This window comes from Aquimarina celericrescens, assembly GCF_042682765.1.
In the GTDB taxonomy this organism is placed as follows: domain Bacteria; phylum Bacteroidota; class Bacteroidia; order Flavobacteriales; family Flavobacteriaceae; genus Aquimarina; species Aquimarina celericrescens.
Genome location: NZ_JBHUHY010000004.1, coordinates 173,015 through 230,685, shown reverse-complemented (window position 1 = coordinate 230,685; position 57,671 = coordinate 173,015). Strand labels below are relative to the sequence as shown.

The 57,671-nt window shown below is 34.5% G+C and carries 44 protein-coding genes and 1 tRNA gene (2 of these 45 running past the window's edge); 24 read left to right on the top strand and 21 right to left on the bottom strand.

The window, feature by feature from the left end; genetic code table 11:
• From ACFSJT_RS08065 to ACFSJT_RS08055, 3 genes are all read right to left on the bottom strand, one after another.
• Positions 1–199: the 5' end (the start) of an alpha/beta fold hydrolase gene (locus tag ACFSJT_RS08065; RefSeq protein ID WP_378319743.1), read on the bottom strand. The gene continues 1,292 nt to the left of window position 1, outside the view; 199 of the gene's 1,491 nt are visible here — the first part of the coding sequence; the start codon lies at positions 197–199; its stop codon lies beyond the left edge, outside the window.
• Positions 200–205: 6 nt separating this feature from the next.
• Positions 206–610, bottom strand: a complete 405-nt coding sequence (locus tag ACFSJT_RS08060; protein ID WP_378319742.1) for a hypothetical protein — start codon at positions 608–610, stop codon at positions 206–208.
• Positions 611–736: 126 nt separating this feature from the next.
• Positions 737–1,849, bottom strand: a complete 1,113-nt coding sequence (locus tag ACFSJT_RS08055; protein ID WP_378319741.1) for a helix-turn-helix domain-containing protein — start codon at positions 1,847–1,849, stop codon at positions 737–739.
• A gap of 116 nt (positions 1,850–1,965) precedes the next feature.
• Between ACFSJT_RS08055 and ACFSJT_RS08050 the strand changes: the two genes are divergently transcribed.
• Together ACFSJT_RS08050 and ACFSJT_RS08045 are read left to right on the top strand one after the other, a co-directional pair.
• Positions 1,966–2,193, top strand: coding sequence for a hypothetical protein (locus ACFSJT_RS08050; RefSeq protein ID WP_378319739.1), 228 nt, complete (start codon positions 1,966–1,968; stop codon positions 2,191–2,193).
• A 30-nt stretch (positions 2,194–2,223) separates the two neighbouring features.
• Positions 2,224–2,439: a hypothetical protein gene (locus ACFSJT_RS08045; RefSeq protein WP_378319737.1), complete on the top strand. Its 216-nt coding sequence runs from the start codon at positions 2,224–2,226 to the stop codon at positions 2,437–2,439.
• On the opposite strand, the gene ACFSJT_RS08040 is transcribed toward ACFSJT_RS08045, so the two are convergent.
• A complete protein-coding gene (locus ACFSJT_RS08040) occupies positions 2,432–3,139 on the bottom strand; it encodes a TIGR04283 family arsenosugar biosynthesis glycosyltransferase (protein ID WP_378319736.1) in 708 nt (235 codons plus the stop codon). The two genes, ACFSJT_RS08045 and ACFSJT_RS08040, sit on opposite strands and share 8 nt — an antisense overlap.
• A gap of 121 nt (positions 3,140–3,260) precedes the next feature.
• Entirely contained in the window at positions 3,261–4,160 is a 900-nt protein-coding gene (locus tag ACFSJT_RS08035) for a DUF547 domain-containing protein (RefSeq protein WP_378319735.1), read from the bottom strand.
• 267 nt (positions 4,161–4,427) lie between these two features.
• On the opposite strand from ACFSJT_RS08035, the gene ACFSJT_RS08030 reads away from it, so the two are divergent.
• Entirely contained in the window at positions 4,428–5,645 is a 1,218-nt protein-coding gene (locus tag ACFSJT_RS08030; protein ID WP_378319734.1) for an NADH:flavin oxidoreductase/NADH oxidase family protein, read from the top strand.
• Here the strand turns inward: ACFSJT_RS08030 and ACFSJT_RS08025 are convergent.
• The 8 genes from ACFSJT_RS08025 to ACFSJT_RS07990 all read right to left on the bottom strand — a co-directional run bounded on the left by ACFSJT_RS08025 (position 5,642) and on the right by ACFSJT_RS07990 (position 12,030).
• Entirely contained in the window at positions 5,642–6,760 is a 1,119-nt protein-coding gene (locus ACFSJT_RS08025) for a pyridoxal phosphate-dependent aminotransferase (protein WP_378319733.1), read from the bottom strand. The genes ACFSJT_RS08030 and ACFSJT_RS08025 overlap by 4 nt on opposite strands.
• Positions 6,761–6,909: 149 nt before the next feature.
• Complete coding sequence (arsM, locus tag ACFSJT_RS08020; RefSeq protein WP_378319732.1) at positions 6,910–7,878, bottom strand: arsenosugar biosynthesis arsenite methyltransferase ArsM; 969 nt, start codon at positions 7,876–7,878, stop codon at positions 6,910–6,912.
• Positions 7,879–7,907: 29 nt separating this feature from the next.
• Positions 7,908–8,492, bottom strand: coding sequence for a GrpB family protein (locus ACFSJT_RS08015; RefSeq protein WP_378319731.1), 585 nt, complete (start codon positions 8,490–8,492; stop codon positions 7,908–7,910).
• Between the two features lie 104 nt (positions 8,493–8,596).
• Complete coding sequence (locus ACFSJT_RS08010; RefSeq protein WP_378319729.1) at positions 8,597–9,409, bottom strand: purine-nucleoside phosphorylase; 813 nt, start codon at positions 9,407–9,409, stop codon at positions 8,597–8,599.
• On the bottom strand, positions 9,406–9,993 hold the full coding sequence (locus ACFSJT_RS08005; RefSeq protein WP_378319728.1) for a TIGR04282 family arsenosugar biosynthesis glycosyltransferase: 588 nt from the start codon (positions 9,991–9,993) through the stop codon (positions 9,406–9,408). Before ACFSJT_RS08005 ends, ACFSJT_RS08010 begins: the two co-directional genes overlap by 4 nt.
• A gap of 17 nt (positions 9,994–10,010) precedes the next feature.
• Entirely contained in the window at positions 10,011–10,508 is a 498-nt protein-coding gene (locus ACFSJT_RS08000; protein WP_378319727.1) for a rhodanese-like domain-containing protein, read from the bottom strand.
• Positions 10,509–10,528: 20 nt separating this feature from the next.
• Entirely contained in the window at positions 10,529–11,596 is a 1,068-nt protein-coding gene (gene arsS, locus ACFSJT_RS07995) for an arsenosugar biosynthesis radical SAM (seleno)protein ArsS (protein WP_378319726.1), read from the bottom strand.
• A 98-nt stretch (positions 11,597–11,694) separates the two neighbouring features.
• Entirely contained in the window at positions 11,695–12,030 is a 336-nt protein-coding gene (locus ACFSJT_RS07990) for an arsenosugar biosynthesis-associated peroxidase-like protein (protein ID WP_378319725.1), read from the bottom strand.
• A 406-nt stretch (positions 12,031–12,436) separates the two neighbouring features.
• Here ACFSJT_RS07990 and bglX point away from each other — a divergent pair, with 406 nt between their 5' ends.
• Positions 12,437–14,761, top strand: coding sequence for a beta-glucosidase BglX (gene bglX / locus ACFSJT_RS07985; protein WP_378319723.1), 2,325 nt, complete (start codon positions 12,437–12,439; stop codon positions 14,759–14,761).
• A 255-nt stretch (positions 14,762–15,016) separates the two neighbouring features.
• The gene (locus ACFSJT_RS07980; RefSeq protein ID WP_378319722.1) at positions 15,017–16,027 is read left to right on the top strand and encodes a LacI family DNA-binding transcriptional regulator; all 1,011 of its coding nucleotides are present in this window, start codon (positions 15,017–15,019) and stop codon (positions 16,025–16,027) included.
• Between the two features lie 2 nt (positions 16,028–16,029).
• On the opposite strand, the gene ACFSJT_RS07975 is transcribed toward ACFSJT_RS07980, so the two are convergent.
• Both ACFSJT_RS07975 and ACFSJT_RS07970 read right to left on the bottom strand, forming a co-directional pair.
• Positions 16,030–18,081: a glycosyl hydrolase family 95 catalytic domain-containing protein gene (locus ACFSJT_RS07975; protein WP_378319721.1), complete on the bottom strand. Its 2,052-nt coding sequence runs from the start codon at positions 18,079–18,081 to the stop codon at positions 16,030–16,032.
• Positions 18,082–18,215: 134 nt separating this feature from the next.
• Positions 18,216–19,247 carry a LacI family DNA-binding transcriptional regulator gene (locus ACFSJT_RS07970; protein WP_378319720.1) on the bottom strand — a complete coding sequence of 344 codons (1,032 nt, stop codon included), beginning with the start codon at positions 19,245–19,247 and terminating at the stop codon, positions 18,216–18,218.
• A gap of 346 nt (positions 19,248–19,593) precedes the next feature.
• Between ACFSJT_RS07970 and ACFSJT_RS07965 the strand changes: the two genes are divergently transcribed.
• From ACFSJT_RS07965 to glpK, 10 genes are all read left to right on the top strand, one after another.
• Complete coding sequence (locus ACFSJT_RS07965; protein ID WP_378319719.1) at positions 19,594–21,264, top strand: glycoside hydrolase family 13 protein; 1,671 nt, start codon at positions 19,594–19,596, stop codon at positions 21,262–21,264.
• Positions 21,265–21,542: 278 nt separating this feature from the next.
• Positions 21,543–24,686 carry a SusC/RagA family TonB-linked outer membrane protein gene (locus ACFSJT_RS07960; protein WP_378319718.1) on the top strand — a complete coding sequence of 1,048 codons (3,144 nt, stop codon included), beginning with the start codon at positions 21,543–21,545 and terminating at the stop codon, positions 24,684–24,686.
• Between the two features lie 12 nt (positions 24,687–24,698).
• Positions 24,699–26,300 carry a RagB/SusD family nutrient uptake outer membrane protein gene (locus ACFSJT_RS07955; protein ID WP_378319717.1) on the top strand — a complete coding sequence of 534 codons (1,602 nt, stop codon included), beginning with the start codon at positions 24,699–24,701 and terminating at the stop codon, positions 26,298–26,300.
• A gap of 163 nt (positions 26,301–26,463) precedes the next feature.
• The gene (locus ACFSJT_RS07950; protein WP_378319716.1) at positions 26,464–29,697 is read left to right on the top strand and encodes a VCBS repeat-containing protein; all 3,234 of its coding nucleotides are present in this window, start codon (positions 26,464–26,466) and stop codon (positions 29,695–29,697) included.
• 9 nt (positions 29,698–29,706) lie between these two features.
• Positions 29,707–33,033: a VCBS repeat-containing protein gene (locus ACFSJT_RS07945; protein ID WP_378319714.1), complete on the top strand. Its 3,327-nt coding sequence runs from the start codon at positions 29,707–29,709 to the stop codon at positions 33,031–33,033.
• A gap of 68 nt (positions 33,034–33,101) precedes the next feature.
• Complete coding sequence (locus ACFSJT_RS07940) at positions 33,102–33,455, top strand: DUF6713 family protein (protein ID WP_378319712.1); 354 nt, start codon at positions 33,102–33,104, stop codon at positions 33,453–33,455.
• A 109-nt stretch (positions 33,456–33,564) separates the two neighbouring features.
• Positions 33,565–36,831, top strand: coding sequence for a VCBS repeat-containing protein (locus ACFSJT_RS07935; RefSeq protein WP_378319711.1), 3,267 nt, complete (start codon positions 33,565–33,567; stop codon positions 36,829–36,831).
• Positions 36,818–38,248 carry a vanadium-dependent haloperoxidase gene (locus tag ACFSJT_RS07930; RefSeq protein WP_378319709.1) on the top strand — a complete coding sequence of 477 codons (1,431 nt, stop codon included), beginning with the start codon at positions 36,818–36,820 and terminating at the stop codon, positions 38,246–38,248. Before ACFSJT_RS07935 ends, ACFSJT_RS07930 begins: the two co-directional genes overlap by 14 nt.
• Positions 38,249–38,272: 24 nt before the next feature.
• Positions 38,273–39,160, top strand: a complete 888-nt coding sequence (locus tag ACFSJT_RS07925; RefSeq protein ID WP_378319708.1) for a GyrI-like domain-containing protein — start codon at positions 38,273–38,275, stop codon at positions 39,158–39,160.
• A gap of 259 nt (positions 39,161–39,419) precedes the next feature.
• The gene (gene glpK / locus ACFSJT_RS07920) at positions 39,420–42,599 is read left to right on the top strand and encodes a glycerol kinase GlpK (protein ID WP_378319707.1); all 3,180 of its coding nucleotides are present in this window, start codon (positions 39,420–39,422) and stop codon (positions 42,597–42,599) included.
• 18 nt (positions 42,600–42,617) lie between these two features.
• On the opposite strand, the gene ACFSJT_RS07915 is transcribed toward glpK, so the two are convergent.
• Positions 42,618–43,514 carry a phosphatase PAP2 family protein gene (locus ACFSJT_RS07915; protein WP_378319706.1) on the bottom strand — a complete coding sequence of 299 codons (897 nt, stop codon included), beginning with the start codon at positions 43,512–43,514 and terminating at the stop codon, positions 42,618–42,620.
• A 104-nt stretch (positions 43,515–43,618) separates the two neighbouring features.
• Positions 43,619–43,691 (bottom strand) — tRNA-Phe (locus ACFSJT_RS07910).
• A 98-nt stretch (positions 43,692–43,789) separates the two neighbouring features.
• Here ACFSJT_RS07910 and ACFSJT_RS07905 point away from each other — a divergent pair.
• From ACFSJT_RS07905 to ACFSJT_RS07875, 7 genes are all read left to right on the top strand, one after another.
• Entirely contained in the window at positions 43,790–44,521 is a 732-nt protein-coding gene (locus ACFSJT_RS07905) for a type III pantothenate kinase (protein WP_378319705.1), read from the top strand.
• A complete protein-coding gene (locus tag ACFSJT_RS07900) occupies positions 44,518–45,762 on the top strand; it encodes a hypothetical protein (protein WP_378319704.1) in 1,245 nt (414 codons plus the stop codon). Before ACFSJT_RS07905 ends, ACFSJT_RS07900 begins: the two co-directional genes overlap by 4 nt.
• A 15-nt stretch (positions 45,763–45,777) precedes the next feature.
• Positions 45,778–47,148 carry a tetratricopeptide repeat protein gene (locus ACFSJT_RS07895; RefSeq protein WP_378319703.1) on the top strand — a complete coding sequence of 457 codons (1,371 nt, stop codon included), beginning with the start codon at positions 45,778–45,780 and terminating at the stop codon, positions 47,146–47,148.
• A complete protein-coding gene (gene lptC / locus ACFSJT_RS07890; RefSeq protein ID WP_378319702.1) occupies positions 47,148–47,705 on the top strand; it encodes an LPS export ABC transporter periplasmic protein LptC in 558 nt (185 codons plus the stop codon). The genes ACFSJT_RS07895 and lptC overlap by 1 nt, the downstream gene beginning before the upstream one ends.
• Positions 47,706–47,714: 9 nt before the next feature.
• Complete coding sequence (locus ACFSJT_RS07885) at positions 47,715–47,909, top strand: hypothetical protein (protein ID WP_378319701.1); 195 nt, start codon at positions 47,715–47,717, stop codon at positions 47,907–47,909.
• 3 nt (positions 47,910–47,912) lie between these two features.
• Positions 47,913–49,202 (top strand): hemolysin family protein, encoded by a 1,290-nt coding sequence (locus ACFSJT_RS07880; RefSeq protein WP_378319700.1) that lies wholly within the window; start codon positions 47,913–47,915, stop codon positions 49,200–49,202.
• 179 nt (positions 49,203–49,381) lie between these two features.
• A complete protein-coding gene (locus ACFSJT_RS07875) occupies positions 49,382–51,502 on the top strand; it encodes a peptidylprolyl isomerase (protein ID WP_378319699.1) in 2,121 nt (706 codons plus the stop codon).
• 84 nt (positions 51,503–51,586) lie between these two features.
• On the opposite strand, the gene galE is transcribed toward ACFSJT_RS07875, so the two are convergent.
• Together galE and ACFSJT_RS07865 are read right to left on the bottom strand one after the other, a co-directional pair.
• Positions 51,587–52,609 carry a UDP-glucose 4-epimerase GalE gene (gene galE / locus ACFSJT_RS07870; protein ID WP_378319698.1) on the bottom strand — a complete coding sequence of 341 codons (1,023 nt, stop codon included), beginning with the start codon at positions 52,607–52,609 and terminating at the stop codon, positions 51,587–51,589.
• A gap of 44 nt (positions 52,610–52,653) precedes the next feature.
• Complete coding sequence (locus tag ACFSJT_RS07865) at positions 52,654–53,109, bottom strand: GAF domain-containing protein (RefSeq protein WP_378319696.1); 456 nt, start codon at positions 53,107–53,109, stop codon at positions 52,654–52,656.
• A gap of 202 nt (positions 53,110–53,311) precedes the next feature.
• Here ACFSJT_RS07865 and ACFSJT_RS07860 point away from each other — a divergent pair, with 202 nt between their 5' ends.
• The gene (locus ACFSJT_RS07860) at positions 53,312–53,845 is read left to right on the top strand and encodes a DUF3347 domain-containing protein (RefSeq protein WP_378319695.1); all 534 of its coding nucleotides are present in this window, start codon (positions 53,312–53,314) and stop codon (positions 53,843–53,845) included.
• A 116-nt stretch (positions 53,846–53,961) separates the two neighbouring features.
• Positions 53,962–54,711, top strand: coding sequence for a M15 family metallopeptidase (locus ACFSJT_RS07855; protein WP_378319694.1), 750 nt, complete (start codon positions 53,962–53,964; stop codon positions 54,709–54,711).
• Positions 54,712–54,713: 2 nt separating this feature from the next.
• Here the strand turns inward: ACFSJT_RS07855 and ACFSJT_RS07850 are convergent, their stop codons facing one another.
• Positions 54,714–56,066 (bottom strand): hypothetical protein, encoded by a 1,353-nt coding sequence (locus ACFSJT_RS07850; protein ID WP_378319693.1) that lies wholly within the window; start codon positions 56,064–56,066, stop codon positions 54,714–54,716.
• 202 nt (positions 56,067–56,268) lie between these two features.
• Positions 56,269–57,671: the 3' portion of a malate synthase A gene (gene aceB, locus ACFSJT_RS07845; RefSeq protein WP_378319692.1), read on the bottom strand. It continues 196 nt past the right edge of the window; the window shows 1,403 of its 1,599 coding nt (coding positions 197–1,599); the start codon falls outside the window, past its right edge; the stop codon is at positions 56,269–56,271.

Sequence of the window (57,671 nt, the reverse complement as noted above, 5' to 3'; positions counted from 1 at the left end):
CAATAATCTTACCATTAGGTTTAGAGCGATCCTCTGGAACTTGAAGATAACCAAAGTCAAAATCTTGTCCTTCCTTAATCTCTAAAACAGGTTTTTTTGAAAGCTCAAATTTAGGAATGTATGAAGGAAGAGGAGTTTGACAACTCAGACAAGAACTCAAGACAGTAAAGAAAAATATGATGCTTTTAAATATGTTCATCAGAAGTTAGTTTTTAGGTTGTTTTTGTGCGATCCAAACAGATAAAAAGCCTCTGTCTACAGCATGAGTAGTGCCATATAATTTATCGTCTTTATAATAAAAAGCAGTATTATAAATTCCACTATTATCACCTGATACAAGTGCAACGTAGATAATACCTAGTTGGATATTTACCCTACCTTCTTTTATCTTAACCCCTTCTCTATAAAAGGTTCCCTTAACCGAGCTCCTATCGATTTCATTTATTCGCATCACTGCGAAGTTTTTATCGGTTGTATCCTGGGGACTCATATCTAGTTTCCATTCTCCTTTTAATTCTTGTAACTCAATATCGGTAACCTGGGCAGATGCTGTTTGAAAAAAAAGTATAGTAATGCAAAGTATTACTGTTTTTGGTATAAAAGGCTTCATTTTTTAGATTTTAAAAATTCTTAAACAGTCAAATATGAGCATAAAGTTATTGCTGATCGTCTCGATTAAATAATTGAGACAATTTTTAATGATATTATAGGCTTCAATTGTATAATTGACACGGTATTATATACTGTTTTTTAGATCACTAGGTGCATTTCCTGTAATTTTCTTTACGGCTCGGTTAAAAGATGCTTTAGAGTTAAATCCAGCTTCATGTGCAATCGCCAGTAAAGTTAGATTGTTATTTTTAGGGTCTTTGATCAATTGTTTTACTTCTTCAATTCTAAATTCATTGATATAATCATTAAACTTCTTATTGAAAATAGTATTTAAGCATTTGGTGACCAGATAAGGTTTCTCATCGAGTTGCTTAGAGAGTACAGATAAAGTAAGCTCAGGGTTTTTATATAGCATCTCCTCCTTCATTTTTGCTTCTAATTTACTTGCTATATTACTTAATTGTTCTTTTTCTTTATTAGACACAATTGCAACGAGTTTAAAGGCACTTTCTTTTCTACGGGAAAAACCTTCTAATCCAAGCCAATAGGTAATAATTGCCATACTAATAAAGACCGGATGACCATAGAAATTATGTGTGTAGCCAAAGAAGAAAAAATCGATTAGTACTACACCAACATATAAGAAAGAAAAAATCTTTAACACCCAAACCACTCTTCTGATCCATTTAATTTTTTCAGGAAGCAATTGAAACCCTTCAATTTGTGATTTGTCATTGAGTACTTTTTGAGCTTTAGAGGTATAAAATACAATCAATAATCCAGAAATGATATACATGGTAGGGTAACGCATCCAAACCACATATCCCCAATATCCTAGCCAGCTTAAACTTTCCCGTGTGCCATCCCAATAAAAGTTTTGTGTTTTGATGAAGTTACTCCATACAAACTCCATAAAAACTGGTAAAAAGTGACTGTAATCACTTCTTTTGATTCGGAAATTCGGAGTTACATAACTTTTTACAAAAAAGAAAATCAGGGTTCCATATATCCAGTTGTATTCTAGCAAAATATGATACCAAGCATCATATCGTCCTAGTCCAAATATTTTTAAAGTCTCTACGATGAGTCGATACGAAAAAAAGAAAAGGATAGTAGAAAGAAATCGGTTTGCTATGTAATTAGGAACTTTTCTTTGCCATAAAATGATACCAAAAATAATTCCTTGAATGGCCCCAATGCACAATAATATAATTAATAGTATTTCTAATGTCTCCATCTCTTTAAAGATAAAAAAGAAGATTAAAGAAACAATGATACGCAACTTTTTGATTGTTTATACATCTGATCTGTAGAAATCATTATTAAATCAACAGATCATGAAATCGATACGTATTGTCTTTATTTTTAGTATTTTTTTTGTTGCTTTCATGCAGTAACGACGATGATCGGGGTCCTGATAATGGGATAGAATCTTTGGTTTTTGGTTCTTTTGCCGGCGAATGCTTTGGGAACTGTTTTGATGTTTTCAGAATAGATGCCTCAAAACTAGAAGAAGATCGTGTAGTTGATTTTTTCTCTGGTGATTATAACTTTAGAGGCTCTTTTACATTTTCTAATTAGTTGTACAATACGTATAAATCTATTTTGGATATGATACCAGAAGAATTGATAAATGGCTCAAATAAAACATACGGATGTCCAGATTGTGCAGATCAGGGAGGTTATTATTTTGAAATTAATACAACTGATGGAAAAAAGAAAAGATATACTGTAGATACAAATAATACTAATGATCAAAGTACTGAAATTATAGAATTTAAAAATAGAATTTCAGAAATTATCAAAGATCTTGTTACGGTTAATTAACTACCTTCTCTTTATAGTAACGGTACAAATCTTCAGATGAGGCGCCCATCCATCTTCTCATATGAATATTCAGAAAATGATATTGTAGTCGCCAAACGCCTATCTCCCTGTATTTTCTTGCCGATGTAATTATATATTTAGGTATAATTACAAATTGTTTTAATGCGAATAATCGATCTACAAGTTCATTATCTTCATAAACAATAAAGGATTCATCATATCCACCTATTTCATTAAATAAGGACTTTGTGATAAATTGACTTTGATCCCCGCCGCGGCATCGCTTACTTTCAAATTGCGTTAACCACCCCAGAAATCGTAACCACCAGTGGTTAGAATCGAACTTCATTCTAAAACAACCCGCATTGTTTCCCTTTTTAACCTCTTCAATGATATCCATATCAAAGTGTAGAGGAGGTAATGAATCAGCATGTAAGAAATATAAAATTTCTCCTTTCGCAGCTTTTGCACCTGTATTCATTTGTATGGCCCGTCCTTTCTTTGAAGCGACTAATCGAATTATATTTTCTTGTTTTGATAACTGTAGAATGATCCCTTGCGACCCATCAGTACTACCTCCATCTACGAATATGATTTCTTTTATGTTATCCTTAACAAACGAATTATCAATTAAGTGATAAAGTAACGTACTTATCGTAGCTGCTTCGTTTAGAATAGGGATGATGATTGATATTTTCAATTTTCTGGCATCTTGAAATTATATTTTAAAGTTACAATCTTTTATTTATACGTAACACTTAAAATGAGAGCGAAAATGATGATTAATGCACTACATCCTGGCGAAACTCTTTTTTAAATATCTATTCATTCAGGCTCCAATCATATGTTTTGAAGCTCTTTTTTGCATTACTGTTAATGATTATAGTAGAATATTTGTTTAAAAAGTCAATCAGGGAGCCTTCTTTTTTAAAGTCTTTACCAAACCAGGAAAATATTTTGGATAGTTCGACTTTTTCTGCATAAATCGTGTTGCGTTTTGTATCGTTTATAAATGAGATGGCTAGTTTATCGAGTTCTTGATTTACATTTTGTGAAGTAAAAGCTTTGTTTAACAGCGGCGGACAAGAAAAAGAGGCGCAATTAATACCAAAATGAATTCTTGGATCCTCCATTTTCCTTAAAATTCTGTGTTCAATATCGTTTAAGGTAAACCACTTTTTTCCTAGTTTGAAGAAGCGTAAATCCCACGGGTCTTTTATATCCTTAATACTTTTTAAGGGATAATTATCTATAATTAATTTTATAGTATATGCATTATATACATTGATCCAATAGGCTAACTTATCTTCTTTACTCCAATCATTCTTGGGAACATTTTCACTTAGTTCAGCGAGGTACGATTCGAACATAACCCGATCCTGCTGAAAACCTTTGTAGCTTACATTGCCATCTTTTGATACATGTTTACCTAGTAATGAATTCCACGACTGATGCGACATTGGTTCAGAAACAACTTTGGCTGCTTTAACCATTTGGGTAGTTTGATTTGGTATTTTTTCTTTATTTTCTATGGGTTTTGTTTCTTCAATAGGAGTTTCTGGAGCTTTTTCTTTTATAGATAGTGTTATTTCAGTGGAATCACTTTTTACAGGAGCATTATTTTCTGAAATAACAGTATTAGTATGCTTTTGTGCTACCTTTTTACTTCCGCCGCAGGCAAAAAATAAACCAATGGACATAAAAACTAATAAATTCTTCATACTAAAATAATTATTGCTTCAGTTCTTTATAGATGCTCTAGTTGTTGGAGACTCACCCTAACAATCAAGAAAATGAAACCAGAATTCAAACTATGTTTCATGTTCGAGAGTGAATTTTAGAAGTGAAGCTCAAATAAACATTCATTAAAACTTTGACTAATGTTCTAAGTCTCTAATGTATGAATTTGATATCATTTATCCGTTTTGTATTTCAAGGTTGTACAATATCACAGGAATTATGTATCATTGTAATCGAACTATTTTATTATGATTAGTACAGAACTGAAGCTGCCTTGTGGTGCAATATTGAAAAACAGATTGGTAAAAGCCGCCATGACCGAGCGAATTAGTAATAGAAAATATGAACCTGTAAAAGGCCATGAACGATTGTATGAACATTGGTCAAATACGGGAGCAGGCTTGCTAATCACAGGAAATGTCGTTATTGATAGAAAACATTTAGAATCGGCGGGCAATGTATGTTTTGATGATGAAGGGATGTTACCGAAACTAAAATCCTGGGCAGAAGCGGGTAAAAAGAATGGAAATCACATTTGGGTACAAATATCTCATTCTGGAAGACAAACCAATAGATTTGCAACCACTCGGCCATTGGCTCCATCTGAGATACAGCTCAATAAAATGGGACTTTTTGGAAAACCTAAGGCAATGACCGAAGAAGATATTCAGGAAGTTATCAAAGGATTTGTAAAAGCTGCAAGATTAGCAAAAGAAGCTGGTTTTACAGGATTACAAATTCATTCGGCTCATGGATATTTGTTAAGCCAATTTCTATCTCCGTTAACTAATATAAGAACTGATAAATGGGGCGGGAGCATCGAAAATCGAAGTCGGCTTTTGCTTACTATCGTTCGTGAGGTTAGAAAAGAAGTAGGGGCTGATTTTCCTATAGCAGTAAAGTTAAATTCGGCAGATTTTCAAAGAGGAGGTTTTACCGAGGAAGAATCGCTAGACGTGGTAAAAATGTTGGACGCAGCTAAAATCGATGTGCTTGAAATTTCTGGGGGCACCTATGAAAAGCTTGCCTTTTTCTTGATGAATGAAGAGGGAGTGGTGCTTAAAGAAAGTACCAAAAGAAGAGAAGCTTATTTTATTGATTTTGCAAAAAAAGTAAGAGCGATAAGTACGTTGCCATTAATGATCACCGGTGGTTTTAGATCGTATGATTTCTGTAACGAAGTACTAGAGAATGGAGAAGTTGATTTAATCGGAATGGGTCGTCCCTTTATAACAAATAGAGAAGATATTCCTAAGTTTTTGAAAGGAGAAATTACAAATCTTAAGAATCTGGTTTTAAGGACAGGAATTAAGCAGTTTGAGGATTCTGCCGAAGGTGGTTTTTATGCACGGCAGCTCATTCGTTTTTCTAAAGGTAAACAACTGAAGGTTAATATGAGCCCCTTATGGTGTTCTATGTTCTTGGTTATTTATGAGTTTAAAAAAGCAATGGCAAAAAAAATCTAGCCATAGACAGAAGATAGGGCTTTGTTAAAAGAAATTACTTCTTCTATAGTACCTGTACTAATTCTACACCAATCGAAAAATGGAGGGAACGGTCGCCCAATAAGAACACCTTTGTTCATCATTTCTTTATGTAAGGTTCTAATATCTTTCCCCGATTTGAAGAAAATAAAATTAGTGCTAGATGGTATATAAGGTAGCTCAAAGTTATCGAGCGTTTTGTAAATCAATTCTTTTGCTTCTCTGGTTTTTTGTAAGCTAAAGGTAAAGAATTCTTTATCATTTAAGGCTTCTTTGGCTCCTGCAATGGCAAGTACGTTACTGTAAGCTACCATATTTCTTCTTAGCTTTTCTGTTAAAGCGGGTTTGGCAATAAGGTAACCAATTCTTAATCCGGCCATCCCGTAAACTTTCGAGAACGTTCTGGATACAATTACATCTTTTCCTTGTTTTACCAGCTCAACCATAGATGGGTAATCGGGCTCTTCGATATAATCATAATAGGCCTCGTCACTGAAAAGTATAGTTTTATTACTGACTGCATCGCAGAAATCCATAAGTTTTTTTGAGGATAGAATGGTTGAGGTAGGATTATTAGGATTACAGAGAAAAACCAATTTGGTTTTTGAGGAAATTCGTTTTTCTATTTCATTTATGTTATACCCTTTATTCTCGTCAACAGGAACCCAATTTACAGTTGCTCCCCATTGTTTGGCATAAGTCATCATTGCCAGAAAAGTGGGTTGTGCAGCTATTATTTCGCCACCATTGGCGGCAAAAGTGAGACCGGCAACTTTTAGACCTTCTGTAGAACCTCCACAAATAATAATGTGATCTCTGGTCACTCCTTCTTTTTTGGCTAGGATTTCAGCTAACTCATCGGCATAAGCATAAGGATATCTACAACCATGATCAAAAGCAGATTTGATAGCATCTTGTACTTTTTTAGAGGGGCCGTAGGGATTCTCATTAGAACTTAATCGTACTAATTTAGAAAGTGGCCTGGGATTAAACTTTATAATTTCTTCTGTAGTTAGCGCATTGGCAATTTCTAACCCTCCAAGTAATGCAAAACCACTGCCAATTGTAGTAGATTTTAACCATTGTCTTCTATCCATAACTTGTTTTAATTAAAAATAATACAGTATTAAAGATAGTAATTAATGGATTATGAGATAGAAACAGTTTTAAAATAAAGCATAAAAAAGAAGTCGAAAACAAATAGTTTGCTTTCGACTTTTGAAATGGTATTAATTAGCCATCGCTTTTAACAGCATCCACCTCCATCATAATGATAGGTAGATTCGCTAATAAATATATCATCTCTATCTAGATCTGCTAATGCACCCGCAGTTTTATCGCAAACTGCGATAGGCTGATTCCTTAGCAAGACATGACCTTTTTTATCATCAAAATAATCCTGATCGCCATAATAAATTGCAGCCTTACCTGTAAAGACACAAGGACCATCTTCTGGCATTGGATCTTTAATAGCCGCGACTTCAATAGACTCGATATAAATTAATTCGTTTGTATCATAGTTCTTTGGATCGAGTATTCGATACGGCTTACGTGCTCTTATTTCGATAGTGCCAAAGCCAACATCTGTGAGTGCTTTTACATATTCTGCAATAGGTAAACTTCCACTAAGGCAGAGCGCTCTTAGTCTTTCATCATTACGAAGATTATCATTCATAGGTTGCTCGCATGTTGGGTCACTCATCACCAGTCTTCCATGAGGTTTTAACACACGGTACATTTCTTCTATGGCTTTTTTTAGATCATCCTCTTTAAAAATGTTGAACAAACAGTTTTGTGCTGCAACATCAATACTATTATCGTCTACAGGAAGATGTAATGCATCACCGTATCTAAGATCAACGTATTCACTTTTGAACCAGTCATTTTGAGCTTCGGCTTCTTTAAAATTTTTACGAGAAGCTTCTAACATTTCATGTACTACATCCACACCAATAACCCCATTCCTTTGACGAGAAAAATAAGAGAACTGTAATAATTCCATTCCGCCACCAACACCTACATATAATATTTTTGGATTATTAGTTAGATCACGAGCATGTACAGTACTACCACAGCCATAGTTCATTTCCTGCATGATTTTAGGAATTCTAAGACCAGGTAGCTCCCAAATAGGATTTGTAGTACAGCATAAACCAATATCTGGAGTTAGCGCTGCTTCTTTATAGACATCGTGGGTAGTATTTAAATAGCTCATAAATTAATTTTTATTTTTCCTTTACCGTGCTATGCGATAGCTTTTTCTTTGATTATATCTAAAGTTTCGTTTACAAAATCTGTTTTTCCAAGCACATAAGAACCTCTGTCATTTTTGAACTTAGTTGCTAATTCGATTTTTAAATTTTCATACTGCCTTGCTCTTTCGGGGTTAGAATTTAAATAATTTCGAAAGTCAATTTGTTTCCACATTACATTGTCGCTTGGGCACATATGGATATGAAAAATCTGTTCTTTTGTTCCATCAAGATTGTATCCCTTTCCGAATGATGAGTATGTTTCGATATTTTCTCTGGCAGGAACTACGAAATGAGAGTATCCTAATTCAGTAAATTGTCCAATTAAATTCTTATTAAATAACAGTTTTTTAGGAATTTCAATCAGTAAATCAATATATGGTTTTGATTTAATGCTAGGTATTGATGAACTCCCAAAGTGTTCTATCCGCAAAATTGTTTCGCTCCCGACCGTATCAATAATCCGTTTCTTTTCACTTTCATAAATATTCTTCCACTCAGGATTATGGTCAACCAATTCAATTGGAAAAAGTTTATTCCATTCATCTTTAGTTAAATCATTCAAAGTTTTCTTCATTTCGTAATTGGATTATTTAGCTTTCGCACGACTTTGAAATATAAGTTATTTTGGGTTGTACATTATTCAGTCGGAAAGTTGTGATTGAACTTTCAAAATTGATTTTAAAGAGATTTTATTAATTCTTTGAAAAGTAAAATCATTTCAGGCTCCGCTTTTCCTGCCATAGCAATAATTTCATCGATGTCTATAGGTTTAAGGTGGTCTGGATCACATTCGTCTGTCAAAACTGATATTGCAGCGACCGGAAGATCTAAATGGTTAGCAACGATTACCTCGGGTACCGTACTCATTCCAACTGCATCTGCCCCAATAGTTTTAAGATAACGATATTCTGCCCTAGTTTCTAGCTGAGGACCTAATACCGAGGCATAAACCCCTTCATGAAGGTTAATCTTTTTTTCTTTGGCAATAGCTCTTAATGTTGCATTAATTTTTTTATCGTATGGGGCACTCATGTCTGTAAACCTGCTTCCTAATTGTTCTACTCCTTTAAAAGCCAGAGGCGAACCTCCCTGAAGATTGATATGATCTTCGATAAGCATCAATTCTCCCTTTTTAAAATTGAGATTGACGGCTCCCGATGCATTGGATACCAATAGTGTTTTGATTCCTAATTTGTGCATTATTCTTACGGGATAGGTTACATCCTGTAGTGAGTATCCTTCGTATAAATGAAAGCGGCCTTGCATGACGATAACTGTTTTGCCTTCAAGAATACCATAAATTAATTTTCCTTTATGAAACTCAACCGTAGCTGTAGGGAAATTAGGGATATGGTTATAGCTTATTTCTTTACTAATTTCAATTTCATTGATCAGCTGCCCTAATCCCGTTCCTAATATAATCCCAATCTCGGGGTTTTCAAAACCTTTCTCCTTTAAGAAATCAGTTGTTTCGTCAATATACTTTATCATTGGTTTAAAAATTTTTGAAAAACATCGATGTCTTTTATATCCTCATAATAATCTACATCGTTACGTTCTTCTAATAGTTTTATATTGTTATTTCTTAAGTCATTTAATGTGTCCTCAAGAACAGTTGCTGTTCCCCAGATTTTGTTTTTAAAAACCTGTGAATTTAAGGATTTCATTCCAAATAAATAGTATCCTCCATCTTCTGCTGGACCAATCACATAATCATGAGATTGTAAGGTTTTAAAAGCTCTTTCTAAATCTTGTTTATTTAACTCATACATATCACTACCAATGATAATGATATTTTGGTAACCATTTGCAAATCCTTTGGCAAAAGCATGTTCCATTCTTTGCCCTAGATCACCCCCAGATTGTTGTTTTTTGTCATAAATTTTTGAATCCCATAAGTCGTGCTCTCTAATCTTAACAGAATAATGAACTTCTTTAAATACATCAAGATCTTTGGTAATGGCTATGGTGTGTTTTAGTAAAAAGGTATAGATCTCTAGTGCTGCTTGATCTCCAATAGTTGAAGCCAAACGTGTTTTACATTTACCCAATTCAGGATTTCGGGTAAAAATCATCAATAGATTTTTCTCGCTCAATTTGAATATACTTTTTTTCCTTTAAGTAACCATTTTGCCCATTGTTTGGAGTAAGCATGGACTTTATCGGTTAATTGACCCTGCAAATTTATAACGGGGTAGTTGTTATTTTTCCATTCAAAAATACCGCCATACAAGTTGTATACATTAGTAAAGCCTGCCTCTTTTAACTTTTCAGAAATATCTTCAGAACGAACTCCTAAACTACAATATACTACGATGGTATCGTTATTCTGAATATTTTGTTTCTTAACAATTTCTATCTCAAAATTGGTATATCCAATATTTATTGCATTTCTGATATGACTTACTTCGTATTCATCTTTTTCACGAGCATCAAATAGATGTACTTGTTCCTGAATTTCCATTAACTCTATCACAGAAATATAAGGAATGTTTTCATTGTTATATGTTTTTAGTAGTTCATCCAGAGAATTTTGAGCGCTTCCAAAAACTGAAAAGAATAATGATATGAAAAGGAAAATATGCTTCATATAAAAAGGACTTTGAAATATTAGGCTACGGTTCCCTGGCAACTACTTCCAGCCCCGGCTGTGCAACCATAACAATGTTGAGAAATAACAATATTTCTATGCTGAAGCAACTCTTCATTATAGGTACTAATATGTTTTACCTTACTGGCGACTTTTAGATCGAGCATTTGATTAAAATCACAATCGTAGAGCCAACCATCCCAACTTACCGAGATCGTATTAGTGCACATAACATTAGCTACCGCATCGGGATTATAAGCATCTACCAGGGCGTACATATAATCTTCATAGTTTTCTGAAGCGATTAAATAATCTAAAAATCTACTAATGGGTAAATTAGTAATTGCAAAAAGGTTATGAAAATGTATTCCAAAATCCTCTAATAATGCTTTTTTGAACTCTTTCTCCATAGAGGCTTGGTCTCCCGGCAAGAAAGCTCCAGATGGATTGTATACCAAATCTAATTTAAGATTACTATTGGGCATACCATATCCTCTTTCATTTAGTTCTTGTAACGCTTTGATAGATTTATCAAAAACGCCATCACCCCTTTGTTTATCTGTTTTTCCTCTGGTCCAGTGAGGCATAGAGGAAACTACGTGCACATTATGTTTTTTGAAAAAGTCAGGGAGGTCGTGATATTTCTTGTTCGCACGTATAATGGTTAGATTACTCCTTACAATAAAATCCTTAATACCAGCTTTGCTTGCTTCTTCTACAAACCATCTGAAATTTGGATTCATCTCAGGAGCTCCTCCAGTTAAATCAAGGGTATGTGCACCTGTTTTTTTGATGACCTCTAAGCATTGCTGCATGGTTTCTTTGGTCATAATCTCTTTACGATCTGGCCCTGCATCTACGTGGCAATGTTCACATACCTGATTACACATATACCCTACATTGATCTGCAGGATCTCCAGTTTGTTTGGGCGCAAAGGAGAATAACCTATTTCTGCAATTTTATCTGCGAACCTGGGTAACTCTCCATTAGCAAAAATCCCATTATTTAAAATTTCCAATTGCCTATTCGCATCTGCCAATTGATCATTACGCTTATGTAGAGACTTTTTTGTTTTGACTTCAGACATCTTTTTTATTCAATTATTTTGATTTGGAGCTTGAATCCTATCCCTAGTCATTATAAGTGATAGGTGCAATTTTAAGAAACAAAATTGATTATCGGTGTTTACATTGATAGTTTTTCATATTTGTTCATCATCTGAACACCATGTACAAGCGTTGCACCACTTTCTATTGCGGCTCCTGCGTGTACCGCTTCCATCATTTCTTCTTTTGTGATTCCTCTTTGCAATCCATCTTTGGTGTAAGCATCAATGCAGTATGGGCACTTTATGACATGTGATACTGCCAGTGCGATTAGTGATTTTTCCCTAGCACTTAAAGCTCCTTCTTCAAATACTTTTCCATAATAATCGAAGAATTTTGTGCCCAACTCTTCACTCCATTCGGTAATTTTTCCAAATTTTCTTAAATCAGCAGGATCATAATATGTTTTAGACATCGTATATTTTGTTTTTTGATAGAGACATGAGCTCTATTTGTCGTAAATTGTGCTTATATACTTACAATAAAAGATATATTTTTTTAATTCGAAAATACTATGGCTATTATTAAGTAATTTGAACCAGAATATAAGGAGAATTATTGATATTCTTTGAATACCTATCTTCTTGGTTTTGATTACGTTCTAGAAAATCTAGCAGCATAATGAATTAAAGATTATTTGGAAAGAGATAAGAAAAACATAAATTTTATTTGATAATAATTATTCTTTATAATAAATACTCTAAAATTATTATATATAAATTTCACTTGTAAATAAAATGTTTAGATTTTAATAAGCCAAACTAACTGAGCTGTATCATAAATTTAAGTGAACAAAAGCAGAAGTTCTAAAATCATTTTTAATGAAAACAAGAAAAAACATCACCCAAGTACTCACTAAATATACTTTATTGATACTTTTATTAAGTTCGATCAATTTATTTTCTCAAAATTCAACAAAAACAAACCTAATACCAATGAACAACAAAAACATTGTAGAAAATAAGATAGACTCTTTACTTTCTATAATGACTCTTAAGGAGAAAATAGGGCAGCTAGTCCTGTATAATGGAAGTTGGGATGTTACAGGACCGCCATCTGATGTAGGTAATAAGGAAAAATATGAAAAGCTTAAAAATGGAGAAGTAGGAGCGATGCTTAATGTGACTTCTGTAAGTGGGGCTAGAGAATTGCAAAGTTTAGTTATGGATCATTCAAGGTTAAAGATACCGTTGCTTTTTGGATATGATGTGATACATGGTTTCAAAACCATTTTTCCTATACCATTAGGAGAAAGTGCAAGTTGGGATATTGAGGCTATAGAAAAGTCTTCATCGATTGCAGCAAAAGAAGCTACAGCCTCTGGGATTAATTGGGCATTCGGTCCTATGGTTGATATCTCAAGAGATGCCAGATGGGGAAGAATAATGGAAGGAGCGGGAGAAGATCCTTTTTTAGGTTCTAAAATAGCAGTTGCTAGAATACAAGGATTTCAAGGAAATGATCTCTCTGACAATAAAACACTAGCGGCATGTGCAAAACATTTTGCAGCTTACGGATTTGCTGAAGGTGGAAGAGATTATAATACCGTAAGTATAGGAGAATACGAGCTTTATAACACAGTATTGCCACCTTTTAAGGCAACAGCAAAAGCGGGAGTAGCAACTATGATGAGTGCTTTTAATGAGGTTGATGGAATACCAGCAACGGGTCATAAAAAATTACAAAGAGAGATATTAAAAAAAGATTGGAATTGGGATGGTTTTATTGTTTCAGACTGGGCATCAATTGCAGAAATGATTTATCATGGATATGCCAAAGATAAAATCCACGCGGCAGAACGAGCAATTATTGCCGGCAATGATATGGATATGGAAGGAAGGGCATATGAAGCAGGACTCGAAAAGTTAGTAAAAGAAGGTAAGGTTGATGAAAAATTGATTGATGACGCTGTAAAACGAATACTCAAAGTTAAATTAGATTTGGGGCTATTTGATGATCCTTTCAAATATTGTGATGAAACGCGTGAAAAAAAAGACATTTACACTAAAGAGAATCTCGAATTTTCGAGAAACGTGGCTAAAAAATCTATTGTTTTGCTCAAAAATGATAAGGATATATTGCCGCTTAAAAAAGATATACAAAGTATCGCAGTAATTGGTCCATTAGCCGATGATAAAGATACTCCAATTGGTAGTTGGAGAGGAATGGCTACAGCCAATTCTGCTGTTTCACTTCTCGAAGGAATAAAAGCAAAGGTTGATAAAAATGTAAAAGTATCTCATGCACAAGGCGTTAAACTTGGTAAAGATGAACGAAATTTTATCAAAGAATTAGCAATAAATCGAGAAGATACTTCAGGAATTACAGAGGCTGTTGACATTGCAAAAAGTGCAGGGCTAGTGGTTTTGGCCATCGGTGAGGAAGCTTTTCAGTCAGGAGAAGCCAGAAGCCAGGCTGATATTGAACTTACCATACCGCAACAAAAACTTTTCGAAGCAATTTATGAAGTAAATAAAAATATAGTGGTGGTATTGATGAATGGCCGGCCCATGGCAATAACTCATGTGGCAGAAAAAGCTCCGGCTATAGTTGAAGCATGGCATTTGGGTTCTGAGTCGGGTAATGCTATTGCCGATGTTTTATTTGGGGATTATAATCCTTCCGGGAAACTACCGGTTTCATTCCCGCGTAGTGTAGGTCAAGTACCCATCTATTATAATGCCAAAAATACAGGAAGACCCTCTAATCCAGAAGGACTGGTATTTTGGTCTCATTATACCGACGAGAAAAATGAGCCATTATTTCCATTTGGTCATGGGTTAAGTTATACTACATTCGATTATAAAGATCTTAAGATCAGTTCATCATCTTTCTCTTCTGGAGGTAATATTAATGTTTCAATTACTGTTACTAATACTGGAAAACGAAAAGGTAAAGAAGTTGTACAATTGTATATTCGTGATCTTATAGGTAGTCTTACAAGACCCGTAAAAGAACTCAAGGGTTTTGAATTAATTGAATTAGAACCCGGAAAAAGCAAAACAGTATCTTTTATCATTAATGAAGAGACCATACAATTTTATACAGTTAATAGAAAATGGGAAGCAGAACCTGGGGAGTTTAAGGTTTTTATTGGAGGAAGTTCTAATACCCTTCTAGAGACTGGCTTTTCTTTTGAAAAATAAAAATTTAGATTTTATTGAGTAAAGCGTGATGATTGTAATAATATCCTTATAAGTATTCTTGATGTATCATGGTTATAGGGTATCACAGATCTTGATGCAACTTTTTGTAATCAAAATTACATGGCTATTAAGAATAAGTTCACAAAGTGTAGATGTGAGCAGGGATAGATTGAGAAAAAAGCTTAATTTAGACTCCAAAGATAATTTGACTAATATGCTTATAAGTCTAAAATAGGAAATGCCAAACTTGAGGTCATGAGGAAAAAGGTTACATTAAAACAACTTGCCAGAGAATTAAATTTATCAATATCCACTGTATCCAAATCATTAAAAAACGACCCTGAGATTAGTCAGAAAACAATCAATAGGGTGCATGAATTGGCTAATTTTTATAATTATAAACCGAATGCTCTGGCGGTAAGTCTGAAGAGCAGTAAAACAAAAACTATCGGTATTATATTACCTGAGATCCTCAATCATTTTTTTGCTAAAGCTTTATTTGGTATAGAACGAGAGGCTTCAAAGAGTGGATATAAAATTGTGACTTGTATCACCAACGAATCTTACCAAAAAGAAGTAGAGTATGTAGAGATGCTTAATTACAGTAGTGTTGATGGTTTTATAGTTGCTCTTAGTCAGGAAACCCAGGTTCTGGGTAAAATCGACCACTACCAGGCATTAAAAAGAGATAATGTACCTATTGTGATGTTCGATAGAGTAAGTGATGAATTAGACTGTGATAAGGTAATTGTAGATGATAAAATAGCTTCCAAAAATGCAATACAATATCTTATTGATACCGGTTGCTCTAAAATTGCAGTGATCACTACGATCGGAGGTTTAAGTGTTGCTAAGTTACGATTAGAAGGAGTTAAAGAAGTAATCGATCAGCATGATAATGTTTCTTTAATAGAGTTATCTTTGAAAGATCCTGAGAATTTTGAAAAGGACATAGAAAAGTTTCTCAAAAATAATGATATTGATGCTGTTTTGGGGCTAGACGAGACAGCAGCAGCAGTGACTATTAACATGTCCCTTAAATTAGGATATAAAATCCCTGAAGAAGTTTCTGTTATTGGTTTTACCGATGGCTTATTATCAAAACATTCGTATCCTAAATTAACTACAGTTTCTCAACATGCGGAAGATCTGGGTGCCAGAGCTGCTCAAATTCTAGTTGATCAACTTGATAATTTTGTTGAAAATTACAAAACAAGAACTGAAGTTATAAAGACCTCATTAATCGTTAGAGATTCTACCAGCTAGAATTATTCAATAACATAGGTTTTTTTATCAGGTCCGACCCCGGTCACCGTTAGTTTTTTCCAAGTCTTAGGGAGTATTGGATTTTTTTGAATGATTCCTTTGTCTGTAATGTGCAATCCTGCAAAACCAAAAATCACTGTTTGTAACATTCCACCGGCACCGGTGGCAAAATATGGATTGTTACTAGTTGCGGCTTCTGCCAACGCTCCAAAAGGGGGTCTTTTATTAGGTTCATAACTTCTTTTAAAAAGTCTAAAAGCATTATCGGCATCTCCTAACCGAGCATATATAACGGCAAAAACACTTTGCGCCATAGCAGGGCCTTCTTTTGCTAGTTTTGGCTCATAATATTTTAGGTCTTTTAAAATGGTTTTTTTGTCATTGATAATATCCAATGGATAGGCCAACAGATTAACATCTGCCTGTTTTATTTGATCTCCATTGTAATTGCTGTGTTCCTTAGTAGTTCCGTCTTCAAATTTATGAATGATTATTTTGTTTGCTACATGGTTCCATGTGCTATCAGGAAGAATTTCTAACTCTTTAGCTGCAAGAGAGGCATATTGCAAACATGTTATAGCAGAACCGTTAGTAAAAGCATTATCATCAACATTTGGAGCAAATTCATTAGCACCTACCACATTTTTTATTGAATATGAACCATCCTTATTTATCGTAGAACGACTCACCCAGTAATCTGCTACTTCTTTCAATAATGGATACCCTCGTTCTTTTAACCATTTTTTATCTTTGGTTACTCTGTAATAATTCCAAAAAGCTATACCTACATCAGCAGTGATATGATGTTCAAAGGTGCCAGTAAGTGCCCATGCCGGGGTCGCTTCTTCACCGGTATCGTCACTTTCCCAGGGAAACATAGCCCCCTTGTATCCAAAATTAATAGCTTTCTTTTTGGCAATATCGAGTCTATTTGATCGGTAATTTACCAGTGATCTGGCAATATCTTGATTTAAGACAAGTAAAGGAGGATACATCCAAAGCTCAGTATCCCAAAATATATGTCCGTTATACCCCTGCGAACTTAATCCCATAGGTGCAATACTTAAATTTGAATCCTCTCTTGAAAATGCATACAAATGATATAAAGCAAGTCGAACATCCAATTGTGACTGGGTATCTCCATCTATAATAATATCTCCTTTCCATAGATCTTTCCACAATGCTTTATGTTGTGATAGCAAGTCATTTTTTGGTGTGAGTAAATTAAAAATTACAAAGCGCTCGCTTTCTGTTTGCGGATCATAAAAATCTTGGGTAGAACATTGTGAGGCAGTCCATGCAAATGTATACTGCTCTCCACCTCTCACCTTACTCTTAAAAGATAATCGATTGTCGTATTCTGTAATTTTTTCATGAATTAATTCTGGTCTTTGATTTTCATGAGTCGAATTAATATTATGCCATATAAAAGTTGCAGAAGTTGCAACACGATGCCTATTCAATCTACTTTTTGCAACAGTTTGCAGTATAGGCATTGTTGTTTCGAGATCTTTGAGGATCCTAAAAGTACTCATAGGGTTATTATACTCTTCTGGAGTTTGAATTTTCCCCACCACTTTGAGATCAATATCTTCCAAAGCCCGTATATCAAAATCTATGTAGCCTGCGTACGGAACATTGCGAAGTGCATAAATACTGTAAGATACGTTAGCAGCATTCTTATAGGTGAAAGAAGTAGTAAACCTTGCTTCTTTCATATTGATGGTCTGTTTCCAATTGGTAATTTTGGTATTATCCAGTTTTTCACCGTTTATGTGTATTTCTAGATTCCCGAAATTCATACCCAAAAGTATTTTACTGACACCTAGTAGAGATTCTTTGTCGTAAACATTATTTAGGATTATTTGATCTGTTTCCAAAATTTTGAATGATGGAAGTATACCAATACGACCATTGGCGGTTACAATACCGGTGTAGTTTTGATAATCTGTAGTTGTAATTTCCCAATCGTTTTGTTGTGAAAAGACAAGTGGGCTTGTTGTAGTTAGTATAATGATAAAGGCAAGAGTAACTTTGAAAACCTGGATAGACATGATGATAAAACGATTTATGGTGTGAAAAAACAAAAGAGAAAACTTCTATAATTCTAAATTTGACCCTATTCAAATATACTATTTTCTGTTCGTTAGTTCTGTAATTTAGTTACTCGATGTATAGTGTGGTAATACTATGTACTATCTCTTAGAACTAGTTTGGTATCTAGTTTTATTACTTTCTTCCGGTGGTTTACATCGGTAGCTTCATTAAACTGATCAATTAACAATTCTGCGACTTTCTGACCCATCTCAAAACTAGGTTGAGCAACACAAGTCATAGAAGGTACAAATACTTCTCCCAAGCCTAAATCTCCAAAACCAATTACAGAAACTTCTTCAGGGATTTTATATCCTAATTTAAGAAGTGTTTTCATAGTAAGCAGTCCATAATTATCTGTACAGGTAAAGACTGCATCTGGTTTTATGGAGAGTCCATTGAAAAACTTTTGTATTTCGGCATCTTCGCATTCGCGATCTAGTGAGTCACAATGTAGAATCAACTCTTCATAAATAGTGATGTTATATTCTTGCATAGCCTTTAAATATCCTTTGTAACGATCTTGAAAAACCTTTTTCTCTTTGATACCTCCAATAAATGCAATCCGCTTTTTGCCTTTTTTAATAAGAAATTCAACAGCAGAAAACGATGCCTTATCGTCTTCAATGCTAACGTGATCTGCACCTTGTACTTCTTCTCTTATATTATCAAACAAAACTACCGGAATACCTTTGTTAATGATATTCTTGATATGCACAAAAGTTTCTGTTTCATGAGTAGGAGAGAGAATAATTCCATCGACTAAACCTTTCTCAAAAGAAATAAGATTTTCACGTTCAAATTCAAACGAATTTCTTGAAGAACTAATAAGTATTTTATAGTCGTACTCACGAGCATAATGATCAATACCTCTACAAACTTCTATAAAAAAAGGCTCATCATATCTTGGGATAATCACTCCTATAATATTGGTTTTACCAGAACTAAGACTTTTAGCAATCTGATTGGGCATATATCCCATTGCTTTAGCCATCTTAAATACTTTATCTCTGGTACTTAGTTTTACTCTTGGATTTTTGTCCAAAGCTCTAGAAACAGTTGCAATAGAAATATTTAGTTTTCTAGCAATATCTTCAAGTTTTACCCTTCTTTTTCTTAAAGTCATTATAATTTCGTTAAAAAATTGTTATCGAAACATCATTTTCACTAAAAATATAATAATACAAACGTTTGTATTTTTTTAAATCAGGGTATTACTTTTCAATTCCCCTAAATGTTTAGTAATTTGTAATATACATAGTTTATTTTTGAACAATTAATAATTATACCTACTTAAAATAATTGTTTTTGCAATGAAAGCCTTCCCCAAAAAACATTTTGCTTTCAAAATACACTATGACTATGCTAATTTAGGATAAATAATGTTTAATCGAAATTAAACATCTTTTAAAATGCAGGGAGGAGATTAATATTTTCAGTAATAAATTTTAAGAATTAAAAAACCTAGTTGCATGGAGCTTACATGGTTCAAAAAAGGGACTATATATCAAATCTACCCACGAAGCTTTAATGATAGTAATAATGATGGGATTGGCGATTTAAGAGGGATTATAGAGAAATTGGATTATTTACAGAAGCTTAATGTCGATATTTTGTGGTTGAGTCCGATTTTCAGTTCGCCAAATGATGATAACGGGTATGATATAAGTGATTATTGTGCAATTATGCCTGAATTCGGGTCGATGGATGATTTTGATGAATTGCTTCAAAAAACTCACGACAAGGGAATGCGATTAATTCTTGATTTGGTAGCTAATCATTGTTCTGATGAGCATAGCTGGTTTAAAGAAGCTAAGAAATCAAAAGATAATCCTTACAGGGATTACTTTCATTGGCAAAAACCGTTAGAAAATGGTGACCCTCCGAATAATTGGAAATCGTTTTTTGGAGGAAGTGCCTGGGAGTATGATCAGGCATCTGGAGAATATTATTTACATCTTTTTACTAAGAAACAACCCGATTTAAATTGGGAGAACCCGAAAGTAAGAGAAGAGATCTACAATGCAATGAGATTTTGGCTTGACAAAGGTGTAGATGGATTTAGAATGGATGTTATTCCTTTAATCTCAAAACGAGATGGATATCCTGATGCTCCTGAGGTTGGTTTTAGAAAAATAATAGAAGATGTGTATGCAAATGGCCCCAGACTACATGAGTATTTAAGAGAGATGAACGATAAGGTAGTGAGCCACTATGATGCTTTTTCTTTAGCAGAAGGAGTAGGGATAAATCACAATAATGCTGGGCTTTACATCAATTATGACCGTAAAGAACTCGACATGTTATATCATTTTGATATTCTTGAATGTACTATTGTTAATGGCAAGTTTGAAGAAGCTTCCCCATTTGACCTGGTGAATATGAAAGGTATTTTTAAAAGATGGAGGGATGCAGTACACGAAAAAGGATGGTTAGCTAACGCCATTGGAAATCATGATTTTGCACGTATGGTATCCAGATTTGGAAATGATAAAGAATATTGGTCAGCATCTGCAAAGATGTTATTTATAATGCAAGCAACCCAAAATGGAACGCTTAACATATATCAAGGAGATGAAATAGGGATGACTAATATAGTTTTAGATAGTATAGATGAAGTTAAAGATGTACAATCCTTAAATTTTTATAATGAGAATTTAGAAACTAAAAGATTTTCGAAAAAACTGGCTTTGGAAATGATTAACAAAGAAGGACGTGACAATGCAAGGACTCCCATACAATGGAATGACGAAATAAATGGAGGCTTTTCTATGAAAGAACCATGGTTAAAGCCTAACCCTAATTATAAAGAAATCAATGTAGCGCAACAAGATGATGATCCAGACTCTATACTTAACTTTTACAGAGACTTACTAATGGTTAGAAAAGATTATGATGTTTTTGTTTACGGAGACTTTGAAGAATTAGAATTTAGTAATCCTGATCTCTATATATATAAGAAGACATTAGGAAACGAAAAAATTATGGTAGCGCTAAACTTTGGTAGTGAAAACACAGATTTTGCTATAGATGCCAACACATCTATGGGCGATATAATAATAAATAATTATAAAAAGCTAGGGGTTAAAGATAATATCATACAACTTGAACCTTATCAGGGGGTTATTGTTGAATTTAATTAAGAGATAATAAAACTTTGAAAAACTAACATGAATAAAGTAGAAAGTGAAATTAGTTTTTGTTTGTTAGCGGAGGAGTTTTTTAAATAAAACTTCTCAAAGGTGTAACAACTGGGGCATTCATTTTTTTTGTAACTTTTAGTTTTATAGTTACAGAATTAGTCAAATGTGGTAAAAAAGACTTGGATGTCCCACTGTTACTTACACAAGCAACAATAATTCGCTTTTTTAGGAACATAAAAACAAAGAAACAATTCAAATTTTAAATCAAACGCTATATTATGAAAAGTATGATACTTAAAAAACTCATATTCCTGCTGGTATTTCTATCGGGGAGTATGTTGTATTCACAAATCACAGTTTCTGGTGTGGTTTCTGATGCTGGAGGTCCAATTCCTGGGGTTAATGTTCTTGTGAGGGGAACAAGTAATGGGGCGGTTACTGATTTCGATGGAAATTACACGCTAGATAATGTTGCAGAAGATGCAATACTTGTTTTTAGTTATGTTGGTTTCAAGGCTCAGGAAATACCTGTCAACGGTAGAGCTACGATAAATGTAACTATGGAGGAGGATGCTGCCGAGTTGGAAGCAGTTGTGGTCATTGGGTATGGAACACAATCGGTTAAAGATGCTACTGGTGCTGTTGCCGTTGTGAGTACCGAAGATTTTAATCAGGGTGTAATTGCGTCTCCAGAAGAATTGATTCAAGGTAAGACTGCCGGGGTACAAATTACTCAATCTAGTGGTGAGCCAGGAGCCGGAGTGAATCTTAGGATACGAGGAACAAGTTCAGTAAGATCCAATAGTGATCCTTTATTCGTAGTAGATGGAGTACCTCTAGCTGGAGATGAAACAGGAGCAAATGGTAGTGATATAGGTGTTGGTTCTAGTGGCTCTAGAAATCCTTTGAATTTCATTAGCCCAAGTGATATAGAAAGTGTAAGCATATTGAAAGATGCTTCTGCAACAGCCATTTATGGGTCAAGAGGTGCAAATGGAGTTGTAATTATTACAACCAAAAGTGGTCGGGGATCTAGTAAACCAACATTTGAATTTTCTTCTACGGTGAGCATTGCCAAGCCCGCTGAAGAATTTGATTTATTGGATAGGAATCAATACTTGGCTGCGATTCAATCGTTTGGTGGAGATGTTGCTGCGCAAGACTTTGGAAATAATACAGACTGGCAGGACGTAATAACGAGAAGCGTAGCATCTCAGAATCAAAATTTGTCGTATGCACAAAGTTATAAAAATGGTAATGTGAGAGCATCTTTTGGATATGGAAAGCAGTTTGGAGTTGTAGAAAAAAGTTCATTAGAAAGAATAACTGGTCGTATTAATGCTACACATCGTTTTTTTGATGAAAAGTTGAAAGTAAATTTTCAAGGAACAATTTCTAGGGTAAATGATGAGGCACCGCCGATAGGAGCCGATGCTGGTTTCCAAGGTGATCTTCTAGGGTCAGCATATATAGCTAACCCAACTTGGCCTATAGACCCTAATTTTGACCCAGGAGCTTCTTTTGTTAATCCTTTAAACTTACTAATAAACAGTCAAAATGAAACTAATACTAATAGGATATTAATAAATGGTTCAGTAGAATATCAAATTGTAGAAGGTTTATCTGCAAAACTTAATTTAGGATATGATGACTCTGAATCTACTCGGGGTAGTGCTATCTCCGGGAATGTTATAGGCTTAAATAATGGTACGCCAGGAAATGGTAGAGCAACAGTAAACGATATCGATATTACTAATAGACTTTTAGAATTTACTGTTAACTATGAAAAAGATTTTGACAATTTCAAATTTTCTATATTAGGAGGATATTCTTTTCAAGATTTTGCCAGAGAAGGTAGAAATATTGGAGGATTTGGCTTTGTTACTACAAATTTAGATGATATGGTTGAGAGCCTAGAAGCATCAGCAAATTCTATTGAAGCTAATATCGATGGATCTTATCAACAATATTATGTGTCTGATAGAATAAGAGATGGTGGTGGATTAATTTCTGGAGCTTTTATAAATAGAATTGTGCCTGAAATTGAGCAGGGTGTTGCTTTTACTGCACCTGGCAGTTTGGCCGCTACTACAATTACCGGAGACACCTTTGATTTTACTGATGAACTACAATCGTTCTTCGTTAGAGCAAATTACTCCATAGCAGATAAATATCTTTTTACTGCAACAATTAGAGCAGATGGATCTTCAAGATTTGGAGAAAATAATAAATATGGATATTTTCCTTCTGGTGCTTTTGCTTGGAAAATTGATCAGGAAGATTTTGCTCCAGAAGCATTCTCTACACTTAAGTTAAGAGTAGGTTACGGTATTACAGGTAGTCAAGATGGTTTGACGTATGGTAGTTTTATAAGAAGACAACGTTTTATTGCTCCAACTATAGAAAATGGAGGAGAAGTTGTAATACAGGGTACCCAAGATGTCTCTTTTGAAAATAATGATTTGAAATGGGAAGAAACAAGTCAGACAAATATTGGTATCGACTTTGGATTTATGAATGATCGCTTATCAGGAAGTATAGACGTATATCACAAAGATACCAAAGATCTATTACTACAGATTTTTTCTGCGCAACCTGCAGCTCAACCGTTTGTTTTTACAAACGTAGACGGTAATGTTATCAACCAAGGTGTTGAATTTGCAATCGATTATGATATTATACAACAAGAAGACTTAAATTGGAATTTTGGCTTTAACATAGCATATAATAAGAATGAATTGAAGAATTTCGAAGGTGCCTTTGATGCCGGTGCAATATTTGGTCAAGGTCTTACAGGTGCATTTTCGCAAAGATTAGTTGAAGGAGAACCATTATTTTCGTATTTTCTCAGAGAATTTGAAGGTTTTGATCCAGATACCGGGCTGGCTGTAACAGCTAATGACGATGCACAAGTTTTCGTCGGTAAAAGTGCTTTACCTGATATAAATTTGGGAATTTCTACTAGCTTTAATTATAAGAATTGGGATGCGAGTATATTTTTTGCAGGACAGTTGGGCCATTATATTTACAACAACACTGCCAATGCTTTTTTTACTGCAGGTAGTATTAACGGGGGGCGTAATGTAACTACCGATGTTATTGGAAACGGTGAGGCAGGTACGAATGCCGCCGACGTTTCTACTCGTTTTTTAGAAAGCGGTGATTTTATACGATTGCAAAATGCAACTATCGGTTATAAAGTGCCTTTATCAGGTGACGGAGTTTTTAAAAGTTTGAGAATATACGCAGCCGGTCAAAATTTATTTGTGATTACAGATTATAGTGGTTTGGATCCTGAGGTGAGCACTGCTCCTACCACTACTAGTAATAACCTTTTAAATAATTTGCCTACTGCAGGTATTGATTATACAGCTTTTCCAAGACCTAGGACATATACATTTGGCTTAAATGCTACATTTTAAAAAATTATAATTATGAAAAAAGAACTTTTTAAATCAAGTTTATTGATACTCGTATCAATGCTGCTTGTGATTTCATGTACAGATCTAGAGATTGAAGAGACAGATTCTTCGATTGCAGATTCTGAGACAGAATTTACAGGTATAGATGACCCCGCTCCTTTTGTTAATAATCTTTTTAGCGGAGACCTTAAAGGAATTATAGAAAATCAACAAGATTTTTATGCATTAAATGAAGTTACTACCGATGAATTATTAGTGCCTACAAGGGGTACTGACTGGGGTGATAATGGGATATGGAGAAAACTTCATGAACATACCTGGGATGCTCAACATCCTTACATTTTGAATAATTGGAACAATTTAAATCAATTAGTGTTCAGAGCAACACAAATTACTGATCCAAGAACAACTGAAGCTACACCAGAGCAAGTAGCCTTCGCGAAATTTATAAGAGCTTATGCTATGTTTTGGGTGATGGATATGTATGGACAAGTGCCTTTTAGAAACCCGGGAGAAGGCGTAGATGTAGATCCAATGGTAATGTCCCGAGCAGAAGCTTTTGATTTTATTTTGGAAGATTTAAATGATGCATTACCGAATTTACCAACCCGAGGACCAAGCTCAGAAAATCTTAGGCCAACTAAAGCTGCTGCTAATTTTTTATTAGCGAAACTATTTCTTAACAAGCATATCTACCTAGATTCAGATACTCCTGCAGCTACAGATATGACACGTGTTGTAGAACTGGTTGATGCTATTACCACAGATGGATACGCGTTACAATCAGGATATTTTGAAATTTTTACTCCAGATGTAGATACAGAGACTATATTTTTTACAATTTCAAGTGTTGGTAATAGAATGTGGAACGGTTTGCATTATAATCAAAGCGCACCCGGAAATGACGGTGGTGGTTGGAACGGTTGGTCTACATTGGCAGAATTTTATGAACTATTTGAAGGTGATCCTAATACAAATGTTCCTGGTAGTGGACAGGAAGAACGTAGGGGATTTGTCCCTCTATCAGCATCACCTCTACCAGCAGGAATGGATCCAGATGAATTTGACGAAAATAATGATGGCTTGTTAGACGGGTCTCATATAGGATATGGTTTTTTAATTGGTCAACAATATTCTGTTAATGGAGCTGAGTTGACAGACAGAGGAAACAAACCTTTAGCATTTGAAAAACAATTTCCTGCTCTGGCTGGTAATACTGAACGAACAGGTATCCGTACGATAAAGTATCATCCTACCTATGGGGCTTTCACAGGACACCAAATCTTATTTAGATATGCAGATGCACATTTAATGAAAGCTGAAGCTATTTTTAGAGGCGGTACAGGTTCAGGTGATGCCTTGACTTTGGTTAATGAGCTAAGAAATATCAGAAATGCTCAAGCTTTAATAGCTTTAACAGAGCAAGATCTGATTGATGAAAGAGGAAGAGAACTGTATAAGGAGATATGGAGACGTAACGATCTAATTAGGTTCGGGAAATTTGCAGATGCCTGGACTTTAAAAATCAATACAGACGATTTTAGAAAGTTATTCCCAATTCCTACCTCTGCATTATTAACAAATCCTAATTTAAGTCAAAACCCTGGTTACTAAATCGAAATATTAAGCTAAGATTCTAAGAATAGAGCCCTTCCATTTATGAAGGGCTCTCTAATTTGTAATTTTTAAGAAAATGTAAATCAAGTTGAATTTATCCCATAAATATATAGCTATTTGTTTAGTGATTTTGGCATTTCTTGTTTCTTGCAAAAAAGAAATGAAATCAAAATTATTTACATTATTACCAAGTAAACATACTGGCATCTCGTTTGTTAATCAATTACAAGAATCTCCAGAGCTTAACATTCTTACGTATCTGTATTATTACAACGGAGCTGGAGTAGCTGTAGGAGATTTTAATAATGATGAATTAGAAGATTTATATTTTATCTCTAATCAAGGTGAAAACCGTTTGTACATAAACAGGGGTAAACTTAAATTTGAAGAATCAACATCTGATATACTTCGTGATAGTACAGGCTGGTCTACAGGGGTTACAGTGGTTGATATTAATAATGATGGTTTACAGGATATTTATATATGTAAAATAGGTACTTATAAAGGGATAAAAGGAGAGAATAAGTTGTTTGTTAATCAAGGAGTAGATAAAGAGGGAATTCCTAGTTTCAAAGAAGAAGCTTCATTATACAATCTTAATATTTCAAGCTTTTCCACCCAAGCAAGTTTCTTTGACTATGATCTGGATGGAGATTTGGATATGTATTTATTGAACCACTCTGTTCATCCTAACAGAACTTATGGCAGGGGTTCTAAACGAAAACAAATTGATTCGCTCTCGGGTGATCGATTTTATCAAAATAACAATGGCAAATTCAAAGATATTTCAATACAGACACAAATATATCAAGGAGCAATAGGCTACGGGTTAGGAATTTCAACAAGTGATATTAACAACGATGGATATCCTGATATTTATGTAGCTAATGATTTTTTTGAAAATGATTACTTATACATCAATAAAAAAAATGGAACGTTCAAAGAGGTAATTTCAACAAAACAAAACATCATTCAACACACATCTCATTTTTCTATGGGAGTAGATATTGCTGATATTAATAATGATGGCCTTACCGATATTTTAACTTTAGATATGCTGCCCGAAGATTTAAAAACCTATAAATCTTCAGGTACAGAATATAGTTTTTCAATTTATAATCAATATCTCAAAAATGGCTACCAACCACAGTACATGCAAAATACACTACAGCTTAATAGAGGTAAAAGCAAGTTTAGCGAAATAGCATTCTATGCCGGTATTGCTGCTACCGAGTGGAGTTGGGCACCGCTAATAGCAGATTATGATAACGATGGATTTAAGGATATCTTTATCTCTAACGGAATTAAAGGAGCCACCAATGATATGGATTTTATAAGTTTTATAGCCAACGACAATATCCAAAAACGAATCCAGACGGGAATGGATAAAGAAGATTTGGCTTTAATCAATGAACTGCCTGACAAGAAAACAATCAATTATTTTTATCATAACAGTGGAGATATGACTTTTAAGAATACTTCTAATGCATGGTCTGAAACTATTCCTTCTTATAGCAATGGTGCTATATATTCAGATTTGGATAATGATGGAGATTTGGATATCGTTACAAATAATATTAATGAAAAAGCTTTCCTATATGAAAATAGATCAGATCAACTTTCAGTCCAAAATAACTTTATAAAATTAAAACTCAAGGGGAATAAAAGTAATCCTGATGCTGTCGGGGCTAAAGTATTTATCTACACGAAAGATAAAACTCAAATATCCGAAGTTTTTAGAACCAGGGGATATTTGTCTTCAGTTACTTCAGTCCAACATTTCGGTCTTGGAAATAGTAAGACAGTCGATTCAATAAGAGTACTATGGCCTGATGGCTATTCTTCGATCAAGAAAAATATAAAAGCGAACCAATTACTATTTTTGGATATTAAAGAGGAGGTTTTCTTGCAAGAAAATGAAAAAAATCCATTAGGAGTGAGGGAAAACAATAATATAGGATTAAGAGTTAAACACCAGGATTATGAGACCAAAGACTTTAGCATAGAACCATTAGCGCCTTATGCTAGTTCTAATGAAGGTCCACACATAACCGTTATTGATGTAAATAAAGACGGGTTAGAAGATGTGTTTATTCCAGGGGGAAGATTCAAATCTGCATCACTTTTTTTACAACAGGCTGATGGGGAATTTATTAAAAGCGAACAACCCGATTTTGGGTTATTTAAACGCTATGAAGATATTGATCAAAGCTTTTTTGACGTAGATCAAGATGGTGATTTAGATCTATTAACGGTTTATGGCGGTAATGAAAGCTACTCAAATTATCAAAGCGCTCCAGCCTTATTCATTAATGATCAGGGTACTTTTAAAAGACAGTCGGAAGCTTTTCCAGATATCACAATTAATGCAGCGATAGTTACAAAATCAGATATTGATGCTGATGGGGATATTGATATCTTCATTGGCAGTAATGCAGTTCCAGGAAAGTATGGGCTTGTGCCTAAGAATTATCTTTTCAAAAATATGGGTGATGGAACCTTTAAAGAAGTTACTTCAACTGCTGCATTAGAATTATATACTCTCGGTAATGTATCTGATGCCAAATTTGTAGATATAAATAATGATATGTTTGATGATTTGATCCTAATAGGGCATTACATGCCTATTACGATTATGCTTAACGATGGTAAGGGCAATTTTAACAGAGAGCATAATACTTCACTAAAGAATACAAATGGTTGGTGGAACGCTATTGAAGTACATGATATGGATCAAGATGGTGATTTAGACATTATTGCAGGGAATTGGGGTTTGAATAGCCGATTATCAGCTTCAATTGAAGAGCCGATCCAATTATATCTTTCTGATTTTGATGATAATGGCAAGATTGATCCTATTGTTACTTATTTTTATAAAGGAAAAGAAACTCCAATTGCAACCAAGGACGAATTAGTAAAACAAATACCAGAGCTAAATAAGAAATATTTGTCTTACACTACTTTTGCTGAAGCAGATTTTCAAGATTACTTTTCGATCTCAAAAGTTAAGAAAGCCCAAAAAAGAGAAGTTCATATATTAAGCACTACGTATTTTGAAAATAAAGGAAATCTTAATTTTGTTGCGCACAAATTACCATGGGAAGCTCAAATTTCCTCTGTTCATGATATTTTGATTGATGATATTAATGATGATCAATATCCGGATATAATTCTGGGAGGGAATACCTACGAAATCAATACACAGTTAAGTAGATTAGATGCTTCTTATGGAGTTGTCTTATTAAATGACAAAAAGAATGGTTTTACGAGTAGTGAACAGCCTGTTTTTTCAGTAAAAGGTGCCGTTAGGTCCATCGAAAAAATCATGGTGAAAGAAGAAGAATATCTACTGTTTGGGATTAACAATGATAGCCTTCAGGTAATCAAAAAATGAAAAAGTAAAATGAAAAGTAAGTTTTTATATGGTTTTCTTATACTAGTAGTTTTCATTTCCTGCGGTAAAAAACAAGCCAATGAAGAAAATACTGAACAAAAAAACACCTTGTTTACCAAGTTATCTTCGACAACTACAAATATCGATTTTACCAATCAGGTAGATAACAAAAAGGATTTTAACATTTTTACCTATCGTAATTTTTACAATGGTGGTGGAGTCGCCATAGGAGACATCAATAACGATGGTTTGCCAGATGTATATCTAACCGCAAATCAAAAAGAAAATAAACTCTATCTTAATAAAGGAAATTTTCAGTTTGAAGACATTTCTAATGCTTCAAAAACTACAGGAAAAAATGCATGGTCGACAGGAGTAGTGATGGTTGATATCAATGCAGATGGCTGGTTAGATATTTATGTTTGTAATGCAGGAAATGTAAAAGGAGATGATCAAAAAAATGAATTATTCATTAATAACGGTCCGTCGACAAGCTCAGGAACCATAACATTTACAGAAAAAGCGGCAGAATACAATCTGGCAGATAGCGGATTTACTACCCACGCAGCTTTTTTTGATTATGATCTTGACGGAGATCTAGATGTGTACTTACTTAACAACAGCTTTATTCCGGTAAGCAGTTTAGGGTATGCAAACAAGCGAAATCTTAGAGCCAAAGATTGGGATATTCCGGATATTCTTAAAGGTGGCGGTGATAAATTACTTCGAAATGACAATGGAAAGTTTATAGATGTAAGCGAGTCTGCAGGTATTTATGGCAGTCTAATCGGCTTTGGATTGGGGGTCACCATAGGAGATGTTAATAAAGATCTATTACCAGATATTTATGTGTCCAACGATTTTTATGAAAGAGACTACTTATATATCAATAAGGGAGATGGCACTTTTTCTGAAGAAATCAAGGATTGGATACAACATTTGAGTATTTCTTCGATGGGGGCAGATATGGCTGATATTAATAATGATGGCTATCCCGAAATTTTTGTTACCGATATGCTGCCCGAAGATGATCAAAGACTTAAAGAAACCAGTAATTTTGAAAGCTATGATGTATATAGGCTGAAGAAAAGCCGTGACTTCTATAACCAATATATGCAAAACTCATTACAACTTAATAATCGCGATCATACGTTTTCTGAAATCGCTTTTTATAGCGGTGTGGCAAAAACAGATTGGAGCTGGGGAGCATTATTATTTGATATGGATAATGATGGTTATCGTGATATATTTGTAAGTAATGGGATTTATCATGATCTCACCAACCAGGATTTTATGAATTTTTTTGCCAATGATATCATTCAAAAAATGATACTAACCGGAAAAAAAGAAGAAGTAGATTCTATCATCAGTAAAATGCCTTCTACGCCTATTCCTAATTATGCATTTAAAAATAACGGTGACCTCATATTTTCTAATGCAACAAAAGAATGGGGCTTTGAAGAACCTACATTTTCAAACGGATCGGCATACGGAGATCTGGATAATGACGGAGATCTGGACCTGGTCGTGAATAATTTTAACATGCCAGTTTCTATTTACCAAAACAATAGCGAGAAAGAAGAAAACAACTATATAAAACTACAGCTTAAGGGCACCGATAGAAATACATTTGCTATCGGTAGTATTGTCGAAATATTTTCTGGGGATCAAATCCTAAGGCAAGAGTTGATCCCAACACGAGGTTTTCAATCTTCTATCGAATATGTAATGACCATCGGACTTGGTAAAACACAAAAGATAGATTCTTTACAAGTTATTTTTCCAAATAAAAAAATGATCACTGTAAATGATATAGACCTTAATTCATTACTAGTATTTAATCAAAAAGATGCAACTCGGGATTACATACTAAAACCAGCGGTCGAAAATAAATATTTTGAAGAAATAAAGCATGCTGCAACTGCTCATAAAGAAGATGCCTACGTAGATTTTGATTATGAAGGGTTGCTATACAAAATGCAATCGAGAGAAGGACCCGCTTTGGCGACAGGAGATGTGAATAATGATGGAAACGAAGATGTATTTATCGGTGGGGCATACGGTCAAACAGGAAAACTATATGTGCAAACGCCAAATGGTGATCTAAAGCCCGCAAAATTTGAAACTGAAGAAGCCTTTGAAGATGTAGTGGCTATTTTCGAAGATATCGACGGAGATAAAGATCTGGATCTTATCATTGGCTCTGGTGGAAACTTTAAAAAAGCCAGAACAGGGGTTCGCTACTATGCGAACGACGGATTCGGTAATTTTTCTATAGGAGGTATTATCTTGCCTACCTATACCAATATAGGTGCCATTGCTGCTTCAGATTTTGATGGGGATGGGGATATAGATCTGTTTATAGGAAGTCATGGCATCGTAGGTACGTATGGAGTCACGCCAAAAAGTTATCTTATGGAAAACGACGGAAAAGGAAATTTTAAAGACGTCACCAAACAAAAAGCTATGGGAATAAGTGATGTGGGAATGGTAACAGATGCCACCTGGCAGGATATCGATACAGATGGTAAAAAGGATTTGATTGTCGTAGGAGAATGGATGGCTCCAAAAATTTTCAGGAATACATCTGATGCATTAGTTTCATTTTCTACAAGTCTTGATGATATATCAGGTTGGTTTAATACCGTTGAAGCAAAAGATATCGATGGGGACGGAGATATAGATATGATCCTAGGTAATCGAGGTTTGAATGCTACCTATAGTGCAACTTCCTCAGAGCCTTTAAAGATATATATCAACGATTTTGATAACAATGGTACAGTAGAGCAGATTATCACGCAAACTAGTAATGGAAGAGACGTTCCCATACATTTAAGAAATGAAATTGCAGGGCAAATCAATTCCTTAAAAAAGCAAAATCTAAAATATGCCGAGTATGCCAAAAAATCTATAGAAGAATTATTTTCTGAAGAGACCCTCAAAAATTCCACCGTAAAAACAGCGAATAATTTTGCGAGCTTGATTGTTTATAATAACGGCAAAGGAGATTTTGATATACAAGAACTTCCGCAAGAAGCACAACTTTCTTGTATCAATGACATTGCAACAGAAGATTTTAACAACGATGGTGTCTTAGATCTCATTCTGGCGGGTAATCAACATAATTTCAAACCACAGTTTTCAAGACTAGATGCCGGTAAAGGAAATATTATGATAAGTGACGAGAATGGAAGGTATATTGATCAAAAGTCAACAGGATTTCTGGTTCAGGATGAGGTAATGGCTATGCAGTGGATCACGAATACCTCTGGAGAAAAACATCTTGTTGTAGTGATTAACAATAAGGCTCCTAAGATTTTTAAACTGAAGAAGTAACATTATACTATTTTTTGTGTTAGCTGCAACCAAAAACAACATTAACGCAAAAGAATTAGAAAATTAAGATGACAGAACATATTTTCTTTTACTTAGGACTTTCCCTTTTGACAATGCACGAAATGGATGCAATACGTTGCAAGGAGTGGCGAATATTTCCTGGGTTATCAATGCTGAGTGACAAAGTTGGACATATAGTTTTCGTATTTGCACACGTTCCCCTGTTCTACTTTGTGTTTTGGAAACTGACACACAGCCAGAATATTGAAGCATTTATTTACGGATTTAATGTGTTTATGATAGTGCATTTAGGACTTCATATACTGTTTCTAAAACACAAGAACAATGAATTTAAAGATTGGATTTCTTGGTCTATAATAATTGGTGCAGGACTATGCGGACTGATTGATTTATTAACTTGACAAGGATGACTGACTGAATGAGGTTTGAAATTTATTGAATACGTTTAGAAATTAGTTAAATGCACTTCATACTATGTTTTGAAGCCTCAATTGAGTAAGAATAAAAATAATGATCAAAAATACGAGCATACTCATCTTTGGATTGATCCTTTTGATAGGATGCGAAAAACAAAATCTGCATCAGGGAGAATTATTTGAAAAAATATCCTCAGAAATTACCGGTGTTACGTTTCAGAATCAGTTGATCCCTACCAAAGATTTGAATATCCTTGATTATTTATATTTCTATAACGGGGCAGGAGTTGCTGTAGGGGATATTAATAATGACAACCTGGTGGATGTATTCTTTACGTCTAATCAGGGAAAAAATAAGCTTTATCTCAACCGGGGGAACTTCCGCTTTGAAGATGTTACTCAAAAAGCTGGTGTCTCGGGAAACTCAGATTGGAATACGGGAACCACTATGGCCGATGTAAATGGAGATGGTTTTCTGGATATTTATGTGTGTGCTGTGGCAGGAATTCAAGGTTTACAAGGTACAAACGAGCTCTTTATGAACAATGGAGATGGTACCTTTACAGAAAAAGCTTCTCAATATGGATTAGATTTTCAGAATTATTCTACTGCTGCTAGTTTTTTTGACTATGATAATGATGGAGACTTAGACCTGTATCTTTTAAATCATGCGATCCATACTCAAAATTCCTTTGGTAGCGCTTCTTTACGAAATAATAGAAGTAAAACAAGTGGCGACAAACTACTTCGTAATGATGGTGAGCAATTTACAGATGTAAGTACAGCAGCTGGTATTTTTGGCGGTGGTAACGGATATGGTTTGGGCATTGCAACTGCCGATTTTAATAATGATGGATATACAGACATCTACGTAAGCAACGATTTTCACGAAGACGATTATTATTATATGAATAATAAAGACAGAACATTTACAGAGCAACTAAAAGAGAAATTCGGGCACATAAGTCGTTTTTCTATGGGTAGTGATGTTGCCGATATTAATCATGATGGATATCAGGATATACTCACTTTGGATATGACTCCCGAAGATGAAAAAATATTGAAATCCTCTGCTGGTGATGAAACGGTAGATATGCTCCAGATGCGTATCAATAAGTTGGGTTATCATTACCAATATGCACGCAATATGCTTCACATTAACCAAGGCGGAAAGTATTTTCAGGAAACAGCACTGCTAAGCGGTGTAGCGGCTACAGACTGGAGCTGGAGTACCTTGTTTGCCGATTATAACCAGGATGGGGAACAAGATGTTTTTATCTCAAACGGAATACCAAAAAGACCAAACGATCTGGATTATATCAAATATATTTCTAACAATAAGATTAAAGAGAAACTTTCAAAAACTAAATTAGTAGATCAAGAAGCATTAGATATGATGCCATCGGGAGTGGTTCAAAATTATATATTCGAAGGGCAGGCAGGAATACAATTTACAAATCAATCCAAAAGATGGTTGCCTGGTGATCAAAATGTGTCAACCGGAAGTGCCTATGCAGATTTTGATAATGACGGAGACATAGATATAGTAACGAATACCATAAATGATCACGCTGTATTTTACAGAAATAACACCAATACTACTGCAAATTATCTGAAGCTGAAGTTCAATTTTAAAAAACCCAATACATTTGGGATCGGGACTAAGGTACTATCCTATCACAAAGGAATACAGCAGTATAAACAGTTATATACCACAAAAGGCTTTCAGTCTTCATCAGAGGCGATCATTCATTTTGGATATGGAAACGAAAGCATGGTAGATTCTCTTAAAATTATTTGGCCAGATAATACGATACAGGTAGCAGAAAACATCCAAACGAATCAAACGCTTACTATAAAAGTGTTGCATAAAAGAGAAGCTGTAGATTATAAAAAGTTGTTTCCTGTAGCAAAGGGATGGTTTAAAAAAGTAGATAGTATTCCTGGTTTAGACTATGTGCATAAAGAGAATAAGTATATTGATTTTAACCGGCAAAAGCTCATTCCGTATAAAATATCAGATAAAGGTCCGGCAACAGCTATTGGTGATCTTAATGGTGATGGCAAGGATGATGTTTTCTTCGGAAGTTCAAAAAATGAAACCTCCAAAATCTATATTCAAACTTCAAATGGTTTTGAAGCGCAGAAGATCGATATACTTGAAGCTGATCAACGCAAAGAAGATGTAACTGCAATCATCGAAGACCTAAATCAGGATGGTAAGAATGATCTTTTGGTGGCATCCTCTGGAGGAGAATTTTATGGAAACTCAAAAGAATTGGTTGATCGGTTATATGTAAACTCGAAGTTAGGACTAAGAAAAGGAGAATATCCCGAATTTTTTGAGCACGAATCTGTTATAAAACCGTATGATATCGATCAGGATGGGGATGTAGACTTGTTTGTTGGAGGGTACGCGGTGTCTAATGACTTCGGAAAGATCCCAAATTCATATATTCTGCTTAATGACAAAGGCACCTTCAGTCGAAAAGAGAATAAAGCACTTCAAAAAGTAGGAATGGTTACCGATGCTATTTGGACAGATGTTGACGGGGATAAAGTAAAAGATCTGATTGTAGTGGGAGAATGGATGTCTCCACATTTTTTCAAAAATGATAAAGGAAATCTGGTTGATATAACAGATTCGATGCTACACCATAGGCTCAATGGTTTATGGCAATCTATAGTAGAATTTGATATCGATAATGACGGCGATATGGATTATTTGTTGGGCAACTTTGGGTTGAATACTAAGTTTAAGGCCTCTGCAGAGTTTCCTCTAAAAATGTATTATGGGGATTTTGATAACAACCAAAAAACAGAAACCATTATAGCACTTCCCAAAAACGGAAACTATTATACCGCTTTGGGATTAGATGAATTAGCCAGTCAGTTAAATTTTCTTCGGAAAAAATTCACGAGTTATACTTCCTTTGCCGGCAAAACCGTTGAAGAGATTTTTGGTGTCACAGCCCTAGATCATGCAACTTTATTTGAAGTAGATCAATTGGCTTCGGGATATCTAAAAAATGATAACGGAGTGTTTACGTTTATTCCTTTTAAAGAAGAACTTCAGGTTGCACCCATCACCAAAATGCTGAGATATGATTTTAACAAAGATGGGAATGAAGAAGTGTTTATGGCAGGTAATTATTTTGGGTTGATACCTTATCACGGAAGATTTGATGGTTTTGGTGGTGCAATACTCCAAAAAGAGGGAAAGGTTATTAAAGCCAATGAGCTAAATATTAACCTTACCCAAAAACTAGTAAGAGGACTAAATATTATTAATTTTGACGGTAAGGATTACTTGCTTATTACTATAAACAATAGAAAAGCTGAAATTTATGAATTTGATTGATCGAAAACGTATTCTTTCGTCATCCCGGGCGAAGTCGAGATGTGATAGTAAATACTGTAAGAATACCAAGTTGTATACCTTGAGGCAAGCTAAATGGATAGTAGTTTTCACTGGTCTTGTACTATTTTTCTCTTGTAAAAAAGAAAATGTTAGTATAGAAATTACACCAAATGATTATCATACAGTTGTAGATAAAATTACAGAAGTGATGGTCCATGATATATTCTCCCCCCCAGTGGCGAGTAGAATATATAATTATCCTAATATCGCGGCTTATGAAGTTATTTGTCAAGGCGAAACAGGATATAAGACTTTAGCAGGTCAATTGCATGGTCTTACTCAGGTACCAAAAGTTGATACTACAAAAGCTGTTAATTTTAAAGTAGCTGCTTTGATTGCATACCTAGAAATAGGTAAAGAACTCGTGTTTTCAGAAGATAAGGTCGAAGCGTATAGAGATAGTTTATACAACTCTTGGGCATCTATAAACCAAAATAGCTTCAATGATTCTAAATCGTATGGATTAGCTGTGGCAAAACATATTAAAGAGTGGTTGTCTACCGATAACTATGCACAAACACGCACCATGCCCAAATTTTCAGTAAATACAGATGATCCCGCGCGTTGGCAACCTACTCCGCCAGATTATATGGATGGTATAGAACCGCATTGGAGGGCAATTAGAACATCGATCATAGATTCTGCTTCACAATTCACGCCATCAAAACATCCTGATTTTTCTTTAGAAAAAGATTCCCAATTTTATAAAGAACTAACAGAAACCTATGAGGTAGGAAAGACCATCAAAGAAGAAGGAGAAACTTCAGAAAAATTACAAATAGCACAGTTTTGGGATTGTAATCCTTATGTATCTACGCATAAGGGTCATTTGATGTTTGCTACCAAAAAAATTACACCTGGAGCACATTGGATTGGGATTTGTAAGATTGCCTGCAAAAAAACCGAAGCAGATTTTTATAAAACAGTGTATGCCTATACCAAAACATCGATAGCTATCGCAGATGCATTTATTAGCTGTTGGGACGAGAAATACAGAAGTAATTTAATTAGACCAGAAACCTTAATTAATCAACATATTGATGAAAACTGGGAACCTGTTCTACAAACTCCTCCTTTTCCAGAATACCCCAGTGGGCATTCAGTAGTCTCTGGGGCTGCTTCGACAGTGCTTACCCATATTTTTGGAGATGATTTTGCCTTTAATGATGATACAGAACTACAATATGGACTGCCTATTCGCTCTTTTGTTTCTTTTAATCAGGCGGCAGACGAAGCCGCAATTAGTCGATTGTATGGAGGGATTCACTATAGGGCGGCTATCGATCTAGGTCTAGAACAAGGCCGGGAATTGGGAAAATATGTGGTCAAAAAACTTGAGATGACCAATAATGATTAAACATCTAATGTAATTAGTAGACAAATGAAGAAAATAGCAATTGGTATTTTGATCATACTTCTAGGCTTAATTACCTGGTATTTATTTCTCAAAAAATATGATTATGTGATTACCTTTAAAGCAAATCTAGCCCCATTAGGAGTGTACCATCAGGTAAAAAGAATAGAGTCAAAAATTAATATCGAAATTGCTACAATAGACAATACTTATCTTGAACAGGAAATTATAATAAATGATGAAGCAGTCATTTTGGATTGGCATTTCGAGAGTGTAAAAGATACCATAACTAAGATTAAGGTTGGTATAATTTCTAAAGAACATTCTATTCAAAATAGATTAAAGATAATAACCGGGTCTTCTTCGATTGTTGAGCTTGTAAAAGAGGATTTAGTTGATTACAGAAATGAATTGATTAGGTATACAAATACCTTTAAGGTGATTGTTAATGGAGAAACTGAATTACCACCAATGGAAACATTGTCAGTTTCCTCGAGGGTAAAACGAGATAGTAAAGCTCAAGAAATGATGAGCCAAAATGGCTATTTATATCCCAAACTATTAGATAGCAAAGTTCAAAGAAACGGATATCCTTTTGTGAAAATTAATAATTGGAATCTAGAGACAGACAATATTGAAATGGACTTTGGGTTCCCAGTCACGTATAAAGACTCCTTACCTGTTAACTCGAAGATTGTATATACGAAACGAAATTCTCAAAAAGCCTTAAAAGCAACATATTACGGAAATTATAGAAATAGTGACGAAGCTTGGTTTGTATTATTACAATATGCAGCCTCCAATAATATCTTAGTTAAAAAAGAACCTTTAGAAGTTTTTTATAATGATCCAATGCTGGATGGAAATGAGCTGCAATGGAAAGCAGAAATATTTCTACCGATTGAAAATCGGTAATTAAAGTAATTCTTCATAGATGGAAAACCTATTGTATTTCATGGAATTCTTTATAAAAAATTTAATGAAATCGTACATGTTGCGTATAAAAAATAATACAAACGATTACATTTTTATTTATTAAAGATTAACTTTTCTATTGCATTGATACTTTAGATATTTGTATGTGATCAGCATTTTCATTGAATTATTATTCTTTTTTTAAGGATTTTTATAAGAATTTTATCTCGTGAAGTTGGTCATTTATAAATTTTCAGATATGACCAAAAAATACATCATAGCGTTTGATCAGGGAACCACAAGTACCAGAGCTATTATTTTTAACAGTTTAGGCGATATTTGTGGAATTTCCCAGAAAGAACTTACCCAGCATTATCCAAAATCGGGATGGGTAGAGCATGATCCCAACGAGATTTTTGCACACCAGCAAGAGGTTTTTGATGAAGTGATTAAAAAATCGGGTGTAGCTATAGAAGAGATTGCTAGTATTGGTATCACCAATCAACGGGAAACTACGGTGGTTTGGGATAAAAACACAGGAGAGCCAATATACAATGCCATTGTGTGGTTAGATAAAAGAACCACTAAGATTTGCGAAAATCTTAAGGCTATGGGGTTGAGCGAATATATATCTAAAAATACTGGTTTGGTAATTGATTCGTACTTCTCAGGAACCAAATTAAAGTGGATTTTGGATCACGTAGAAGGTGCGAGAGAAAAAGCTAAAAAAGGAAATTTGCTATTTGGTACGATAGACACATGGCTAATCTGGAAGTTCACTAATGGTGCAAAACATATAACAGATCATTCTAATGCATCCAGAACCATGCTTTATAATATTATTGATCTTGATTGGGATGATAAGTTATTGAACGCTATGAATATTCCTAATTCAGTCCTTCCTGAGGTGCAATATTCTTCTTCAGATTTTGGACATGTGAACTATAGAGGTACACATATCCCAATTTATGGTGTTGCAGGAGATCAACAAGCTTCACTATTTGGACAAGGGGGATATAAATCAGGTATTGCCAAAAATACGTATGGTACAGGTTGTTTTATGCTCCTTAATACAGGAAAAAAACCATATACTTCTAAAAACGGATTATTGACCACCTTGTGTTGTAGTCTGCCAGAGGACACTATTAAATACGCTTTAGAGGGAAGTATTTTTGTTGGTGGAGCTTCGATACAGTGGTTACGGGATAAACTTCAAATTATTCAAGATGCAACCGAAACCGAAGCAATTTGCAAATCTACCAAATCTCTTGATGATTTATATGTAGTTCCTGCTTTTGCCGGTTTGGGTGCTCCTCATTGGGATATGGAAGCCAAGGGAGCTATTTATGGTCTTACCTTAGATTCCGGTAAAAACGAAGTTATAAAAGCTACCGTAGAAGCCTTAGCATATCAAACCAGGGACGTGCTAGAAGCAATGATCGAAGATAGCGGTAAACAAATGAAAGAACTTAAGGTTGACGGGGGAGCTTCAGCCAACGACTACTTGATGCAGTTTCAATCCGATATTCTTAATGTAGCGGTAGACCGTCCTAAAATGCTTGAGGTGACTGCCTTGGGTGCCGCTTTTCTTGCAGGAATAAAATCGGGCATATGGACTAAAAAGGATATTTCAAAAATAAGAGCAATTGATACCGTTTTTACACCAGCAATTACGGAGCACGAGCGTAGTAGAAAGTATCTTGGATGGAAGCAAGCAGTAGAACGCACTAAGACAGTTAACAAAAATATGTTGGCGGTTAAAGAAGAAGGTCCTATTCGTTTTTCTGTTCTGGACCGTAATACACAACTGAGCAGAGCCACAAATGAAAAGTATGATCTCCTAGTTATAGGTGGTGGAGTAACTGGTGCGGGAATCGCTTTAGACGCTTCTTCAAGAGGTTTAAAAGTATGTTTGGTAGAAAAGAACGATTTTGCTTCGGGAACTAGCAATAAGTCAACAAAGCTAATTCATGGGGGATTGAGGTATCTGAAACAAATGGAAATAGGATTGGTCAAGGAGTCAGGAAGTGAACGGGCTACGGTACACAAACTCGCTCCTCATTTAGTGGTGCCAGAAAAAATGTTACTTCCTTTAGTTGAAGGAGGAACTTATGGTAAATTTATGGCTTCTGTGGGATTAAAAGTTTATGATTTCCTCGCCAATGTAGAAGGAGATGATAAAAGAAAAATGTTGAGCGCCCAAGAAACCTTAGATAAAGAACCGTTACTTGCTAAAGAGGGCCTTACTGGGGGTGGATATTATGCAGAGTACAGGACGGATGATGCTAGGTTGACCATAGAATTACTAAAAAAAGCAGCTTCTTTTGGTGCAAATGGTATAAACTATTGCGAAATGGCTTCTTTTAACTACGATCAAGATGGCAAGATTAAAAGTGTTCAATGCATAGATCATAATACCCAAAAAACGTTTACCATTACATCGAGGAATTACGTTTCTGCAGCAGGTCCATGGGTAGATCTATTACGTGAAAAAGATCATTCTATGAATAAGAAGCATTTACATCTTACCAAAGGGGTTCATCTTGTTTTTTCTAGAGAAAGATTTCCATTAACGCAGTCTATTTATTTTGATGTACCCGATGGAAGAATGATTTTTGCGATTCCAAGAGGAAGAGCGACATATGTGGGTACCACAGATACAAACTATAAGGCAAATTTAAACCGGGTGGTTGCAATACAAGAGGATGCTGAATATCTTCTTAAGGCAGTAAATCATATGTTTCCTAGTTTAAATCTTACTGTAGAGGATATTGAATCTAATTGGGCTGGATTACGACCTTTAATTCATGAGGATGGAAAAGATCCTTCTGAATTATCCAGAAAAGATGAAATTTTTATTTCAAAAACAGGATTGATCTCTATTGCAGGAGGAAAGCTTACAGGGTATCGAAAAATGGCACAACGAGTTGTTGATACCGTACTGAAAACGATGCCAAGTAAGAAAAGAGATAGTATTTCTAAATCACATACAAAACAAATCCAATTAACAAGTGACCCGCTTCAAGATGTTAAAGAGGTTACATTTTATATGGATCAAATCACCCAACAACTTAAAGATTTAAAAATTAAGGATCCATATTATGGTTGGTATCTGGTGTCTACCTACGGAAAACAAACAGATTATATCATCAATAAAGTAGATTATTTTTTAAATGATGCCATCGAAGAGAGGTTAATAAGAGCAGAGTTATGGTATAGTGTACATCATGAAATGACGAATGGTTTAGCAGATTTCTTTGTGAGAAGAACAGGACGACTCTACTTTGATATTAGTAGTGTGCATAAGTACAGGTCTATTGTAGAAGAAGACCTTATTAAATACTTGAATTGGGATGAAACCCGCTTAACATCTGAAAATCAATATCTCGATTTGTTGTTGCAAGATGCGGCAACCTATTATAAAAAAGAATTTTATTAAAAATTAAATCACGAGAAGCTAAAACCTGCCAATGACCCCAATTCGTCCAGCACCCAGGCTAAGGTTCCAGTTGATTTTATTCTTTTTAAGGCCATATACATATCGCTCTTTTTTTTCTAGATATCTTTCTATACCATCTACTATAACTATACTTAAGGCAGTACTCAAAACGACATCGGTAAGCCAGTGTGCTTCTTCCCAAAGACGAGATATAGGAGAGAGCATACCGAGAGCATAAATACCTCCTTTTATAAACGGATTTTTAAATTGTTTACCAATTGCATAGGCAGTGGTAATCGAAAGAATTGCATGACCAGAGGGAAAAGAATGAAAACCTGCATCACCACCTGAGTAAAACTTGAAATGAAGATTACCTTTACCAGTAAGTGGTCTAGCTCGTCCAACCAACGTCTTGCTTACCGTTTGAAGAAGCCCTCCTGCAGTCGCAGATGCAATAAGAAGCACTCCCGTCTTTCTTATCTTTTTATTCTTAGTGATTAAGCCTAATGCATATACACTTGTAGTAAGACCATAGTTAAAGAGTGGTTTTCCAAATCTAAAGCTAGCTTCTCTAACAAATTCTGGTATATCCTCCGCTTGTTCTGCAAAATATTCATTTGCAGGATCATCAGCAGCTAGAAGAATAGTAGTTCCTGCCATAATACCACCAAAAGTTAACCAATCCTTACCTTTCCATCTAAAAGGTTGGGTATAAGCATTTTTTACACTACCATATATAGACAAACCATCATATTTGATAGCCTGCCAGGCAGTCATTTTTTCTTGAGTATTTGCTGTGTTTAACGAGTCCTGTGTGTCTTGAGAATCTAAAACTTCCTTAGAATCCTGAGAATGTATTTTGTTTGTAATAAGTATTAACAAGATACAGATAAGTAGGTTTTTATGATAAGTCATAGTAAAAAATTGCTGAGCAAAAATAGTAACTTATTGGTAATTACCATCGCATCTAATTATGTTTATATGAAAAAACCCGAACGATTTTGTTCGGGTTTTTGAGGTGGTGCCTCCAGGAATCGAACCAGGGACACAAGGATTTTCAGTCCTTTGCTCTACCAACTGAGCTAAGGCACCTCGCTGTAAGCGGATGCAAATATAGAACGCTTTTTTTAATAGTCAAAAGAAAAAATTGAAAAAATGGTTTTGTACTTTTGCCGTTTACCTTACAAAGCATGAATCTTGTTATAGACATAGGAAACACATACATTAAGATAGGAGTTTTTAATGAATCACAAATTGTTTATAAGGATGTAATAGAACAAGTTGATTTTAAAGAGACTATAAGTACCCTCAAAAGAAATTATCCTTTGATTACAGATGCGATAATTTCTTCAGTTTCTAATGTACGGGAAGAACTTACAGAGCACATAAACGTTTTTTTTAAGACTTTAGTTTTAGATCATTTAATAGAAATGCCATTCGAGAATTTATACAGAACCCCGAAGACACTTGGTCTAGATAGATTAGCACTTGTAGCAGCAGCTGTTGATCAGTTCCCAGGAAAAAATGTTCTGATTATAGATGCAGGAACATGTATAACATATGATTTTAAGAATAACAAAGAACAATATTTTGGTGGATCTATTTCTCCCGGTATAAAATTAAGATATACTAGCCTACATACATTTACTGCAAAACTACCGTTGTTAGAATTAAAAGAACCAAGAAGTGTCATAGGGGATAGTACAGAAGAAGCAATACATTCTGGAGTTATACACGGAGTTTTAAATGAAATCAAAGGATTAATTGAAGAATATTGCAACATTTATCCTGATTTAACAGTTATTTTAACCGGAGGGGATGCACATTTTTTGTCTAAAAGATTAAAAAATGGCATATTTGCCACTTCCAATTTTTTATTGGAGGGATTAAACTACATTTTAGCTTTTAATAATAGTAGATGATAAAGAAGATTTTAGTAGTCGTGTTGATGCTTGTTGCCGTAATGTCAAATGCTCAAGAAGGAACTTCATCGCCGTATTCTTTTTACGGAATAGGAATTCAGAAGTTTAAAGGTACAGTAGAAAATAGATCGATGGGGGGATTGAGTATTTATGCGGATAGCATACATTTAAATCTTCAAAATCCAGCATCTTTTGGTGAACTTCGGCTAACTACATATGCAGTTGGTGCTACATACAATAATTTTAAAATTAGCAATCAAACAGAATCTTCATCGGGAGATAACGCAACTTTAGATTATTTGGCCATTGGTATCCCTGCTGGTAAATTTGGATTTGGATTCGGAGTAATTCCTCTTACCTCTGTAGGATATCAATTAGATAATATTGATGATAATGGTGTAGAAGAGCTATTTACAGGCACTGGAGGGTTGAACAAAGTGTTTTTGGCAGCAGGACTTAAAGTTAATGATAATCTAAGTGTAGGTTTGGATTTTAATTATAACTTTGGTAATATAGAGGAGAAATCTATTTTAAGCAGACCAGACGTGCAATTTGATACAAGAGAGATAACTAGTGCGAATTTATCATCATTTAGTTTATCCCTGGGACTAATGTACAAGACAATGGTGTCAGAGAAACTAGAGTTGTCTGCTTCTGTGGTTTCAACACCATCATTTTCGTTGACATTTGATGGTTCTAGAGAGCTGTCTTCAATCTTGCTAGGGAATAATGGTCAAGAGGTAGTTATCGATAGACAAGAAACAGAACTTGAAGAAAGCGAGATTGATATTCCAGCAGAGTTAAAAGTAGGTACTGGAATTGGTAATCCTAAAAATTGGTTTGTAGGGGCAGAATATACCTATTCAGATTCTGGAGATTATACCGAAGCTTTGTTCATAAGAGAAAATGTTGAGTATAGTAACGCTTCAAAATTTAAAGTAGGAGGGTTCTATATTCCTAAATATAATTCATTAACCAACTATTTTAGTAGGGTTACATATAGAGCGGGATTTCGTTATGAAGAAACAGGATTAAATATCAATAACGAATCTATAGACGAGTTTGGCATATCTTTTGGAGTAGGATTACCAGTTGGTAGATTATTCTCTAATACAAATATAGGTTTTGAATATGGCCAACGAGGTACCAAAGACTTTGGACTAGTAAGGGAAGACTTTTTTAATGTCTCTATAAGTTTATCTTTAAACGATAAATGGTTTAGAAAAATAAAATTTAATTAACACAATTTTACAGCTATGAATACCAAACATTTATTTACAATAGCAGCAGGGTTAGTTTTAGGCGCTACTAGCGTTAGTGCTCAGGCTACAGATTGTGCTACTACAGCATCAATTGCTTATGAGCATGCTAAAGTAAAAAATTATCAAGCAGCAGAAGAGCCGCTATGGAAAGTAAGGAAAGAGTGTCCAACATATAGTGTTGCAACGTATCAATTCGGGGAGAAGTTGCTAAAGGATAAAATGAAAAAAGCTGCTGATGGACAAAAAACAGCTATTGCCAAAGAACTTATTGCTCTTGAAAAAGAACGTTTTCAGTATTTTCCAGGAAAAACTAAGATAGGGGATCTGCACTCTGATATAGGTCAGCTAATGTTTGACAATAAAATTGGAACAAACTATGAGCAATTTATCGAATTCCATAAAGCTTATACTGAAGACAAGGATAATTTTACCGGAGCAAAGAAATTATATACCTACTTTTCTCTATTTGTAGATTTACATGATGAAGGTAAAAGAGAGCTTCAGGAAGTTTTTGATCTTTATGATGATATCACCGAAAAAATTGAGGATGAAGAAAGTAAAAGAGCAGAAATTATCTCGACATTAACAGAAAAAGAAGAATCGGGTACTGCGTTGACTTCAAAAGAAAAGAGAAAACTCAAAAACGCAGGGATCAATCTTGCAGCTTTTAGTAAAGTAAAAGCAGGGATTAATCAAAAATTAGGAGCAAGAGCTGATTGTACCAATTTAATCCCTTTATATAATGGTCAGTTTGATGCTAAAAAAGGTGATATCAAGTGGGTAAAAAGTGCGTCAAGAAGAATGTATGCAAAAGAATGTACCGATGATCCATTATTCTTTAAACTGGTAGAATCTCAACACAAGCTAGAGCCTTCAGCAAAGACAGCTTATTATTTGGGAATACTTGCCCTGAAGGATAAGAAAACATCGGTAGCGTTGAAGTACTTTAATCAATCTGCAGACATGGAAGAGAAGGCAAGTGATAAAGCAAAGGTATATTTCAGAATAGGAGAAGTTTTGAAAAAACAAGGTAGCAAAGCAAGTGCAAGAGGGTATTACCGAAAAGCCTTAAAATATAAACCGTCTATGGGTACAGCATACCTTAGAATTGCAAGTATGATTGCAAGTAGTGCTAATCAATGTGGTACAGACGTATTTAGTAAAAGAGCCGTTTACTGGTTAGCAGAAAATTATGCGAGAAGAGCAGGAAAGGTTGATCCAAGTTTAAAATCTACTGCTAATCAAACAGCAGCTAACTATAAAGCAAAGGCGCCTTCAAAAACCGATATCTTTAATAATCCGGGAGTAACTTCGGTAGCTATAGGATGTTGGATTGGTGAAACTGTTAGAGTGCCCAAGCTGTAATGCAAAATAAAAATTATCATATATTCATCAACTTTGTCACAGCTTTGGCTGTGACATTGTTTTTTTCATGCCAGTCGAATACAACAAGCGACCAAAACTATGTTATTTCTGAGGATGCGCCCATAGGCGAGGCATTCGATGTAAATCTAAAATACACAGATTCTGGAAGGCTTACGGCCGTGCTTAAAGCAAAAAGAATACTGGATTATACTCATAGATCATTTGGTTATCACGAATTTCCTGAAGGGATTATTTTAGATGTCATAGATGAAGAAGGAAAAGTGAGTAAAATAACTTCTGATTATGCGATCTCCTATCAACAAACTGCCTTAATTGATATGATTGGAAATGTTGATATCAAAACTGCAGATAGTACGCATTTGCAAGCAGATCAATTATATTGGGACCAAAATATTAATTGGGTTTTTACAGATCGACCTTACAAGAGTTACTTGCCAGGTGGAGATATTAATGAAGGTGATGGTTTTGATGCTAATCAGGATTTTACTATCTTGAATTCAAGAATTAACGATGGGGTTATACTTATCAAAGAGTAATTAAAGACTATGATGAAAGTGTTTAAGTTTTTTGAATATGCGTATTTGGCAATCATGTGTTTTTTTTTGTACCAGGCATATGAAGAATGGGGATTAGAGGGAGGAAAAGGGTACCTTTATCTTTTTTTTGCAGCGATTGCTCTTTTTATGTTCTTCTTTAAAAGAAATTTCAGAAAACGATTTGAAGTAAATAACAAAGACTAATTCATGGAATTAAGCATTATTGTTATTGTATTTTCCCTTCTTCTTTCTGCTTTCTTTTCAGGAATGGAAATTGCCTATGTTTCTTCAAATAAGATTCATATTGAAATAGAAAAGAAACAAGGAGGTTTTATCTCCAATATTCTAACGCGTTTAACAAAAAAGCCTTCAAAATTTATCGCTACGATGTTGGTAGGTAATAATATCGCTTTGGTGGTATATGGTTTTTATATGGGTGAACTATTGATGAACGTGTTTGCGTCCTTTCTCCCATCAAATTTTTGGATACTTGATTATTTTTTAACAAATTTAAAGCTTTTAACCCAGACAATAATTACAACGGTAATAATTTTAATTACAGCCGAGTTTCTGCCCAAAGTATTTTTTCAGATCTATTCAAACACATTATTGAAAGCATTTTCATTTCCTGCATACGTATTCTATCTCATATTTTCGCCTATTTCTTCCTTTGTAATATGGGTTTCAGATGTTGTTCTAAAAAGATTTTTTAAAACCGATGGAGACCAGGTTCAACTTGCTTTTAGCAAGACAGAATTAGGCGACTACATCAATGAACAAATGGAAACTGTAGAAGAACATGATGAAATAGATAGTGAAATTCAAATTTTTCAGAATGCATTGGACTTTTCAGATGTTAAGTCTAGAGAGGTTATGATCCCAAGAACCGAGATTGTAGCTGTAGAAAAATCTCAGTCGATAGATGAAGTGAGCAAGTTGTTTATAGACACAGGCTTGTCAAAAATAATAGTATATAATGGTACCGTAGACGACATTATTGGGTATATTCACTCCTTTGAACTCTTTAAAAAACCAAAATCTTTACGCTCGATATTACTCCCTGTGGTTTTTGTTCCAGAGACTATGTTTGTCAAAGATGTACTTAATCTATTAACGAAGAAGCATAAGAGTATGGCTGTGGTTATAGATGAGTATGGTGGTACCAGTGGAATTATTACTGTAGAGGATATTGTAGAAGAGCTTTTTGGAGAGATAGAAGACGAGCATGACTCTGTCGAGCTTATCGAAAAACAACTTAGTGGCAATAAGTACCTCTTTTCTGCAAGAATTGAGGTGGATTACATCAATGAAACATACAAGTTGAACCTTCCGGAAGGTGAAAATTATGAAACGTTGGGAGGGATGATTGTTAACCATACTGAAGAAATTCCACAACAAGAAGAAGAGGTTGTGATTGATAATTTCAAAATAAAAATTATAGAAACTTCAAATACCAAAATAGAGATCGTAGAACTCGAAGTAAAGATAGATGAATAGCCCATTTTCTAATTCCTTTTCCGGGTCAGTATTCAAAAATTAGTTGATCAAAATTACCTCCAATACCGCTTTTAATTTTACATAAAAATATGAAGATTTATTTCTTTACTCTTTAATTGGTATTATTACAATAAAATGGTATTTTCGCCCACTATATTTCGAATAAATTTTAATACATCATGGCAGTTTTAAATAAAATCAGACAACGTTCCATTTTTCTAATCGTGATCATCGCACTTGCGCTATTCTCTTTTGTACTTGCAGATCTGATTCGTAATGGAGGAGCGATTTCTCAAAGAGCAGAAAATACTATTGCTACCATAAATGGAAAAGACATTGATAGAACTGAATTTGCCAAAAAAGTGGAAACTGCTTCTAGAAGTTTCGGTGCCGGAGGATCTAGCATTCAAGCAATGAATTATGTGTGGAACCAAGAAGTGCGTCAGGCAGTATTCGAAGAACAGTTTGAAGAGCTGGGTATAAAAGTAGGAGAAGACCAGGTCAACCAATTGTTAGAAGAATCTTTGGCAAATAATCCTACTTTTCAAAATGAAGCAGGTGTTTTTGATAAAGCTAAAATGCAAGAGTATGTTGCCAACATAAAAGCTACTTCGCCTCAAGCATATCAGCAGTGGTTAGAGTACGAAGAAAATATGAGTAAAAGTGCTAAAGAAGAGATTTACTTAAATTTGATTAAAGCTGGTGTTGGTTCTACATTAAAAGAAGGTGAGTTAGCTTATAAAATGGAAAATGATAATGTCAATATTAAGTATGTTCAGCTTCCGTTTTCTAGTATTCAGGATACCGAAGTAACGGTGACCGATGAAGAAATTAAATCGTATATAGATAAGCATGCCGAACAATATAAATCAGATGCATCAAGAAACATTCGTTATGTTTTGTTCAAGGAAGAACCGAGTATTGAAGATGAAAAAGAAGTAACCTCGAAAGTTGCTGCTTTATTGGATGATAAAGTAGAGTTCGTTGATGCTACTAAAACTAATGATTCTGTAAAAGGATTCAGAAATACAGAAAATGCAGAAGAATTTGTGAATCAAAATTCTTCTTTGAAATTTGATGATCGTTTTAAATTTAAGAATGATTTACCTACAACAGTTGCTGATACTCTATATAATCTTGGGATTGGAGAAGTATTTGGTCCTTACAAAGATGGAGAGTATATCAAAATATCAAGGGTTATTGCTCAAAAGCAAATGCCAGATTCTGCAAAAGCAAGTCACATTTTGATTGCATGGGAAGGTCTTCGTACTGCAGGTGATATAAAAAGAACTAAAGAAGAAGCGAAAAGCTTGGCTGATAGCATTGTTAATGTAATAAAATCTGATAAAAGTAAATTTTCTTCTATCGCTGCAGAGTTCTCAGCAGATAGTTCTAACAAAGATAAAGGAGGGGATTTAGGATATTTTGTTCCAGGAGCTATGGTGCCAGCTTTTAACGACTATGTTTTTGATAATGAAGTTGAAGATATAGGAATTGTTGAAACGCAATTTGGATATCATATTATTCGTATTGAAGATCAAAAAAATGAGCAAAAAGCAATAAAGATAGCTACTGTAGCACAAAAGATTGAACCAAGCGAAAGAACTATTAATACCATCTTTACAGAGACTACAAAATTTCAAATGACTGCAAAAGATAAAGACTTTGAAGAAGTTTCCAAAGAAAATAATTTGGCTGTGCGTCCTGTGAATAAGATCAAAGAATTGGATGAAAATATTCCAGGAATAGGAAGTCAAAGAGCTATTGTGCAGTGGGCTTTTAATGAAGAAACAGAAGTTGGAGCCATAAAAAGATTTGATATTGCAGAGGGGTATGCTGTGGTTCAATTAACAGGTAAATCGGCCAAGGGTACTATGGCTGTATCTGATGCCAGTCCTACAGTAAAACCAATTCTAATAAAAGAAAAGAAAGTAGAAATGCTCAAGAATAAGATTTCTGGTAATACTCTAGAAGAGATTGCCGCAAATACTGGTCAAACTGTAAAGACGGCTTCAGCATTAAATATGAAAACACCAACGATTAGTGGAGCAGGTACAGAACCAAAAGTGGTCGGGGCTGCTTTTGCAATGGAGACAGGTAATGTTTCAGAGCCTATTTTCGGTAATAATGGAGTTTATGTGGTAGAAGTTACCAAGAATACGCCTGCTAGTGGATTAGAAACTTATTTAAGCTATGCCGCTCAAGCATCAAAAACCCAAGCTGGATTAGTTAATTCTAAAGTATTTGAGGCACTTAAAGAAGCTGCAGAGATAGAAGATAAAAGAGCAAAATTCTACTAGGAAATAGAGTAGGATTATATAAAGAGAACAAAAAAACCTGAAGAACTCTTCAGGTTTTTTTTGTTTTTCTGATTGTAGTAAATTTTACTTCTGACGGCTCACCTTTTGCTCCCATTCCCAGGCAGAGCTTAGCGAATCATCCAGGCTGCTTAAAGCTTTCCATCCTAATTCTTTATTTGCCTTTGTGGTATCTGCATAAGCCGCGATAACGTCCCCTTCTCTTCTGCCAACAATCTTATAATTCAATTTTTGTTTAGAAACTTTCTCGAAGGATCGTATGACTTCAAGAACCGTACTTCCTTTCCCTGTTCCAACATTAAACACCTCATAATTTGAAGTGTTTTTATGTTGTAATAGTCTTTGTAAGGCGACTACATGCGCTTTTGCTAAGTCGACAACATGAATATAATCTCTAATACAAGTTCCATCTGATGTTGGATAATCATCCCCGAATACAGAAAGTTCTTCTCTAAGCCCTATCGCTGTCTGAGTGATAAATGGAACCAGATTTTGAGGAACCCCTATGGGTAATTCGCCAATTTCTGCAGTAGGGTGTGCCCCTATCGGATTAAAATATCGAAGAGAAATTGCTTTTAGATTTGGAGTCACTTTACAAGTGTCTTTTATAATTTCTTCACCAATTTGTTTTGTATTACCGTAAGGAGATTCTGCTACTTTCACAGGAGCATTTTCGGTGATTGGTAATTCATCAGCCTGTCCGTATACCGTGCAGGAAGAACTAAAAATGAAGTTGGAAGATGATTTTTCTTTCAACTGCTGTAGTATGTACACTAGGGTCGATATATTATTTTCGTAGTACAAAAGAGGTTTCTCAACACTTTCTCCCACTGCTTTCGACGCTGCAAAATGTATAACACCTTCAATATCATCATGTCGTTTAAAAAAGTCCTGAACCTTATTTTTTTCTCTTAAATCGAATTGTTCAAATGCAGGTTTGTTTCCAGATACTTTTGTAATGCCGTCTAGAACCTTTACAGAAGAATTTGAGCAGTTATCAATTATAATAACTTCAAACCCTTCATTTTGTAATTCTACAACTGTATGAGAGCCTATAAATCCTAATCCTCCCGTAACTAAGATTTTCATATAAATCGTGATTTAGCATTGTTAGAGAAGCGAAGGAACAATAATTAAAGGATTTTAGCAACTTCTTGATTTACAAATTCTAAAAATCGCTCATCCTTTTCTGTGAATGGGTCTGTGGTATCAGAGTCGATATCGATCTGGCCAATATTTTCTCCATCTTTAAATAAAGGAATTACTATTTCAGATTTCACACTAACGCTACACGCAATATAATTATCCTGTGCTTGTACATCTGGAACGACAAAATTCTCATTTGAAACTGCTACCTGCCCGCAAATCCCTTTTCCAAACGGAATTATTTTATGATCGGTATCTAATCCTGCAAATGTGCGAAGTTTTAATTCTTCTTTATCTCCATTTCTGAAATAAAAACCTACCCAATCGTAATACGATATTTTGTCCTTAAGAAGTTGACAAACCATCTGAAGTCTTTCTGTTGTTGACTGTTGATTGTTTTTTAGGATAGATATTATTTCAGGTTTCAAATTTTCTAATTGCATTCCAATAATTTTCCTTCAAAAATATTTAAAAAAATTATAAAACAGGGATGTTTAGAATGGTATTGTTTTGTTAAAAAAAAACTAAGAATCAAGGAAAACATATGTAGTAATTGTTTTATATATGAAGTAAATTTGTTTTTTTGATCAAAGATGAGTAAACTTAATTTTTAACAAGATTTATTTGATGAAAGATTTTAAGATAATGAGAACGTTTTGTAGGATACTAGTTTTGGCAATTGTAATAGCAACGATATCTTGTCATAAAGATAAAAAACCTGAAACATTAACTGGCGAAGCTGTAGATCTAAATCATACCGATTCACGATCAGAAGTCGAATTTTCTGACAAAAGTATCCAAGAAATTTATAATATATATCTTGATATGAAGGCTGGCCTAGTTAATTCAGATGCAGAGGTTGTGAGAAGTTTATCTGAAAAAATGGAGAATATACTAAAGGATTCAGAAGAGAATAAGCAACTAAAAGCTACTTTGAAACTAATTTCTTTGACTAAAGACATCAAAAAGCAGAGAGATTTTTTTGTTACCATTACAGATGAAGTTGGTAAAGCGATTAGTATGGCACAAATTACATCGGGAGAGATTTATAAACAATACTGTCCGATGGCTTTTGATGGATCAGGTGGATATTGGTTGTCTGATTCTGAAGAGATTAGAAATCCATATTTTGGTAAAAAAATGCTAAAGTGTGGAAGTGTAAAAGAAACGATTAAATAAAATATTGATTATATTTAGAAGTTGTCAAGCATATCAGAAATATGATTTTTGAGGGAGAATCAGTTTGAAAAGCTTTGACATCATTGTAATTGGGATTGGGATAAAACAAAAAGCCTATGGTTATTAGAAAATTACTTGTGTTGATTTTTTCAGCAATATTTTTTTCCTGTAATACTGCCGAAGAGCTTCCAGAGAGTCAAACAGCAGCTCTCTTAGAAAAAGCTAAAGCATTACGGTTAAGAGGGGATAAGGTAGAACAGAGTTTGTTTAATAAAAGAGATTCTATTGAATTGTTATCTGGAGATAGTACCGATGGTAATGATGAAGATTTCATTAATATTGAAAATATATCCAGTGATTTTGTGTTGGACATGAAGTATGCAACAAAAAATAATTTCCTGAAAGAAAAAGTATATTCTTGTGCAAAATGCTATGTTAGAGATGAGGTCGCAGATGCCCTCATAGAAGCGAACCGAGATTTTATGAAGCAGGGATACAAAATTAAGTTTTTCGATTGCTATCGTCCACACAGCGTCCAGAAAAAGATGTGGAAAATTTTTCCAAACCCTGGATATGTGGCAAACCCCAAAGGAGGATCAATTCATAACAAAGGAGCAGCGGTAGACATTACTTTGGTGAAATTAGACGGATCTGAGGTTGATATGGGTACCGATTTTGATCACTTTGGAAAAGAAGCTCATCATGCTTATAAAGATCTTTCAGAAACTACACTTAATAATCGCAAACTACTTCGTGAAACTATGAATAAACATGGCTTCAGGACCATAAGAACAGAATGGTGGCACTACAATTACAAGAATAGTTTAAAATATAAAATTTCTGATTTTACCTGGGAGTGTAAGTAAAATTATCTATTAAAAGGGAATTCATTAATCCAATGAAATCCTCTATTAATCAATAAAAACTCCTCTCTTTCTTTCTTTTTGGCTTCAATTTTAAGGGTGTCACTTTTGTAAATACTTTCAAAAGTGTATAGACTATCCTTAAATTTGTAGATAAACCTTTGTATGTCTGTACTGTCTTTTCTATTGGTAATTTGTAGCGTTTTTACTATAGTGTCGGTTTCCTCGTTGAAATATTTAATCTTTTCATCCATTGTTTGTATACCCAATGACCTTTTACCAACTATTAAACGTTTCCATCTAATAGTGTCTGTAGTTAGTGGAGGCATAATGTCTCCATTTTTCACAAAACTCTCTACTTCGTATATTCCATACAATGCAGGCTTTTTAGCTTTTTTACCCCATTTTTCTTCTCCTTCTATTGCATCATTAATATTGTAATAAAATAAAAATAGAACAGTAATTATTTTTAAACCTATTATTGCTTTTTTAGTTTTTTCTTTATCAGTATAAGGCAAAATTGTTTTTGAATTTACAACTTTGTTAAGAATAAAGAAGTCTAAGATTCTTTTAAGATCGGGAATCAACAAGAAAATCCCCATAATAGTAAGTAGGCCGCTATATAATTTTACAGGAATATCATAGCTCATATTCATCATGAATATATTAAACATAACTGCAACGGTAAGAATCGTTCCAAGAACTACGGTTCTTCTATAGAGGAGGAAGATACCTGCAATTACCTCTACAAAACCTGAAAATCTAGTATAAGTATCACTAAATTCCATAAAATTCCACATCAAACCCATAGGGGATTGATTACCTACTGTTTTTATCAGATCGAAGTTGCTTAATTCTGAAAATTGAAGAGGAATCACCTTATAAAACCCATAAGAAAACATTGTAAAAGCTAGATAATAGCGAACAAATGTTCTTAGATAAAGAAATATTTTATCATAGGATTGCCTTTTTCGGTCTAAAATACTCCACATAACTGTCGCTACAAGAGCAACTACAGTAATAACAAATTGAAAAACATAATCAGTGGTAGTGTCTCCGCTGCCATTGGGGCCTGTTGGCATTTCATATTTAATGCTAAGAATGTTTTTTCCTATCCAAATGGATAATTGTTCAAACCAATCGGAATAAAAAGAGAATAAATCATCTTCTCCTATAATACTTCCGATATAATATAGTGGAAAAGGAAAAATATTAAGAAACATGTATACGAAAAAGAATCGAAATGTGATTTTAGTAGTAATGCTCCAAGTTGTTTTTTCGGAAATATCTTGTGTGACTTCCATAAAATAAGAATGATTTTTCTGAAAGGCTAAATCTAAAGAAATATTTGATAGCATTCAAAATGGTTTTACAATTACATAAAAAGCGACATTCACCTTAGTGAATGCCGCTTTCGAGCACAATTATAAAATCGGAAAAAATTAAAATTGTTCAATTTCTGTGCTATCCTTCATTACTACTGAAGATGATTTGCCAGTTATTGCTGTATTTAATACAGCAGCAAAATAGGTCGTCCCTACAAAAGCTCAATGTTTCATTTTACAGATATTGATATGCTCTGTTGGTAAGAAATTCTTCAAATTCTTCAGAGATGACCAATTCTTTGAAAATTGAAATGGCATTTTGATAGTTTTTGGTTTGGAAAAGTTGAATTCCTACTTGTTTTTTAATGATTTTTAGTTCATTTTCAAAAAGTTTATCAAAAAGCGTTCGATCTAACATTCGTCCATCTTCAATAGTTACCTCATTACGTAACCATTGCCATAACTGTGTTCTACTAATTTCGGCAGTTGCAGCGTCCTCCATCAAATTATATAGTGCAACGGCACCATTTCCGCTTAACCAATTTGCGATATAATGAATTCCAACATTAATATTTTCCTGAATTCCTTTTTGCGTTATGGTTCCTTCCGGAATCGCAAGTAAATCTTCTTCGGTAATCTGAATGTCATTGCGTTTTACATCCATTTGATTAGGAGCAGGCATATGCGTATCAAAAACCTGCATAGCTAGTTTTACTAGTCCGGGATGTGCAACCCAGGTACCATCATGTCCATTCTTTACTTCACGCTCTTTGTCGGCTTTTACTTTGGCAAAAGCTGCGGCATTACGCTCTTCATCATTTTTGATTGGGATTTGAGCCGCCATGCCTCCGATCGCCAAAATATTTCTCTTATGGCATCTTTGGATCACTAATTTGCTATAGGCATCCATAAAAGGGCTAGTCATCGTTACCTGGGCACGATCCGGAACTACAAATCCAGTATGATTTCTCAGTTTTTTGATATAACTGAAGATGTAATCCCATCGTCCACAATTAAGGCCTACAATATGATCTTTTAACGCATAGATAATTTCATCCAGCTGAAAACTCGCCGTAATGGTTTCTACCAAAACAGTTACTTTAACGCTTCCGTGCTCTAGGCCAAGGTACTCTTCAGAGAAATCAATGATATCGTTCCACCAGATAGCTTCGGTAAAGTGTTCTAATTTTGGAAGATAGTAGTATGCTCCCGTTCCATTCTCTTTTAATTGTTGATTGTTATGAAATAAATACAAGGCAAAATCAAATAGAGAAGCACTCATTTCCTGTTCCTTTATCAAAAGATGCTTTTCGTTAAGATGTAGCCCTCTTGGACGTACGATTAGAGTAGCAATTTTTTCTTTAAGCAAATACGTCTTATCTCTTTTTGGATCATAGAACGAAATAGTTTTGTTAACTGCATCCTTAAGGTTTTTTTGTCCTAGTAAACAGTTTTCCCAAAGCGGTGCATTGCTATCCTCGAAATCGGCCATAAAGGTTTTTGCTCCAGAGTTTAAGGCGTTAATGACCATTTTTCTATCAACTGGTCCGGTAATCTCGACTCTGCGATCTTGTAAATCTGCAGGAATAGGAGCGGCCGACCATTCACTGTTACGAATTTCTTTGGTGTTTTCTGGAA

Coding starts and splice junctions, on each gene's coding strand:
- ACFSJT_RS08060 (WP_378319742.1), bottom strand. CDS start 610: ATGAAGCCTTTTATACCAAAAACAGTAATACTTTGCATTACTATACTT.
- ACFSJT_RS08055 (WP_378319741.1), bottom strand. CDS start 1,849: ATGGAGACATTAGAAATACTATTAATTATATTATTGTGCATTGGGGCC.
- ACFSJT_RS08045 (WP_378319737.1), top strand. CDS start 2,224: ATGATACCAGAAGAATTGATAAATGGCTCAAATAAAACATACGGATGT.
- ACFSJT_RS08035 (WP_378319735.1), bottom strand. CDS start 4,160: ATGAAGAATTTATTAGTTTTTATGTCCATTGGTTTATTTTTTGCCTGC.
- ACFSJT_RS08030 (WP_378319734.1), top strand. CDS start 4,428: ATGATTAGTACAGAACTGAAGCTGCCTTGTGGTGCAATATTGAAAAAC.
- ACFSJT_RS08025 (WP_378319733.1), bottom strand. CDS start 6,760: ATGGATAGAAGACAATGGTTAAAATCTACTACAATTGGCAGTGGTTTT.
- arsM (WP_378319732.1), bottom strand. CDS start 7,878: ATGAGCTATTTAAATACTACCCACGATGTCTATAAAGAAGCAGCGCTA.
- ACFSJT_RS08015 (WP_378319731.1), bottom strand. CDS start 8,492: ATGAAGAAAACTTTGAATGATTTAACTAAAGATGAATGGAATAAACTT.
- ACFSJT_RS08010 (WP_378319729.1), bottom strand. CDS start 9,409: ATGATAAAGTATATTGACGAAACAACTGATTTCTTAAAGGAGAAAGGT.
- ACFSJT_RS08005 (WP_378319728.1), bottom strand. CDS start 9,993: ATGATTTTTACCCGAAATCCTGAATTGGGTAAATGTAAAACACGTTTG.
- ACFSJT_RS08000 (WP_378319727.1), bottom strand. CDS start 10,508: ATGAAGCATATTTTCCTTTTCATATCATTATTCTTTTCAGTTTTTGGA.
- arsS (WP_378319726.1), bottom strand. CDS start 11,596: ATGTCTGAAGTCAAAACAAAAAAGTCTCTACATAAGCGTAATGATCAA.
- ACFSJT_RS07990 (WP_378319725.1), bottom strand. CDS start 12,030: ATGTCTAAAACATATTATGATCCTGCTGATTTAAGAAAATTTGGAAAA.
- bglX (WP_378319723.1), top strand. CDS start 12,437: ATGAAAACAAGAAAAAACATCACCCAAGTACTCACTAAATATACTTTA.
- ACFSJT_RS07980 (WP_378319722.1), top strand. CDS start 15,017: ATGAGGAAAAAGGTTACATTAAAACAACTTGCCAGAGAATTAAATTTA.
- ACFSJT_RS07975 (WP_378319721.1), bottom strand. CDS start 18,081: ATGTCTATCCAGGTTTTCAAAGTTACTCTTGCCTTTATCATTATACTA.
- ACFSJT_RS07970 (WP_378319720.1), bottom strand. CDS start 19,247: ATGACTTTAAGAAAAAGAAGGGTAAAACTTGAAGATATTGCTAGAAAA.
- ACFSJT_RS07965 (WP_378319719.1), top strand. CDS start 19,594: ATGGAGCTTACATGGTTCAAAAAAGGGACTATATATCAAATCTACCCA.
- ACFSJT_RS07960 (WP_378319718.1), top strand. CDS start 21,543: ATGAAAAGTATGATACTTAAAAAACTCATATTCCTGCTGGTATTTCTA.
- ACFSJT_RS07955 (WP_378319717.1), top strand. CDS start 24,699: ATGAAAAAAGAACTTTTTAAATCAAGTTTATTGATACTCGTATCAATG.
- ACFSJT_RS07950 (WP_378319716.1), top strand. CDS start 26,464: ATGAAATCAAAATTATTTACATTATTACCAAGTAAACATACTGGCATC.
- ACFSJT_RS07945 (WP_378319714.1), top strand. CDS start 29,707: ATGAAAAGTAAGTTTTTATATGGTTTTCTTATACTAGTAGTTTTCATT.
- ACFSJT_RS07940 (WP_378319712.1), top strand. CDS start 33,102: ATGACAGAACATATTTTCTTTTACTTAGGACTTTCCCTTTTGACAATG.
- ACFSJT_RS07935 (WP_378319711.1), top strand. CDS start 33,565: ATGATCAAAAATACGAGCATACTCATCTTTGGATTGATCCTTTTGATA.
- ACFSJT_RS07930 (WP_378319709.1), top strand. CDS start 36,818: ATGAATTTGATTGATCGAAAACGTATTCTTTCGTCATCCCGGGCGAAG.
- ACFSJT_RS07925 (WP_378319708.1), top strand. CDS start 38,273: ATGAAGAAAATAGCAATTGGTATTTTGATCATACTTCTAGGCTTAATT.
- glpK (WP_378319707.1), top strand. CDS start 39,420: ATGACCAAAAAATACATCATAGCGTTTGATCAGGGAACCACAAGTACC.
- ACFSJT_RS07915 (WP_378319706.1), bottom strand. CDS start 43,514: ATGACTTATCATAAAAACCTACTTATCTGTATCTTGTTAATACTTATT.
- ACFSJT_RS07905 (WP_378319705.1), top strand. CDS start 43,790: ATGAATCTTGTTATAGACATAGGAAACACATACATTAAGATAGGAGTT.
- ACFSJT_RS07900 (WP_378319704.1), top strand. CDS start 44,518: ATGATAAAGAAGATTTTAGTAGTCGTGTTGATGCTTGTTGCCGTAATG.
- ACFSJT_RS07895 (WP_378319703.1), top strand. CDS start 45,778: ATGAATACCAAACATTTATTTACAATAGCAGCAGGGTTAGTTTTAGGC.
- lptC (WP_378319702.1), top strand. CDS start 47,148: ATGCAAAATAAAAATTATCATATATTCATCAACTTTGTCACAGCTTTG.
- ACFSJT_RS07885 (WP_378319701.1), top strand. CDS start 47,715: ATGATGAAAGTGTTTAAGTTTTTTGAATATGCGTATTTGGCAATCATG.
- ACFSJT_RS07880 (WP_378319700.1), top strand. CDS start 47,913: ATGGAATTAAGCATTATTGTTATTGTATTTTCCCTTCTTCTTTCTGCT.
- ACFSJT_RS07875 (WP_378319699.1), top strand. CDS start 49,382: ATGGCAGTTTTAAATAAAATCAGACAACGTTCCATTTTTCTAATCGTG.
- galE (WP_378319698.1), bottom strand. CDS start 52,609: ATGAAAATCTTAGTTACGGGAGGATTAGGATTTATAGGCTCTCATACA.
- ACFSJT_RS07865 (WP_378319696.1), bottom strand. CDS start 53,109: ATGCAATTAGAAAATTTGAAACCTGAAATAATATCTATCCTAAAAAAC.
- ACFSJT_RS07860 (WP_378319695.1), top strand. CDS start 53,312: ATGAGAACGTTTTGTAGGATACTAGTTTTGGCAATTGTAATAGCAACG.
- ACFSJT_RS07855 (WP_378319694.1), top strand. CDS start 53,962: ATGGTTATTAGAAAATTACTTGTGTTGATTTTTTCAGCAATATTTTTT.
- ACFSJT_RS07850 (WP_378319693.1), bottom strand. CDS start 56,066: ATGCTATCAAATATTTCTTTAGATTTAGCCTTTCAGAAAAATCATTCT.